45 protein-coding genes and 1 riboswitch are annotated in these 42,696 nt (G+C 65.0%); of the genes, 32 read left to right on the top strand and 13 right to left on the bottom strand.

Annotated elements, in window-relative coordinates; all coding sequences use genetic code 11:
• Positions 1 to 217 precede the first annotated feature (217 nt).
• Genes yidD through rpmH form a run of 3 tightly spaced genes read right to left on the bottom strand, consistent with a single transcriptional unit; the run spans position 218 to position 1,154 of the window.
• Positions 218 to 487, bottom strand: coding sequence for a membrane protein insertion efficiency factor YidD (gene yidD / locus ACTHJ1_RS06125; protein WP_440189237.1), 270 nt, complete (start codon positions 485 to 487; stop codon positions 218 to 220).
• Positions 488 to 528: 41 nt separating this feature from the next.
• A complete protein-coding gene (locus ACTHJ1_RS06120) occupies positions 529 to 960 on the bottom strand; it encodes a ribonuclease P protein component (protein ID WP_440189228.1) in 432 nt (143 codons plus the stop codon).
• Between the two features lie 59 nt (positions 961 to 1,019).
• A complete protein-coding gene (gene rpmH / locus ACTHJ1_RS06115) occupies positions 1,020 to 1,154 on the bottom strand; it encodes a 50S ribosomal protein L34 (RefSeq protein WP_003800771.1) in 135 nt (44 codons plus the stop codon).
• A 194-nt stretch (positions 1,155 to 1,348) separates the two neighbouring features.
• On the opposite strand from rpmH, the gene dnaA reads away from it, so the two are divergent.
• From dnaA to gyrB, 3 genes are all read left to right on the top strand, one after another.
• Positions 1,349 to 2,770 (top strand): chromosomal replication initiator protein DnaA, encoded by a 1,422-nt coding sequence (gene dnaA, locus ACTHJ1_RS06110; RefSeq protein WP_440189225.1) that lies wholly within the window; start codon positions 1,349 to 1,351, stop codon positions 2,768 to 2,770.
• A 2-nt stretch (positions 2,771 to 2,772) separates the two neighbouring features.
• Positions 2,773 to 3,882, top strand: coding sequence for a DNA polymerase III subunit beta (gene dnaN / locus ACTHJ1_RS06105; RefSeq protein WP_440189222.1), 1,110 nt, complete (start codon positions 2,773 to 2,775; stop codon positions 3,880 to 3,882).
• Positions 3,883 to 3,960: 78 nt separating this feature from the next.
• Complete coding sequence (gene gyrB, locus ACTHJ1_RS06100) at positions 3,961 to 6,402, top strand: DNA topoisomerase (ATP-hydrolyzing) subunit B (RefSeq protein ID WP_440189219.1); 2,442 nt, start codon at positions 3,961 to 3,963, stop codon at positions 6,400 to 6,402.
• 176 nt (positions 6,403 to 6,578) lie between these two features.
• Here the strand turns inward: gyrB and ACTHJ1_RS06095 are convergent, their stop codons facing one another.
• Together ACTHJ1_RS06095 and ACTHJ1_RS06090 are read right to left on the bottom strand one after the other, a co-directional pair.
• The gene (locus tag ACTHJ1_RS06095; protein WP_440189216.1) at positions 6,579 to 7,286 is read right to left on the bottom strand and encodes an NAD-dependent epimerase/dehydratase family protein; all 708 of its coding nucleotides are present in this window, start codon (positions 7,284 to 7,286) and stop codon (positions 6,579 to 6,581) included.
• Between the two features lie 13 nt (positions 7,287 to 7,299).
• Positions 7,300 to 8,370, bottom strand: a complete 1,071-nt coding sequence (locus ACTHJ1_RS06090; protein WP_440189213.1) for an MBL fold metallo-hydrolase — start codon at positions 8,368 to 8,370, stop codon at positions 7,300 to 7,302.
• A gap of 115 nt (positions 8,371 to 8,485) precedes the next feature.
• Here ACTHJ1_RS06090 and ACTHJ1_RS06085 point away from each other — a divergent pair, with 115 nt between their 5' ends.
• The 3 genes from ACTHJ1_RS06085 (at position 8,486) to ACTHJ1_RS06075 (ending at position 10,417) form a co-directional block, all read left to right on the top strand.
• Positions 8,486 to 9,097 carry a TetR/AcrR family transcriptional regulator gene (locus tag ACTHJ1_RS06085; protein WP_440189210.1) on the top strand — a complete coding sequence of 204 codons (612 nt, stop codon included), beginning with the start codon at positions 8,486 to 8,488 and terminating at the stop codon, positions 9,095 to 9,097.
• 128 nt (positions 9,098 to 9,225) lie between these two features.
• Entirely contained in the window at positions 9,226 to 9,540 is a 315-nt protein-coding gene (locus ACTHJ1_RS06080; protein WP_440189207.1) for a hypothetical protein, read from the top strand.
• Between the two features lie 22 nt (positions 9,541 to 9,562).
• Complete coding sequence (locus tag ACTHJ1_RS06075) at positions 9,563 to 10,417, top strand: VOC family protein (protein WP_440189204.1); 855 nt, start codon at positions 9,563 to 9,565, stop codon at positions 10,415 to 10,417.
• Positions 10,418 to 10,443: 26 nt separating this feature from the next.
• Here ACTHJ1_RS06075 and ACTHJ1_RS06070 read toward each other — a convergent pair whose 3' ends face one another.
• On the bottom strand, positions 10,444 to 11,694 hold the full coding sequence (locus tag ACTHJ1_RS06070; RefSeq protein WP_440189201.1) for an MFS transporter: 1,251 nt from the start codon (positions 11,692 to 11,694) through the stop codon (positions 10,444 to 10,446).
• A 191-nt stretch (positions 11,695 to 11,885) separates the two neighbouring features.
• On the opposite strand from ACTHJ1_RS06070, the gene ACTHJ1_RS06065 reads away from it, so the two are divergent.
• The 3 genes from ACTHJ1_RS06065 to ACTHJ1_RS06055 are packed head-to-tail and all read left to right on the top strand — an operon-like array spanning position 11,886 to position 13,756.
• Entirely contained in the window at positions 11,886 to 12,578 is a 693-nt protein-coding gene (locus tag ACTHJ1_RS06065; protein WP_440189198.1) for a 2OG-Fe(II) oxygenase, read from the top strand.
• A 9-nt stretch (positions 12,579 to 12,587) separates the two neighbouring features.
• Complete coding sequence (locus ACTHJ1_RS06060; RefSeq protein ID WP_440189195.1) at positions 12,588 to 13,277, top strand: 2OG-Fe(II) oxygenase; 690 nt, start codon at positions 12,588 to 12,590, stop codon at positions 13,275 to 13,277.
• An 11-nt stretch (positions 13,278 to 13,288) separates the two neighbouring features.
• Positions 13,289 to 13,756, top strand: a complete 468-nt coding sequence (locus ACTHJ1_RS06055; RefSeq protein WP_440189192.1) for a nuclear transport factor 2 family protein — start codon at positions 13,289 to 13,291, stop codon at positions 13,754 to 13,756.
• A 20-nt stretch (positions 13,757 to 13,776) separates the two neighbouring features.
• On the opposite strand, the gene ACTHJ1_RS06050 is transcribed toward ACTHJ1_RS06055, so the two are convergent.
• Positions 13,777 to 14,613: a metallophosphoesterase gene (locus ACTHJ1_RS06050; protein WP_440189189.1), complete on the bottom strand. Its 837-nt coding sequence runs from the start codon at positions 14,611 to 14,613 to the stop codon at positions 13,777 to 13,779.
• Positions 14,614 to 14,649: 36 nt separating this feature from the next.
• On the opposite strand from ACTHJ1_RS06050, the gene ACTHJ1_RS06045 reads away from it, so the two are divergent.
• Complete coding sequence (locus ACTHJ1_RS06045; protein ID WP_440189186.1) at positions 14,650 to 16,062, top strand: amidase; 1,413 nt, start codon at positions 14,650 to 14,652, stop codon at positions 16,060 to 16,062.
• A 38-nt stretch (positions 16,063 to 16,100) separates the two neighbouring features.
• Here the strand turns inward: ACTHJ1_RS06045 and ACTHJ1_RS06040 are convergent, their stop codons facing one another.
• Positions 16,101 to 16,385, bottom strand: coding sequence for an acylphosphatase (locus tag ACTHJ1_RS06040; protein WP_440189183.1), 285 nt, complete (start codon positions 16,383 to 16,385; stop codon positions 16,101 to 16,103).
• A 106-nt stretch (positions 16,386 to 16,491) separates the two neighbouring features.
• Between ACTHJ1_RS06040 and ACTHJ1_RS06035 the strand changes: the two genes are divergently transcribed.
• Both ACTHJ1_RS06035 and ACTHJ1_RS06030 read left to right on the top strand, forming a co-directional pair.
• The gene (locus tag ACTHJ1_RS06035) at positions 16,492 to 17,655 is read left to right on the top strand and encodes an alpha-hydroxy acid oxidase (protein ID WP_440189180.1); all 1,164 of its coding nucleotides are present in this window, start codon (positions 16,492 to 16,494) and stop codon (positions 17,653 to 17,655) included.
• Between the two features lie 25 nt (positions 17,656 to 17,680).
• Entirely contained in the window at positions 17,681 to 18,631 is a 951-nt protein-coding gene (locus tag ACTHJ1_RS06030; RefSeq protein WP_440189177.1) for a VTT domain-containing protein, read from the top strand.
• Positions 18,632 to 18,688: 57 nt separating this feature from the next.
• Here the strand turns inward: ACTHJ1_RS06030 and ACTHJ1_RS06025 are convergent, their stop codons facing one another.
• The gene (locus ACTHJ1_RS06025) at positions 18,689 to 19,483 is read right to left on the bottom strand and encodes a GntR family transcriptional regulator (protein WP_440189174.1); all 795 of its coding nucleotides are present in this window, start codon (positions 19,481 to 19,483) and stop codon (positions 18,689 to 18,691) included.
• A 145-nt stretch (positions 19,484 to 19,628) separates the two neighbouring features.
• Between ACTHJ1_RS06025 and ACTHJ1_RS06020 the strand changes: the two genes are divergently transcribed.
• The 10 genes from ACTHJ1_RS06020 to ACTHJ1_RS05975 all read left to right on the top strand — a co-directional run bounded on the left by ACTHJ1_RS06020 (position 19,629) and on the right by ACTHJ1_RS05975 (position 29,028).
• Positions 19,629 to 20,660 (top strand): ABC transporter substrate-binding protein, encoded by a 1,032-nt coding sequence (locus ACTHJ1_RS06020; protein WP_440189171.1) that lies wholly within the window; start codon positions 19,629 to 19,631, stop codon positions 20,658 to 20,660.
• 48 nt (positions 20,661 to 20,708) lie between these two features.
• The gene (locus ACTHJ1_RS06015; RefSeq protein ID WP_440189168.1) at positions 20,709 to 21,767 is read left to right on the top strand and encodes an ABC transporter ATP-binding protein; all 1,059 of its coding nucleotides are present in this window, start codon (positions 20,709 to 20,711) and stop codon (positions 21,765 to 21,767) included.
• 2 nt (positions 21,768 to 21,769) lie between these two features.
• Entirely contained in the window at positions 21,770 to 22,627 is an 858-nt protein-coding gene (locus ACTHJ1_RS06010) for an ABC transporter permease (RefSeq protein WP_440189165.1), read from the top strand.
• Positions 22,628 to 22,636: 9 nt separating this feature from the next.
• A complete protein-coding gene (locus ACTHJ1_RS06005; RefSeq protein ID WP_440189162.1) occupies positions 22,637 to 23,437 on the top strand; it encodes an ABC transporter permease in 801 nt (266 codons plus the stop codon).
• Positions 23,437 to 24,603 carry an NAD(P)/FAD-dependent oxidoreductase gene (locus tag ACTHJ1_RS06000; protein ID WP_440189160.1) on the top strand — a complete coding sequence of 389 codons (1,167 nt, stop codon included), beginning with the start codon at positions 23,437 to 23,439 and terminating at the stop codon, positions 24,601 to 24,603. The genes ACTHJ1_RS06005 and ACTHJ1_RS06000 overlap by 1 nt, the downstream gene beginning before the upstream one ends.
• Positions 24,584 to 24,889 carry a (2Fe-2S)-binding protein gene (locus ACTHJ1_RS05995; RefSeq protein WP_440189157.1) on the top strand — a complete coding sequence of 102 codons (306 nt, stop codon included), beginning with the start codon at positions 24,584 to 24,586 and terminating at the stop codon, positions 24,887 to 24,889. The genes ACTHJ1_RS06000 and ACTHJ1_RS05995 overlap by 20 nt, the downstream gene beginning before the upstream one ends.
• Positions 24,886 to 26,340: an NAD(P)/FAD-dependent oxidoreductase gene (locus tag ACTHJ1_RS05990; RefSeq protein WP_440189154.1), complete on the top strand. Its 1,455-nt coding sequence runs from the start codon at positions 24,886 to 24,888 to the stop codon at positions 26,338 to 26,340. The genes ACTHJ1_RS05995 and ACTHJ1_RS05990 overlap by 4 nt, the downstream gene beginning before the upstream one ends.
• Positions 26,341 to 26,356: 16 nt before the next feature.
• Positions 26,357 to 27,478, top strand: coding sequence for an NAD(P)/FAD-dependent oxidoreductase (locus ACTHJ1_RS05985; RefSeq protein ID WP_440189151.1), 1,122 nt, complete (start codon positions 26,357 to 26,359; stop codon positions 27,476 to 27,478).
• 84 nt (positions 27,479 to 27,562) lie between these two features.
• Positions 27,563 to 28,498, top strand: coding sequence for a 2-dehydropantoate 2-reductase (gene panE, locus ACTHJ1_RS05980; protein WP_440189148.1), 936 nt, complete (start codon positions 27,563 to 27,565; stop codon positions 28,496 to 28,498).
• Between the two features lie 41 nt (positions 28,499 to 28,539).
• A complete protein-coding gene (locus ACTHJ1_RS05975; protein WP_440189145.1) occupies positions 28,540 to 29,028 on the top strand; it encodes a nucleoside 2-deoxyribosyltransferase in 489 nt (162 codons plus the stop codon).
• 28 nt (positions 29,029 to 29,056) lie between these two features.
• On the opposite strand, the gene ribB is transcribed toward ACTHJ1_RS05975, so the two are convergent.
• From ribB to ACTHJ1_RS05960, 3 genes are all read right to left on the bottom strand, one after another.
• Complete coding sequence (ribB, locus tag ACTHJ1_RS05970; RefSeq protein ID WP_440189142.1) at positions 29,057 to 29,740, bottom strand: 3,4-dihydroxy-2-butanone-4-phosphate synthase; 684 nt, start codon at positions 29,738 to 29,740, stop codon at positions 29,057 to 29,059.
• A gap of 106 nt (positions 29,741 to 29,846) precedes the next feature.
• Positions 29,847 to 30,008, bottom strand: a riboswitch (FMN riboswitch).
• Positions 30,009 to 30,099: 91 nt separating this feature from the next.
• Positions 30,100 to 30,585: an SET domain-containing protein gene (locus ACTHJ1_RS05965; RefSeq protein ID WP_440189139.1), complete on the bottom strand. Its 486-nt coding sequence runs from the start codon at positions 30,583 to 30,585 to the stop codon at positions 30,100 to 30,102.
• Positions 30,586 to 30,677: 92 nt separating this feature from the next.
• Complete coding sequence (locus ACTHJ1_RS05960) at positions 30,678 to 31,154, bottom strand: Lrp/AsnC family transcriptional regulator (RefSeq protein WP_440189136.1); 477 nt, start codon at positions 31,152 to 31,154, stop codon at positions 30,678 to 30,680.
• Positions 31,155 to 31,247: 93 nt separating this feature from the next.
• Between ACTHJ1_RS05960 and ilvB the strand changes: the two genes are divergently transcribed.
• The 7 genes from ilvB to ACTHJ1_RS05925 all read left to right on the top strand — a co-directional run bounded on the left by ilvB (position 31,248) and on the right by ACTHJ1_RS05925 (position 38,872).
• Positions 31,248 to 33,071, top strand: coding sequence for a biosynthetic-type acetolactate synthase large subunit (gene ilvB, locus ACTHJ1_RS05955; protein ID WP_440189234.1), 1,824 nt, complete (start codon positions 31,248 to 31,250; stop codon positions 33,069 to 33,071).
• A gap of 112 nt (positions 33,072 to 33,183) precedes the next feature.
• The gene (locus tag ACTHJ1_RS05950; protein WP_440189133.1) at positions 33,184 to 34,227 is read left to right on the top strand and encodes a LacI family DNA-binding transcriptional regulator; all 1,044 of its coding nucleotides are present in this window, start codon (positions 33,184 to 33,186) and stop codon (positions 34,225 to 34,227) included.
• A gap of 5 nt (positions 34,228 to 34,232) precedes the next feature.
• On the top strand, positions 34,233 to 35,237 hold the full coding sequence (locus ACTHJ1_RS05945) for an ABC transporter substrate-binding protein (RefSeq protein ID WP_440189231.1): 1,005 nt from the start codon (positions 34,233 to 34,235) through the stop codon (positions 35,235 to 35,237).
• Position 35,238: 1 nt separating this feature from the next.
• The gene (locus tag ACTHJ1_RS05940) at positions 35,239 to 36,057 is read left to right on the top strand and encodes an ABC transporter permease (protein ID WP_440189130.1); all 819 of its coding nucleotides are present in this window, start codon (positions 35,239 to 35,241) and stop codon (positions 36,055 to 36,057) included.
• Between the two features lie 102 nt (positions 36,058 to 36,159).
• On the top strand, positions 36,160 to 36,975 hold the full coding sequence (locus tag ACTHJ1_RS05935; RefSeq protein ID WP_440189127.1) for an ABC transporter permease: 816 nt from the start codon (positions 36,160 to 36,162) through the stop codon (positions 36,973 to 36,975).
• Between the two features lie 31 nt (positions 36,976 to 37,006).
• Positions 37,007 to 37,987 carry an ABC transporter ATP-binding protein gene (locus tag ACTHJ1_RS05930; RefSeq protein ID WP_440189124.1) on the top strand — a complete coding sequence of 327 codons (981 nt, stop codon included), beginning with the start codon at positions 37,007 to 37,009 and terminating at the stop codon, positions 37,985 to 37,987.
• A 63-nt stretch (positions 37,988 to 38,050) separates the two neighbouring features.
• The gene (locus tag ACTHJ1_RS05925; protein ID WP_440189121.1) at positions 38,051 to 38,872 is read left to right on the top strand and encodes a phosphodiesterase; all 822 of its coding nucleotides are present in this window, start codon (positions 38,051 to 38,053) and stop codon (positions 38,870 to 38,872) included.
• A 50-nt stretch (positions 38,873 to 38,922) separates the two neighbouring features.
• On the opposite strand, the gene ACTHJ1_RS05920 is transcribed toward ACTHJ1_RS05925, so the two are convergent.
• On the bottom strand, positions 38,923 to 39,246 hold the full coding sequence (locus ACTHJ1_RS05920) for a DUF1840 domain-containing protein (RefSeq protein WP_440189118.1): 324 nt from the start codon (positions 39,244 to 39,246) through the stop codon (positions 38,923 to 38,925).
• Between the two features lie 123 nt (positions 39,247 to 39,369).
• Here ACTHJ1_RS05920 and argS point away from each other — a divergent pair, with 123 nt between their 5' ends.
• The 3 genes from argS to ACTHJ1_RS05905 all read left to right on the top strand — a co-directional run bounded on the left by argS (position 39,370) and on the right by ACTHJ1_RS05905 (position 42,550).
• A complete protein-coding gene (gene argS, locus ACTHJ1_RS05915; RefSeq protein ID WP_440189115.1) occupies positions 39,370 to 41,055 on the top strand; it encodes an arginine--tRNA ligase in 1,686 nt (561 codons plus the stop codon).
• A gap of 41 nt (positions 41,056 to 41,096) precedes the next feature.
• Positions 41,097 to 41,816, top strand: a complete 720-nt coding sequence (locus tag ACTHJ1_RS05910; RefSeq protein ID WP_440189112.1) for an SPOR domain-containing protein — start codon at positions 41,097 to 41,099, stop codon at positions 41,814 to 41,816.
• Positions 41,817 to 41,899: 83 nt separating this feature from the next.
• The gene (locus ACTHJ1_RS05905; protein WP_440189109.1) at positions 41,900 to 42,550 is read left to right on the top strand and encodes a thiol:disulfide interchange protein DsbA/DsbL; all 651 of its coding nucleotides are present in this window, start codon (positions 41,900 to 41,902) and stop codon (positions 42,548 to 42,550) included.
• The last annotated feature ends 146 nt before the right edge of the window (positions 42,551 to 42,696 follow it).

The raw sequence follows: 42,696 nt of genomic DNA, 5'->3' as shown, positions 1-42,696 counted from the left end.
CGCACTGCCCGCGGCGGCAGACTGCGCAGCCGTGGTGGCTGGCTCTTGCCCGAACATCGAGGGCCTGCCGTTATGGATTTCCCAGTTGTTCCAGAGGAAAAACAGAGAAAACGAAAAAATCATCCAGAGGACGGTTCGGCGAATATCCATGATTTCAGAAAGTGGCCACAGGTAGCAGCGGGCAATACGCCAGCAAAGCTTGCCAGTGTAGCGTTAATTAATGTCGGTCCGGTTTCGGATGGTTGCAATGACGGTGTTTATCGCGCGAGCGTAGCTCCGGTACCGGATCCAGGCCGCCGGGCGTCCAGGGGTGGCAGCGGCCGATGCGGCGCACGGCCAGCCACAGGCCGGCCCAGGGGCCGTGCCGCTCGATCGCCTCGATGGCGTAAGCCGAGCAGGTGGGGGTGTAGCGGCACTGCTGGCCGATCCAGGGACTGAGAAAAAAACGGTAGAACCGGATGGGCGCGATCAGAAGCAGCCGTGCCAGCGGGCCAGCTGCACTCGGGCGGGAGCCAGGAAGAGGGGCCGTCATCTTGCGATACGTTCGAAGTGAGCGTCTACTTCGGCGCGCGCAGCCTGTTTGAGCGCGGTGAGCGACATCGGCGCGATTCTGCTTTGCAGGCGCACAACGTAATCGCGCGCTGGCAGCGTCAGCCGCCGAACCCGAAAGGCCTCACGGATGACGCGCTTGAGCGCGTTGCGGGTGACCGCATGCGGCGCGTAGCGCTTGGCAATCACCAGGCCGAGCCGGGCGCAGTCGGGCTGACCGCCGGACTGGACGGTTTCGGTGCCGCCTGCCGACGCGCCGTCTGCCCGGCCGGCAGACTTTTCGACCGGGGGGAGCGACGCGACGCTCACAATGAAGAACGCCCCTCGGGCCAGGCGCCGACCTTTGAGGGCGGCGGCGAACTCGGAGGGGCGATGCAGGCGCGCCTGCGCAGGGAACGTGGCGCGCGACATGACTTACAGGCCTTGGGCCCAGAACCCGAAAGCAGCCCGGCGGGCTGGCTGACCGGGTCTTAGACGGCCAGACGCTTGCGGCCCTTGGCGCGGCGGGCGTTCAGAACGGCACGGCCGCCACGGGTTTTCATGCGCACGCGGAAACCGTGGGTACGCTTGCGACGGGTAACGGAAGGTTGGTAAGTACGTTTCATGTGCGTTCCACAAAGAACAAAGGTGAAGGGCCTCGCACGGCAGGAGAGGCCGAAGAATTCGGAAAAGCCCACTATTTCAACAAGAAAATCCAGTACTGTCAAACAGTTAGAGGGGGACGTAAGAGGCAGGGAAGCCCCGGCCTGTGGATAACCCCCCTGGGTAGGCTAGAATCGAGGTTTAGAACAAGAGCGACATGAACGAATTCTGGCAGACCTGCATCAGTCGTCTTGAGCAGGAACTCCCCCCCCAACAAATCAGTGCCTGGATACGGCCGCTGGTCCCGCTAGCCTTCGATGAGGCGCAGGGCCTGCTGCGCGTGGCCGCACCGAACCGCTTCAAACTCGACTGGGTCCGCAAGAATTTCTCGCATCAGATCGAGGTGCTGGCCTCCGAGTGGTTTGCGCGGCCGGTGCAGGTGTCTTTCGAACTGCCCTCTTCTGGTGCGTCGCAGCGAGCGGGTTCGCCTGGTCCGGCCGCGCCCATGCCGGCCACAGGCAACGGCGCGGCGGCGCCCAGGGCCAGGCCCGCGCAGGCCGTGACGGCCCCGTCCTCGCCGTCTGCCGCCAGCGACGCCGCCGGCGTGGTGTACGAGCGTTCGCGCCTGAATACCGACTTAACTTTCGACAATTTCGTTACAGGCAAGGCCAACCAGCTGGCTCGCGCCGCGGCGCTGCAGGTGGCCGAGAACCCCGGCACGTCTTACAACCCCCTCTTTCTTTATGGCGGTGTGGGCCTGGGCAAAACGCACCTCATCCACGCCATCGGCAACGCCATGGTGGCGGCCGGCACCGGCACGCACGTGCGCTATGTGCACGCCGACCAGTACGTGGCCGACGTGGTCAAGGCCTACCAGCGCAAGACCTTCGACGATTTCAAGCGCTACTACCACTCTCTGGACCTGCTGCTGATCGACGATATTCAGTTCTTCTCGGGCAAGCAGCGCACGCAGGAAGAGTTTTTCTACGCCTTCGAAGCGATGGTGGCGCAGAAAAAGCAGATCATCATCACCAGCGACACCTATCCCAAGGAAATGTCGGGCATCGACAGCCGCCTGACCTCGCGCTTCGATTCCGGCCTCACCGTGGCGATCGAGCCGCCCGAGCTGGAAATGCGCGTGGCCATCCTGCTGCGCAAGGCCGAATCCGAAGGCGCCACCCTGCCCGAAGAAGTGGCCTTCTTCATCGCCAAACATCTGCGCAGCAACGTGCGCGAACTCGAGGGCGCGCTGCGCAAGGTCCTGGCCTATGCACGTTTTCACGGCCGCAACGAACTCACGGTGGATCTGAGCAAGGACGCGCTCAAGGATCTGCTGTCCGTCTCCAGCGGCCAGGTTACCGTGGAAAACATCCAGAAGACGGTGGCCGATTTCTACAAAATCAAGGTCGCCGACATGTATTCGAAACGGCGTCCGGCCAATATTGCCCTGCCCCGCCAGGTGGCGATGTATCTGGCCAAGGAGCTGACCCAGAAGAGCCTGCCCGAGATCGGCGACCTGTTCGGCGGACGCGATCACACCACGGTGCTGCATGCTGTTCGCAAGATTTCCGATGCCCGCGCCAAGCAAGCGGAGCTGAACCATACCCTGCACGTGTTGGAACAAACTCTAAAAGGATGACCATGCAACTCGTACAAACCACGCGCGACGCATTGTTGAAACCGCTCTCGACCGTGGCGGGCATCGTTGAAAGACGGCATACCCTGCCGATCCTTGCCAACATCCTGATGCGCAAGGAAGGCAGCAAGGTTTCCTTCATTGCGACCGACCTGGAAGTGCAGATCACCACGCACGCCGACTTCGGCGTGGGTTCCGACAACGAATCGACCACCGTGGCCGCGCGCAAGCTGCTGGACATTCTCAAGGCCCTGCCCGACACCGGTGAGGTGAAGCTGTCGCTGGCTTCGGGCAAGATGACCGTGCAGTCGGCCAAAAGCCGCTTTGCCCTGCAGACCCTCGCCGCCAGCGAATACCCCACCGTGGCTCAGCCCGAGCAGTGGAGCGTGTCGCTGAGCCTGCCGCAGCGCACCCTGCGCCACCTGTTCAATATGGTGCACTTTGCCATGGCGCAGCAGGACATCCGCTACTACCTGAACGGCATGCTGCTGGTGTTCGAACCCGGCTTCGTGCGCTCGGTGGCCACCGACGGCCACCGCCTGGCGCACTGCGCCACCAAGGCCGACGGCATTTCCGAAAAGCACGAAGTCATCGTGCCGCGCAAGACCGTGCTGGAGATGCAGCGCCTGCTCGAAGATTCCGACGCGCCCGTGGCGGTGGACGTGGCTCCGGGCCAGATCCGTTTCCGCTTCGGCGACGTGGAACTGGTCTCCAAGCTGGTCGAGGGCAAGTTCCCCGATTTCACGCGTGTGATTCCCACCACCTACACGCGCCACTTCGACGTGAGCCGCGAAGCCCTGCAGGGCAGCCTGCAGCGCGCCGCCATCCTGACCACCGACAAATTCAAGGGCGTGCGCCTGCAGCTGGCGCAGAACCTGATGAAGATTTCCTCGACCAACGCCGAGCAGGAAGAGGCGCAGGAAGAGCTCGACATCGACTACGCGCACGAGGCGCTGGACGTGGGCTTCAACGTGAGCTACCTGCTCGACGTGCTGGGCAACCTCAAGACCGAGACCATCCGCTGGTCCGTGATGCCCGATGCCAACGCCTCGGCGCTGATCACCCTGCCCGACGACGAGAACTTCAAGTACGTCGTCATGCCCATGCGCATTTGAGGTTTGCGGCAAGCCTTTGCGCGGCGCGCCTGCCATGCGCGCCGCGCCGTCCTCTATTGAATGACTGAAAATTCGACCATGTCCGACCAACAGAACACCGCCAGCCAAAATTACGGCGCCGACTCGATCAAAATGCTCAAGGGCCTCGAGGCCGTGCGCAAGCGTCCCGGCATGTACATCGGCGATACCTCCGACGGCACCGGCCTGCACCATATGGTGTTCGAAGTGGTCGACAACGCCATCGACGAAGCGCTGGCAGGCCATTGCGACGACATCGTCGTCACCATCCACACTGACAACTCGATCTCGGTTACCGACAACGGCCGCGGCATTCCCACCGCCATTCACAAAGATGACGAATTCGGCCGCAGCGCCGCTGAAATCGTCATGACCGAGCTGCATGCCGGCGGCAAGTTCGACCAGAACTCGTACAAGGTGTCCGGCGGCTTGCACGGCGTGGGCGTGTCCTGCGTGAACGCGCTGTCCGAGTGGCTCAAGCTCACCATCTACCGCGACGGCCAGACGCACCAGATGGAGTTCCATCGCGGCGAGCGCGTGGCGCCCCTGGCCGTCACCGGCAGCACCAGCAAGCGCGGCACCGAAGTGCGCTATTTGGCCGATGCCGAGATCTTCAACAACATCGAATACCACTACGAAATCCTGTCCAAGCGCCTGCGCGAACTTTCGTTCCTGAACAACGGCGTCAAGATCCGCCTGGTCGACCAGCGCCAGGGCAAGGAAGAGAACTTCGCCTTCTCGGGCGGGGTCAGGGGTTTTGTCGAATACATCAATCGCAGCAAGACGGTGCTGCATTCGAACGTGTTCGCGGTCTATACCGAGTCCAGCGCCGGCGGCACGACGGTGGGCGTCGAGGTGGCGATGCAGTGGAACGACAGCTACAACGAAACCGTGCTGTGCTTTACCAACAACATCCCGCAGCGCGATGGCGGTACGCATCTTACCGGCTTGCGCGCGGCGATGACGCGCGTGATCAACAAGTACATCGCCGACAACGAGCTGGCCAAGAAGGCCAAGGTCGAGACCACCGGCGATGACATGCGCGAAGGCCTGGCCTGCGTGCTGTCGGTCAAGGTGCCCGAGCCCAAGTTCAGCAGCCAGACCAAGGACAAGCTCGTTTCCAGCGAGGTGCGTCCGGCGGTGGAAGATGCGGTGGCCCGTTCGCTGGAAAGCTGGTTGCTCGAGCATCCGAACGATGCCAAGGCCTTGTGCGGCAAGATCGTCGAAGCCGCGCGCGCTCGTGAAGCCGCGCGCAAGGCACGCGAAATGACGCGCAGAAAAAGTGTGCTGGAAGGCGCGGGCCTGCCTGGCAAGCTCGCCGATTGCCAGGAAAAAGACCCTGCCCTGTGCGAGCTGTACATCGTCGAGGGCGACTCGGCCGGTGGTTCGGCCAAGCAGGGCCGCGACCGCAAGTTCCAGGCCATCCTGCCGCTGCGCGGCAAGGTGTTGAACGTGGAGAAGGCGCGCTTCGACCGACTGATCGCCAGCGAACAGATCGCCACGCTGATCACGGCGTTGGGCACCAGCATCGGCCCCGACTTCAACATCGACAAGCTGCGCTACCACCGTCTGATCATCATGACCGACGCGGACGTGGACGGCGCGCACATCCGCACGCTGCTGCTTACGCTGCTGTACCGCCAGATGCCCGAGCTGGTGGCGCGCGGGCACGTCTATATTGCGCAGCCGCCGCTATACAAGGTCAAGGTCGGCCGCGACGAGCGTTATCTGAAAGACGACGTCGAGGAGGCGCAGTACATGATGCAGCTCGCGCTGAAGGACGCTCGTCTGATCCCGGCAGCGGGCGCCGCGCCGATCGAGGGCGATGCGCTGGCCGAATTGGCCAGGCAGTACGTGCTGGCCGACGCCGTCATTTCGCGCCTGTCGCGCATCTTCGACGTGCAGGCCCTGTCGGCCCTGGCCGAGGGCGTACAGATCGACCTGACCGACGCGGAGTCCACACGGGCTTCGGCCAAGCGTCTGTACGACGCGCTGCACGTCGAGGGCTCGACCAATGGCGTGGACGTCGAAGCCGGCGAGGTTGCGGAAAAGCATCGCCTGGTCATCAAGCGCATGCATCACGGCAACGTGCGCGCGAGCGTGATCGATACGGATTTCGTGCAGGGCGCCGACTATGCGGTTCTGGCCCGTTCGGCGAAAACCTTTCTGGGCCTGGTTCAGGCCGGCGCCGTTGTCAGCCGCGGCGAAGGCGACAAGCGCAAAGAGCAGGCGGTCAGCGATTTCCGCGAGGTCATGCAGTGGCTGCGCAGCGAAGCAGAGCGCGGAATCTCCAAGCAGCGCTACAAGGGCTTGGGCGAAATGAATCCCGAGCAGCTGTGGGAAACCACCATGGATCCGACCGTGCGCCGTTTGCTGCGCGTGCAGATCGAGGACGCCATCGCAGCGGACGAGGTGTTTACGACGCTAATGGGCGACGACGTGGAGCCGCGGCGCGCGTTCATCGAGGCGCATGCTTTGTTGGCGGGAAATATCGACGCTTGATTGAGGTTTTGTCGGGTGACACAGAAACCGAATATCTCGACAGGTTAGTGAAAACTCATCGACGCGATTAGTGAAAAACCTAGCAATTAAAAATTGAAAGCGCCCGGCTATACCGGGCGTTTTGTTTCGCAAGCAAAGACCGTGTATCCGACGACCATGCGCCGAGTAACGCATGGTCATCGAGCCAGGAAATCCGGCGTCGGCAGCTGTCGGTTCGAGCTTGCCGGCAGGTTCGCCAGCGCAACAATGTCGCGCACCTCGAGCACCGGCTGCGGCGCGCCGGCGATGGCGGCATTGATCATCGCCCGGCCGACTTCTCGCAGCGTGCAGCACCGGGACGGCGCCAGCGCGCGGGCGACCGGGTAGGCCCAGGCCAGTGCCCGATACCAGGATTTGAGGTGCTTCTGGCCGGGCGTCGCGCGCATCACGGCGGGGCGGAACATCGCGGCGCGCCTGAACAAGCGCAGCAATTCGTTCTCGGCGGCGCCCTTGACCCGCGCCCACATCGCGCGGCCGCGCTCGGTGGAGTCGGTGCCGGCGCCGCTCACATAACAGAACGCCGCATCGGAGTTCTGCCACTCCAGCGCACGGGCAAAGCTCAAGGTCAGGTCGTAGGTGACGCGTGTGTAGTCCGCTTCGCTCATGCCCACCGATGAAACGCCCAGGCAGAAGAAGCACGCATCGTAGCCGGCCAGCTGCGATTCGATTTTGGACAGGTCGTGAAAGTCCGCATGGACGATTTCGGTGAGCTTGGAATGCGCGCGGCCCAGCGGCCTGCGGTTGATCGCCAGCACGCGGGCCACGCGCGGGTCGGCCAGGCATTCGAGCAGCACGCCCTCGCCGACCATGCCGGTGGCGCCGGTGAGGATGACCGAGATCGGCATAGCCTGATTCCCCTCAGGCCGTCAGCGCCGCGGCCACGATGCGCTCTGTGGCATCGACAGCCTGCCACCAGCGCTCGCCCGAGTGGGGCTGCGCCAGCGACAGCATTTCGCCCATGGCCGGCGTGGCCAGGGGCACGCCATGCGCCTGCGCCAGGGCCAGGATGCGCTCGAATGGCTCGTGCCACGGATGCATGGCCAGGTCGAAGGTGCCGTTGTGCAGCGGCATCAGCCAGCGGCCGCGCAAGTCCAGGTGGCCCTGCAGCGTCTCTTCGGGCTGCATGTGGACCTCGGGCCATTGCGCATCGTAGGCGCCGGTTTCCATGAAGGTGACGTCGAACGGACCGAAGCGCTCGCCTATGGTTTTGAATCCGGCGTGATAGCCGGTGTCGCCGCTGAAGAACACGCGCAGGTCGCCGGACAGGATCACCCATGAGGCCCACAGTGTCGAGTCGCCGTCTTTGAAGCTGCGCCCCGAGAAATGCTGCGCGGGCGTGGCCACCAGATGCACCCCGTCCAGCGAGGTCTGCTGCCACCAGTCCAGCTGGCGCACCTTGTGCGGCGCGATGCCCCAGGCGATGAGCCGTTCACCGACGCCCAGCGGCGTGATGAACATCTGCGTCTTGGGGGCAAGATCGAGCACGGCGGCGCGGTCCAGGTGGTCGTAGTGATCGTGCGACAGGATCACGCCCTTGATGGGCGGCAGTTCGTCGATGGAGATCGGAGGCGCGTGAAAGCGCCTGGGGCCGGCCCATCGCACCGGCGAGGCGCGCTCTGAAAACACGGGGTCGGTGAGCCAGAATTCGCCGGCCAGCTTGAGCAGCAGCGTCGAGTGGCCGAGACGGAAGAGGCTGGCATCGGGCGCCGCCGCCAGCATGCCGGCAGTCAGCGCGCGCACCGGGATGGGAGAACCCGGAACGGTGGTGTCGGGCTTTTGCGTCAGCATGCGCCAGGCGATGGCCAAGGTCCGCCGCAAGCCCGGCGCCTGGCGCGGGACGGGGTTGCGGAACTTGCCGTTGCGATGCTGCGGCGAGGCGGCGACGTCGGCGGGAGGCGCCTGGATGATGCGCGGGCAAAGGCAGGTCATGGAGGCATCCGGATCGGGGAGCACTGGGCTCGGATCTTTAAGTAAACTGCACTGTGTAGTTTTTAGTTTACGGGCGTTTCAGGAAAAAGTACACCGTACGGTGTAAAATTTGTCCATGACCACGCCCTCCCGACTTACCGACCGCAAGCGCGACGCCATCATCCAGGCGGCGATCGCCGAGTTCCGCGCCCATGGCTTCGAGGCCACCAGCGTGGACAAGGTGGCGGCGCGCGCCGAGGTTTCCAAGCGAACGCTCTACAACCACTTTGCGAGCAAGGACGAGTTGTTCGCCGCCATCCTGCACATTCTGTGGGAGAGCAGCGCCGCCGAGATGCGTCGGGTCTACGATCCGCGGCGACCGGTGCGCGACCAATTGATCGAGCTGCTCCAGAGCAAGCTCGCAATGCTGGCCGACGACAATTTCCTGGCGCTGGCGCGCGTGGCGATCGCCGCCGGACTGCATGCGCCGGAGCGGGCTCGCGAAATGGTGGACCGTATCAGCCGCAAGGACAACGCCATGCTGGACTGGATCCGCGCCGCCCAGAAACATGGCGCGCTCAAGGCCGACGATGCCGCGCAGGCCTGCAAGCAGCTGGAATGCCTGATCAAGGGCGTCGCGTTCTGGCCGCAGGTGGCGATGGGTCAGCCGCGGCTGACCCCGGCCGCGCAAAAGAAGCTGGCGGTGGCGAGCGTCGATCTGTTCCTGAGCCACTACGGCGCCTTTTAGCGTTAACAGGCCCTGGCGGCCGCAGGCCAGGCAGACGGGTAATGTCCATACCAGTATTGCGGCTGGGCTGTTCGAGCCGATGCGCGATCCCTACACTGGCGGCCCCGATCCCTTACCTGGAGCCTGTCATGAAGCGCTTTCACATTGCCTTGGCCGTCGCCGATCTCCAAGCCTCCATCTCGGACTACAGCGCCCGCCTCGGGCAGGCGCCGTCCGCGGTCGTACCGGGCCGATACGCGATGTGGCGCACGGACCTGCTCAATTTCTCGATCAACGAAGCGCCGGGCAGCGCAGGCCAGTTGCGGCATGTCGGATTCGAGGACGACTCGGCGCAAGGCTATTCGAGTAGCATCGACGTGAACGGCCTGTTGTGGGAGCTGTTTCCCGCAACAGAGCAGGACGCGCGGATCGTCGAGGCGTACGGCGTGCCCGTGAATCGTTGAGATTGTCCGGACTGGAGACAGGATGAGCCAAACGCCGCGATGCATCGATCATGTGGTGGTGGCCGTACACGACCTCGATGCCGCCGGTGCGTTCTACCAGCGCATGGGCTTTCAGGTGGGCGCCCGCAACCGCCATCCCTGGGGTACCGAGAACCGGGTGATCCAGTTCGGCAACGCCTTCATCGAGTTGATCACGGTGGGTCCGGATGCAGATGCGATCGCGGATCACGCGCCGGGGCACTTCAGCTTCGGCGGGTTCGTGCGCGACTATCTGCGCGAGCGCGAAGGGTTGGCAATGCTGGTGCTCGACAGCGGCGATGCAGTCGCCGACGCCGCGCGGTTTTCGGATATGGGATTGGGTTCGTTCGAGCCCTTCTTCTTCGAGCGCAAGGGACGCCGGCCGGACGGCGGCGAAACCCAGGTTGCCTTCACGCTTGCCTTCGCGGTTGCCGCCGAGGCTCCCCTGGCCGGCTTTTTCGTTTGCCAGCAGCATTTTCCCGAGAATTTCTGGAATCCGGCATTCCAGCGGCATGACAACGGGGCGAGCGCAATCGCATCGGTCGGCATGACTGCGGCGTCTGTGCCGAGGTATCGATCTTTTTTCAGCAACTTCGGTGGCGCGGCGGCGCAGCAGGATGCGCAAGGCCGTTTATCCATAGGCCTGCGCGGCGGACGGCTGACGGTCGACCCGGATCCCTGCGACCGGGCCGGACTGAAGCTTTGTTCGATGACGATCCGCGTGCCCGATGCCAAGGCGCAGGCCGAACGCCTGGCGCAGGCGGGCATTGCCTTCGACGCAAGGGATGCGGGCCCTTGCATCGCGCCCGAGACGGCATTCGGTCTTGCGATCTGCTTCGAAGACGACGACGTGGCTTGAGCTTCTCGAGACGAGGAGCGCGGCATTCAGGCCGGAGATGTCGGCATCTCCCGCAGCGTCGCGGCGCATGAAAAGGTGATGACAAGGGCTTGAAGGACGAAGCCCGCGAGCGCGAACGTCAGGCAGGCCGACTGGCCCCAGCGTGCGCCGATCAGGCCGCCCAGTGCTGCGCCCAGGGGGCGGGCGCCGGCGTTGACGGTGAGAAAAACCGCAGATACGCGGCCGAGCAAAGCGTCTGGCGTAATGGTCTGGCGCAGCGTCGTGGTTGCGATGGTCCAGATGATGGGACCAACGCCCAGCAAGAAGAAACACAGGCCGGCCAGCCAGACGCCGGGGAGCAGCAAGGTCGCCGCCAGGCTCGCGGCGGCCAGCGCGCCGCAGAAGGGGCCGATCTGGATGGCCCGCCCCAAAGGCAGCCAGGCCAGTATGCGCGGCGCCAGCAGCGCGCCGACACACATGCCCACGCCGTACAAGGCCATGGTGCCGCCTACTTCGCTTGCGCTGAGCCCGAGCGTATGGACGGCATAAGGCACGTAGACGACCAGCAGCACGAACCAGGCGATATTGAAGATGACACCCGTGATCAGGATCGGCCGCAGCAGGGCGTCCCGCCACACGAAAGCTGCGCCTTCGGCGATATCGCGCAGCGGGTGCCTGCGCGGTGCATCCCGGCGCGGTGTGTACTGATCCGGAACGGCCGCTTCGGGGGCCGCCAGCCGAAACAGAAACCCGATGGCGGCAGCGGACAACACGGCGCCCAGAACGTAGGCAGTCGAGGCGCCGACCCACGAGACCAGCGCGCCCGCGATGGCAGGACCGGCAGCGAAGGCCATGCTGCGGGCCAATTCCAGTCTGGCATTGGCTTGACCGAGAACGGCTCGCGGCGCGAGCGACGATACCAGGGCCGGAACCGTCACGCTGAAACCGATGGTGCCGACGGCGCCGATGAAGCCGAGTGCGGCCAACGATGCAATAGTCAGACTCGACCATTGCAGCAAGGCGAACGTGGCCAGCAGCGCAAGAAAGCGTATCCCTTCGCTCCAGATCATCAGGCGGCGTCCGGGCAACCGGTCCGCCAGCACGCCCATCGGCATGGAGAGCAACAGGAACGGCAAGGTTTGCATGGCGGTCAGCATGCCGACCTGCGCCGTGTCGGCCGAGAGCAGCAGCACGGCGACGAGCGGCGCTGCCGCGAGACTCAATTGCTCGGCGAATTGGGCGGCCAGGTTCGACCAGGCCAGATTCAGTATGGGACGGGGAAGGGTTTGCGACGGCATGAGGTGTGGTCCTTTTTGACCACGGCAGTTTGCCGGCCGCCACGATCGCGGGCACTCCGAATCTTGCTTGCGCGCGCCCGGGATCTCGGCGCCAGTCGCAGGCCACGCCTTCATGCGCAAGAATCGGAGTGCCGCAATGGCTAACGGTTCCTAGACTGGCCTTCCTTCATCGCTCCGACAAGCCATGCCCCGTGAGATCCGATATCTACGACTGGACCGCCGTCGAACAGGCCCTCGATAGCCGTGGCAACGCCGTCCTGCCCGGCCTTCTGGTTGCCGGGCAGTGCGACGCGCTGGCCGCGCGTTATCAAGAAAATACGGGTTACCGTTCGCGGGTGGTCATGGCGCGCCATGGATTCGGGCGTGGCGAATACAAATACTTCGCCTATCCGTTGCCGCCCTTGCTCGATCACTTGCGCCACGCGCTGTACTCGCAGCTCGTGCCTATCGCCAATCGCTGGAACCGCCAGCTGGGTATTGCCGTCCAGTATCCCGACGATCTGGATGCATTTCTGCGGCGCTGCCACGAGGCGGGCCAGCTCAGGCCTACGCCTCTGATTCTTGAATACGGCGCGGGTGACTACAACTGCCTGCACCAGGACGTTTATGGCGAACACGTTTTTCCATTGCAGGTGGCCATTCTGTTGTCGCAGCCCGGCCGGGACTTTGTCGGCGGCGAATTCGTCATGACCCAGACGACGGCGAAGGAACAGCATGCCGAGGTGGTTCCGCTGCGCCAGGGCGACGCGGTGGTATTTGCGGTCAACCAGCGGCCTGTTGCGGGTCGGCGCGGCATGCGCAGGGCGACCTCGCGCCACGGCGTCGGCTGCATTCATGACGGCAGGCGCCATACCGTGGGGCTCATTTTCCATGACGCGGCATGAGGTTCGGCGATGAGGGAAGCGTTCTCCATCACGTCGCCCGCCGCGCATGTTGACGGACTGGATTGGACGGGCATTTCCTTGCAATTGGATGCGCAAGGCTACGCCATGCTGCCCGGCCTGCTGGAGGCTGATCTGGTGCGTGGCCTGGCGCATTGCGCTCGGCAGATGCATGCCGGCTTGCCGGAGGCGTTGCAGATTATGCGCGCCGCGCTATATCGCCGTCTGGCCGGAATCGCGAATCAATGGCGTGAAACTCTGGGGCTGGACGGACGCTATCCGGCCAGGCTGGATGACTTTGTCCGGCTCGCTTGCGACGCGGGCCCGGTTCACGCGCGGTTCTGCATGAATCACCTCGGCGCCGGGGATGCCATGCCCTTGCAGCGGCACGGCGAGGACCAGTGGGCATTTCCCATGCAGGTCATCGCGCTGCTGTCCGAGCCGGGCACGGATTTCACGGGGGGAGAGTGCGTGATGACCGAGCAGCGTCCGCGCATGCAGTCGCGTGCCATTGTGGTGCCGCTCGGTTTTGGCGATGCCGCCGTCATTGCCACCGCCGCGCGTCCGTTCAAGGGCACCAATGGCCCCTATCGGGTCAGCACCCGTCACGGCATCAGCCTCGTGCGGCGCGGACAACGCCTGGGCATGGCGTTGTCATTCCATGACGCAAGAGAGACACTGTCGGACGATATCCGCCTCTGACAGGAACCATCATGGAACCCCGCCCTCCTCTTCCCCCCTTCAGCCGCGAAAGCGCCATCCAGAAAATCCGCCTGGCCGAGGACGCATGGAACAGCCGCGACCCGGCTCGCGTGGTTCTGGCCTACAGCCCCGATACGCATTGGCGCAACCGCGCCGAGTTCATTGCCGGGCGCGAACAGGCGCAGGCCTTTCTCGAGCGCAAGTGGGCACGCGAACTGGATTACCGCCTGATCAAGGAACTGTGGGCGTTCGACGGCCATCGCATCGCCGTGCGCTTCGCCTACGAATGGCATGACGACGCCGGCCAGTGGTATCGCAGCTACGGCAACGAAAATTGGGCGTTCAACGAACAGGGCCTGATGACGCATCGCCATGCCAGCATCAACGACCTGCCCATCAAGGAGGCGGATCGAAAGTACTTCTGGCCTCTGGGCCGACGCCCGGATGCGCATCCGGGCTTGTCCGATCTGGGCCTCTAGCGTCCAGGCCGTCGATATCGCTAGGCTACCTCGATCACCCAGTCCGGCCGAAAGCCTTCCTGCTCGCCCTTGCCCGCATAACCCAGCGGATTGGCCACGACGCGGCAAGATACGTCGCGTCCGCCGCGCTGCCCCGCCACGCGGTAATCGTGCGGGCAATGCAGGTGCCCGTGTATCCACAAGTCGGCCTGCGGCAGCAGGTCGTCCAGCGCATTGCAGAACCCCGCCGTGCCGGGCGACAGGCCATAGCGCGGATCGGCGCTGAGCAAGGTCGGCGCAAAGTGCGTCACCACGACCGTCGTTCCTTCATAAGGTTGCGATAGCGCCTGGCGCAGCCAGGCGTGGCAGTCCAGGCCGAGCTGACGCATCTCTTCGGCCAGCACGGGCTGTCCATCGCGCAAGGTGGTGTTCTTGCTGAGATAGAAGTTGGCCGCCCGGTAGGCCTTATCAAGCTGCTGCCGCCGCAGCGTCTCGGTTTTCTGCCGCATGGCCAGTGCTTCGAAGTCGGACCAGAGCGTGGTGCCGATGAAGCGGATGCCGTCGACGACGAGGGTTTCTTTCTCAAGCCAGATAATGCCCAGGCGCTCGCAGGTCTGGCGCAGCCGAAGCAGAGTTTCATCGAATTCCAGACCGTCGAATTCATGGTTGCCGGGCACGTAGAGCACCTTGGGCCAGTTGGCTTCGCGCCCCAGCGGCGCGTAGCGTTCCAGCCCGAAATCCGCACCATCGAGCTTCGATCCCGCTTGATAGGAACCGATGTCGCCCGCCAGCACCAGCAGGTCCGTATTCGGCGCGGGCGTGAAGGTGAAATCGGGGTTGGATTCGAGATGCAGATCGGACAGGACTTGCAGGCGCATGGGGGTATATTGATTCGGCGACGAAGGAGAGGCAGCATGGATAGTAAGTCGATATGCGACATGACGGCGCTGCAAATGCGCGCCGAGATCGAAACCGGGCATTTGAGCGCGCGGCAGGTGATGGAGGCCCATCTGGCCAACATCGAGGCGCGCAATCCGGCGGTCAACGCCATCGTCACGCTGGATGCCGAAGGGGCGCTGCGCCAGGCTGCCGCAGCCGATGCCAGACAGGTTGCCGGTCGGCCGCTGGGCCTGCTGCACGGCCTGCCGGTGGCGCATAAAGACAGCTTCTTCACGGCAGGCATGCGCACCACGCACGGCTCGCCGGTGCATCGCGATTTCGTGCCCGAGCGCAGCAGCCTGGCGGTGACGCGCCAGCAAGAGGCCGGCGCGATCACGGTGGGCAAGACCAATCTGCCGGAGTTCGGCGCCGGCTCGCATACGTTCAATCCGGTATTCGGCGCCACGCGCAACCCGTACGACCTGAGCCGAACGTCCGGCGGCAGCAGCGGCGGCGCGGCGGCGGCGTTGGCGGCGCGCATGCTGCCTCTGGCCGACGGCACCGACATGGGCGGCTCGCTGCGCAATCCGGCCAATTTCTGCAATGTAGTGGGGCTGCGCCCGTCGCCGGGCCGCGTGCCGCAATGGCCCTCTCTTACGCCCTACAGCACGCTGACCGTGGCGGGCCCGATGGCGCGCACCGTGGCCGACGCCGCGCTGATGCTGGCCGTGCTGGCCGGCCCCGACGCGCGCGATCCGATCAGCATCGAACAGGATCCGTTTCGTTTTGCCAGTTCGCTGGAACGCGACTTTGCCGGCACGCGCATCGCCTGCGCGCCGTCCTGGGGCGGCCTGCCGGTGGAGCCGGCAGTGCTGCAGGCCATCCAGGCGCAGTTGCCGGTGTTCGAATCGCTAGGCTGCAAGATCGAAGAGGCCTGCCTCGATTTCGGCAACGCCGATGCCGCATTTCATGCGCTGCGCGCGCAGCTCTTCGCCATATCGTTGGGCGATACGGTTCGCGCCCATCGCGACAAGACCAAGCAGACGGTGATCTGGAATACCGAGCTGGGCTTGAGCCAGCCGGCCGAGGCGCTGATCCGCGCCGAGCGCGAGCGGGCCGCGCTGTTCGAACGCACGCATGCCTTCATGGAAAAGTACGAATTCATGATCGGCGTGGTGAGCCAGGTGACGCCTTTCGCGGTGGAAACCGAATACCCCACCGAGATTGCCGGCACGGCGATGCGCAATTACATAGACTGGATGCGTTCGAGCTACTACGTCACCATGACCGGCCATCCCGCGATTTCCGTGCCGTGCGGCTTTACCGAGCAGGGCTTGCCGGTGGGCCTGCAGATCGTGGGCCGTTATCGCGACGAATGGGGCGTGCTGCAGCTGGCGCATGCTTTCGAGCAGGCCACGCAGTTCTGGAGGCAGGCGCCCAAACTGTAGTGATGTGCGGCAGCGGCGCGCTGGCGCTGCGACGGCGGCTATACCTGCTCGAAACGGCCGTAGCGCTTGTCCAGGAATTGGCGCTCGCTTTCGAGTTCGCTCACCACGGCGGCCGGCGGGCCGCGGCGCATCCATTCGAGCATCCGGTCTACCTGGTCGGGCGTGCCCTGCACCAAGGCTTCGACCGTGCCATTGGGCAGGTTCTGCACCCAACCGGTAATGCCCAGCATGTGGGCGCGGCGCACGGCGGCGTGGCGATAGCCTACTCCCTGGACTTTGCCATGAACGGTGATGAGCAGAGATTCGATGTGCGGGTCTTGCATGAGGGTTCCTTGCGCGGGGCGCGCGGGGCTGGGGTTCTTCTATACTTTGAGCCGGTATTTTGCCTTTCCGGCGCCCCTCGAACGAAGAACAATGGCGAGAATAACGATGAGCCAAAACCTTTCCACCGTCACCACTATCGAAGACTTGCGCGTCGTCGCGCAAAAGCGCGTGCCGCGCATGTTCTACGACTATGCCGATTCCGGCGCCTGGACGGAAAGCACCTACCGCGCCAACGAAAGCGATTTCCAGAAAATCAAGTTTCGCCAGCGCGTGGCGGTCGATATGGAGGGGCGCTCGCTGCGAACCACGATGATAGGCCAGGACGTCATCATGCCCGTGGCGCTGGCGCCCACGGGCCTGACCGGCATGCAGCACGCCGACGGTGAAATGCTGGCTGCGCAGGCGGCCAGCCAATTCGGTGTGCCCTTCACGCTCTCGACCATGAGCATCTGCTCGATCGAAGACGTGGCCGCCGCCACCGGCAAGCCCTTCTGGTTCCAGCTCTACGTGATGCGCGACCGCGATTTCGTGATGAATCTGATCGACCGCGCCAAGGCGGCCAACTGCTCGGCGCTGGTGCTCACGCTGGATTTGCAGATCCTCGGGCAGCGCCACAAAGATATCAAGAACGGCCTGTCGGCGCCGCCCAAGCCCACGTTGCGCAATCTCATCAACCTGGCCACCAAGCCGCGCTGGTGCATGGGCATGCTTGCCACCCCTCGGCGCACCTTCGGCAACATCGTGGGCCACGCCAAGGGCGTGAGCGACCTGTCCTCGCTGTCGTCCTGGACGGCCGAGCAGTTCGATCCGTGCCTGTCGTGGGACGATGTGGCCTGGATCAAGCAGCGTTGGGGCGGCAAGCTCATCATCAAGGGCATCCTGGACGCGGAAGACGCGCGCCTGGCCGCCGATAGCGGCGCCGACGCGCTCATCGTCAGCAACCACGGCGGTCGCCAGCTCGACGGCGCGCGCTCGTCCATCGAGGTGCTGCCCTCGGTCGTGGACGCGGCCGGCTCGAAGATCGAAGTGTGGCTCGACAGCGGCATCCGCTCGGGCCAGGACGTGCTCAAGGCCGTCGCCCTGGGTGCGCGCGGCACCATGATCGGCCGCGCCTTTTTGTACGGCCTGGGGGCATACGGCCGCGCCGGCGTGACCCGCGCGCTCGAGATCCTCTACAAGGAAATGGATGTGACGATGGCGCTGTGCGGGCGCAAGAACATCGCCGACGTGGACAAGCGCATCCTGGTGCCGGGCACGTATCCCGCCTAGCTCGGCGCGGCTTTTCGGGGCCTTCATGCAAAACCTGCAGACGCTGCTGCACAGCTACGGCAATTGGGTGGTCTTTCTCAACGTGCTGGTTGAGCAGGCGGGCCTGCCGATTCCTTCCTATCCGACCCTGCTCGCGTCGGGCGCCGTGTCGAGCGGCCCGGCCGGCTGGATTTCCGCCTGGCTGCTGGCCGCCCTGGCTTGCTGGACGGCTGATTCGGCCTGGTATTGGGCCGGCGGAAAGTTCGGCGACACGCTGCTGCGCATGGTCTGCAAGGTGTCGCTGTCGCGCGACTCCTGCATACGCCAGACGCAAAGCCGGTTCTTGCGGGTCGGCGTGTTCGCGCTGCTGGTTTCCAAATTCCTGCCCGGCGCGGGGGCGCTCACCAATGTGATGAATGGATATGCCGGCACGCCCTACCGGCGTTTCGTGGTGTTCGAATTGCTCGGCGCATTGATCTGGGCAGGCTCCGGTCTGCTGCTGGGGGCTTTGTTCCGCGACGTGGTCGGTCGGGTGGTGGGGCTGCTTGGCCAGTATGGCAAGTGGGGCCTTCTGCTGCTGGCCGCGCTGCTCGCGGTTTATGTGGCTGTGCGCGCCGTGCGCCGCTGGCTGCTGGTGCGCAGTTTGCGCGTCGTGCCGCGCCTGTCCATCGGTGAATTGCTGCAGTGGCAGGCCGCCGGGTGCGCGCCGGTGGTGATCGACGTGCGGCCCGGCGATCTGGAATCGATGCCGCGCATTCCCGGCGCTATCGTCGCCGATATGCATGCGCCGGTTTCCGATCTGGGTCTGCAGGGTGACAGCCGCATCGTCGTGTATTGCGCGTGCCCCAACGAAGTCTCGGCCGCCAGGCTGGCCGCGCGGCTGCGGGCCGAAGGCTACGGCGACACCTGGGCGCTGCTGGGCGGCTACGACGCGTGGGCACGCCAAGCCCGTGCGGTCTCCGGCGTACCCGCCATCCAGGATGCCGGCGGGGCCTGAGCTTTTTCGACGTTCAAACCAGACATCGGGTTGGAGCCGTTAGCCGGCCTGGACGAATCACGCCGGCCAGTCTACTTGCAGCGACATCGAGTACTTCATTTTGTCGTGCGGGAAGGTGGTGACCGTGACCAGCATGGGAATAGTCTGCTCGCCGTAATAGCGCCGAGTGATGACCAGCCCGGCGGTCTTGGGGGCGACCCGCAGCTGCTCGGCCATGGCCTTGGGGATGGGGGTGGCCGCGAAATCCTGCCCGACTTCGCGGATGCGCTGGCTATAGTGCGATTCGATCAGCGCCGATAAGGGCATGCGCACCTTGCCGATGTCGTCTCGGATTGCGGCGTAGTCCGGGTGCACGAAGGCCTCGGAGTACGCCACGGGCGTGGACGTACCGCCGAGCAGCTTGACGGCGCGCACATGCAGCCATTCTTGCTTGGGCGGGCAGCCCAGCAATTCAGCCTGACGGACGTTGGCCTTGATGGTGCGCACGTCGCGCAGCCGCAGATCGGCGTTCTGGATATAGAGAAACAGATCGGCGAGCTGGGAAATGCGCTGTGTGTAGCGTGTGGGGGGCTTTACGGCCTCGATGCGCGTGCCCACGCCGGCGCGACGCGACACCATGCCGGCCTCGGTCAGCAAGCGTATGGCCTCGCGCACCGTATGGCGGCTGGCCTGGTAGCGTGCGCACAGATCGTGCTCGGTGGGCAGCAGGGACATCAGCGGATATTGGCCGCTGCGGATGCCGGCGATCAGATCCTGATAGATGGACTTGTAGCGCGGCTCGCGGTCCTGGCTGGCTGCGGGCGCTGCGGATGCCTGGATCATATCGGGCATGGGCGACGTGGTGGATTTCATCGCGGTGTAATTTTGGGGCAATCGCGTATTGACAAGTTCGGCATGCTGGCGGGATTATTTGTCCGGACATTCATGTCCGGACAAATTGTACGGCCAAACCTGCGGACCGAATACTGACCAGGTCCACAAAATCGAAGGGGAGTGCATGAACAGGATCTTCTCAATTCTTGCGGCCGGCGTCCTGGCCGCAGGCTTCGTTGCGAGCGCCAGCGCGCAACAGCACCTGGTGGTCGCCGGCTATGGCGGCTCTTTCGAGGACTTGATGCGCAAGGACGTCCTTCCGCCGTTTGCAAAGGCGCACAACGTCACCATCGATTATGTGGCCGGCAATTCCACGGACACGGTCGCGCGTCTGGTGGCGCAAAAAAGCAACCAGCAGATCGACGTGGCCATCGTCGACGACGGTCCCATGTACCAGGCCATCGCGCTGGGCCTGTGCGAACCCATCAAGAATCTGCCGAAGGCCGATCTGTATCCCAGCGCGCTTTTCCCGCAGGACAAGGCTGTGGGCCTGGGCCTGGTCGCCACCGGCATCATGTACAGCAAGAAGTACTTCGCCGACCATGGCTGGGCGCCGCCCACGTCCTGGAAAGACCTGACCGATCCCAAGTACAAGCAGCTGCTGGTCATTCCGCCGCTGAACAACACCTACGGCCTGCACGCGCTCATCGAATTCGCGCGGATGAACGGCGGCGGCGAGAAGAACATCGACCCGGGATTCAAGGCTTTCAAGAAAGAGGTCGATCCCAATGTGCTGGTCTATGAACCCTCGCCGGGAAAGATGACCGAGCTGTTCACGAGCGGGCAGGCCGTCATCGGGGTATGGGGCAGCAGCCGCGTCAAGGCGCTGGCCGACACAGGCTTCCCGGTGGGCTTCGTCTATCCCAAGGAGGGCGCTTATGCCTTGCTGGTGGTGGGTTGCGTCGTCGCCAAGCCGCATCCCAATCCTCTTGCGCAGCAGCTTATCGACTATCTGGCCTCGCCCGAAGGCCAGGCCAAAATGGCCGCAGCCCTGGGCGCCGCGCCCGTCAACAAGAAGACGACGATCAAGGACGATCCCAACGTGCCCTTGCCTATCGGTGCGCGCGCGGCCAAGTTGCTTACGGTCGATTGGGACACGGTCAACCAGCATCGCACCGAATGGAATACCCGCTGGACGCACGAGATCGAGCATTGAACGATTGCGTTTGCCGCATTGCCGTGTAGAGAGAATAGAAACCGCGTCATGAGCTATCTGGTTTTGAATGGACTGAGCAAGCGCTACGGCGACATGGTCGCGGTGGACAGCTTGAGCCTGTCGGTGGAACAGGGCGAGTTCATCTCGCTCCTGGGCCCCTCGGGGTGCGGCAAGACCACGACTCTGCAGATGATCGCCGGTTTCATCGAACCCACCTCGGGCAGCATCACGCTGGCCGGCCGCGATCTGAACCGCGTGCCAGCCAACAAGCGCGGTCTGGGGCTGGTGTTCCAGAACTACGCCTTGTTCCCACACATGACGGCGGCGCAGAACGTGGCCTTTGGCCTGGAGATGCAGAGCGTGGGCAAGCAGGAGCGCAACAGGCGGGTCGGCGAGGCGCTCGAGATGGTGGGGCTGGCGCATCTGGCCGACCGCCATCCTGCGCGCATGTCGGGCGGCCAGCAGCAGCGCGTGGCCCTGGCCAGGGCGCTGGTGATCAAGCCCTCGATGCTGCTGCTGGACGAACCTCTGTCCAATCTCGACGCCAAGCTGCGCGAAGAGATGCAGCTCGAACTGCGCGCCATCCAGCGCACCGTGGGCACCACGACCGTCCTGGTCACGCACGACCAGTCCGAGGCCCTGGCCCTGTCCGATCGCATCGTGGTCATGAATCACGGCCGCGTCGAGCAAGTGGCCGATCCGTATTCGGCCTATGAAGATCCGGTCAGCCGCTTCGTGGGCGGCTTTCTGGGCAAGGCCAACGTCTTCGCCGTCGAGGCCGCGCAGCACGAAGGCCAGGCCTGCGCGCGCATCGGCGAGGCTCATGTCGCGCTCGACGGCCGGCCCATGCCGATCGGCCAGGTGATCGTGCGGCCCGAGAAGATCACGTTCGGCGAAGCGTCGGCATCCGCCCTGCCGGGGAAGATGCGCGCCCGCGTGTTCCAGGGCAATCACTGGCTGTGCCAGGTCGAGACCTCGGTGGGTGAAGTGCTGGTGCTACGCCAGAACGATGGCGTGCCGGTGCCGCCCGAAGGCAGTGCGGTGCATTTGCGCTGGCAGGCGCCGGACATGCGGCCGGTCGAGTCGGCGCGCGAGGATCGGACCTGACGATGCAGGCGCGCGCCAATCCCTGGCTGCTGAGTACGCCGGCCCTGGTCGTGTACTCCGTTTTTCTCATCGTGCCGCTGCTCATGGTGTTCGTGATCAGCTTCTACGATTTCAAATTCATGGGCGGCATGCAGCCCGCCTTCATCTGGAAAAACTACATCCAGGTTTTTTCGGATCACTACTATCACCAGATTTTTCTGCGTACCTATGTGGTGGCGATCCTGGTGACGCTGGCCTGCGCCGTGCTGGGCACGTTCGAGGCCTATGTGCTGTCGCGCATGCGCAATCCCTGGAAGGGCTTGTTCCTGATGATCGTGCTGGGCCCGCTGCTGACATCGGTGGTGGTGCGCACCCTGGGTTGGGCGCTGCTCTTCGGTTCCACGGGCTTGATCAGCAAGACGCTCATGGCGCTCGGCCTGGCGTCGCGGCCCGTCAGCCTGATGTACACCGATCTGGGTATGGGCATCGCGCTGACGCACGTGCTGGTGCCCTTCATGGTGATCTCGGTGTGGGCATCCCTGCAGCGCATCAACCCCGCCACCGAAGCGGCGGCGTTGTCGCTGGGGGCCGGGCAGCTCACGGTGATCTGGCGCGTGATCGTGCCGCAGATCATGCCGGGCATTCTATCGGGCTCCATCATGGTGTTCGCCATGGCGGCCAGCGCCTTCGCCACGCCGGCCATCATCGCGGGCCGGCGCCTGCAGACGGTGGCCACGGCGGCGTACGACGAGTTTCTCAACACCCTGAATTGGCCGCTGGGCGCCGCGCTGGCCGTGCTGCTGCTGATTTCCATGGTGATCGTGCTGCTGGCGGCCAACCGCATGGTCGAGCGCCGCTACGGAGCGATTTTCAACGGATAGAGAGGCATCATGGCCACCCGCAACGGACCGCTCAGCCTGCTGTTTCACGCGCTCTTCATTCTTTTCATCCTGGCGCCGATCATCATGGTGTGCGCGGTGTCCTTCACGCCGCTGGGCTATATCTCGCTGCCGACCACGGGGCTGTCGCTGCGGCATTTCCGCGAAATCGCCCAGAACCCCGAGTTCATCGAGGCCATCTGGTTCAGCCTGGGGCTGGGCACCTTGTCGGCCACGCTGGCCACCGCCTTGTCGCTGCCCGGCGCGATGGCGATCGCGCGCAACCGCTTTCGCGGACGCGAAGCGCTGCTGGCCTTTCTGATGTCGCCGCTGCTGGTGCCGTCGGTGGTGCTGGGCCTGGCCTTTCTCAGATTCTTCACCAGCGTCGGGCTGGCGGGCACTTTCATCGGATTGGTGATCGCGCACGTGATCATCATCATGCCCTATGCCTTGCGCCTGGTTCTGGCTTCGGCCACCGGCATCGACCCGATGCTCGAGCGCGCCGCGTTGTCGCTGGGCGCATCGGCCTGGACCGCGTTCCGGCGCGTGGTGCTGCCGCTGGTCATGCCCGGGGTTATCAGCGGCTGGGTGATCGCCTTCATCACCAGCTTCGACGAGCTGACCATGTCGATCTTCATCGCATCGCCCTCGACCACGACGCTGCCGGTGCGCATCTTCCTGCACATCCAGGATACGATCGATCCGATGGTGACGGCGGTATCGGCGCTTCTGATTTTCGCGACGGCCATTGCGGTCTTCATTCTCGATCGCATCGTCGGGCTGGAAACGCTATTTGTCGGAAAAGGACGCTAATGAATCAAGCAACAGGCCTCGCGCCCGCGGCAAGCGCCGCACCGCGCGACGGCATTTACGATGCCCTGGTCGTCGGCGGCGGCCTGGTGGGTTCGTCCATCGCCTACGGCCTGCGCCGCCAGCTCGGGCGCGTGGCCGTGCTCGACGAGGGCGACGTGGCCTATCGCGCTTCGCGCGGCAATTTCGGCCTGGTCTGGGTGCAGAGCAAGGGCATGGGCATGGCCCGTTATTCGGTCTGGACACAGTCGTCGGCGGCGGTCTGGCCGCAGCTGGCCCGCGAACTGCTGGATAAAACCGGCGTGGACGTGCGCCTGGAGCAGAACGGCGGTCTGCATCTCTGCCTGAGCGACGAAGAGGTCGAGGGGCGCATCGCGTACATGAACGAGCTGATGGCGCAGCCGGGCATGAAACCCTACGACTGGAAGATGCTCGACCGCCAGGAGCTGCTCGATATGATGCCGGGCGCGGGGCCCGATGTGCGCGGGGCATGCTGGACGTCGCTCGACGGCATCGCCAATCCGCTCAAGCTGCTGCGCGCCCTGCATACCGCTTTCGCGCAGGACGAGGTCGATTATCTGCCGCGCTGCCCGGCGCAGGGCATTCGGTTCGATGACGGCATTTTTTCGGTGAGCACGCCCGGCGGCGTGCTGCGTTCGCGCAAACTCGTCGTGGCCTGCGGCCTGGGCAATAAAGAGATGGCCAGGCAGGTCGGCCTGGATGTGCCCGTGCGGCCGCAACGCGGTCAGATCATCGTGCTCGAGCGCACCCGCCGCATTCTCGAGACGCCCATCACCACGTTGCGGCAGATGGACGAGGGCAGCTGGCTGATCGGCGATTCCCAGGAAGAGGCCGGTTTTGCCGATGACGAGGTGAAGCTGCCCATTCTGGGCACATTGGCCGATCGCGCCGTGCGCATGCTGCCCGCGCTGCGCGATGTGCGCGCGGTACGGACCTGGTCGGCGCTGCGGGTGATGTCGCCCGACGGCTTTCCCATTTACGAACAATCCGCCACCTGCCCCGGCGCTTTCGTGGTCACCTGCCACAGCGGCGTGACGCTGGCCGGAGCCCATGCGCTCAAGATGGCGCCCATGATTGTCAGCGGCATGCTCGATGAAGACATGTCGCCGTTTTCCACTCGGAGGTTTCATGTTCAAAAGGCTAGCTGAGGCCGAGCGCCAGGCCGCCGGTGCGCCGGTGCGCATCACGGTAGACGGCCAGGCCGTGGCCTGCCGCGCCGGCGACAGCGTGGCGGCGGCCTTGTTTGCCAGCGGCCGCGACGCGTGCCGCGACACCGTGGTCAACGACGTGCCGCGTGGCCCCTATTGCATGATGGGCGTGTGCTACGACTGCCTGGTGACGATAGATGGCCGGCCCAATCGGCAGGCCTGCATGACCCAGGTGGCCGAGGGCATGAATATCGAGCGCCAGCGCGGCGCGCGCGAGGTGCAATGATGCAGGTCACGCAATGCGAACTGCTGATCGTGGGCGCGGGGCCGGCGGGTCTTTCGGCCGCTGCCGTTGCCGCCGCGCTGGGTGTGGACACCCTGCTGCTGGACGAGCAGCAGGCACCCGGCGGACAGATCTATCGCGCCATCACCACGACGCCGGTCACCGACAGGCGCATCCTGGGTGACGATTACTGGCACGGCGCGAGCCTGCTCGAGCCGTTCAAGGCCAGCGGCGCGCGCCACGAGCCCGGCGCCACGGTATGGTCGATCTCGCGCAGGACCGCGCCCGATCCCGAAGAAGGTTTCGAGGTGGGCTATTCGGTGGGCGGCGAGGCACGCCTGCTGCATGCCAGGCACATCCTGCTGGCCACCGGTGCGCAGGAACGGCCCTTTCCCATTCCGGGCTGGACGCTGCCCGGTGTGGTCACGGCCGGGGCGGCGCAGATACTGCTTAAGTCCGCTGGGCTGGTGCCCGGCGACCGCACGGTCCTGGCCGGCTGCGGCCCGCTGCTCTACCTGATCGCCTGGCAATACCTGAATGCGGGCGTCAAGATCGACCGCATCCTCGAGACCACGCCGGCGGGTCGGCTGCAGAAGGCCTTGCCACATGCCTTCGATTTTCTGCGCTCGCCTTATTTCGGCAAGGGCATGAAGCTGGTGCGCGAGGTCAAGGCGGCTATTTCCATCGTCAAGGGCGTCCAGGGCCTGAAGGCTCTGGGCAAGGACAAGCTCGAATCGGTGCAATATACCGTCGACGGGCGCACTGAGACGACAGCGGCCGATCAACTCATGCTGCATCAAGGCGTGGTGCCCAATGTGAATCTGTCGCGCGCGGCCGGTATCGAGCACGATTGGAATCCCGCGATGGATTGCTGGCAGCCCAAGGTCGACGCCTGGGGCGCGACCTCGGTGCCGGGCATCGGCATTGCGGGCGACGGCGCGGGCATCGCGGGCGCTCGGGCGGCGGAGTACCGCGGCTTGCTGGCGGCCTTGAACGCGGCCTGCGTGCTGGGCCATATCGATACGGCGCAGCGCGACCAGGATGCCAGGCCTTACTGGAAGGCCCTGGAGCGTGCAGTGCGCGGACGCGCCTTCTTCGATGCGCTTTACAAGGCGCCCGACGAATATCGCCGCCCGACGGGCGACACCATCGTGTGCCGTTGCGAGGAGGTTACGGCCGACCAGGTGCGCCAGACGGTGGCGCTGGGCTGTTCCGGGCCCAACCAGATGAAGGCTTTTCTGCGTTGCGGGATGGGGCCGTGCCAAGGCCGCTTCTGCGGCCTGACGGTGAGCGAACTCATCGCCCAAGAGCGCGGCGTTCCCGTATCGGAAGTCGGCTATTACCGGCTGCGCTTTCCGACCAAGCCGCTGACGCTGGGCGAGCTGGCGTCGCTGCCGCAGACCGAAGATTCCAGGCAGGCGGTCATACGGATGAAGAAGCGGGGCGGCGCCTAGCGCCACAGGGGTATCAATGAGCGACACGCGCAGCGCGGCGGTCATCGTCATCGGCGGCGGACTGCACGGCAGCTCGACCGCGTTGCACCTGGCGCGCGCCGGCGTGTCGGCGCTGGTGATCGAGAAGAACTACGTCGGTCGCCATGCCTCGGGCGTGAATGCCGGCGGCGTGCGCACGCTGGCGCGCCATGTGGCCGAGATACCGCTGGCGCTGGCCTCGCGCGAACTTTGGTATCGCATCGACGAGCTGGTCGACGACGATTGTGGCTTCGAGCAGCACGGCCAGATACGCGTAGCCGAGAACGAGGCCGACGTGGCTGTGTTGCAAGAGCGTCTGCGGCTGATGCAGTCGCTGGGCTACACGCACGAGACCTGGATGGACGCCGATGAACTGCGCAGTCTGGTTCCTCGAATTGCGCCCACGGTGCGCGGCGGTCTGGCCGCGCGCGAAGACGCGGCGGCCGATCCTTACCGCACGACCCTGGCCTTTCGCCGCAAGGCCGCCAGCCTGGGTGCGCGTTTTCTCGAAGGTGTGCGGGTGCATGAGCTCAGGCGCGAAGCGGGGCAATGGGCGGTCTCGACCAGCGACGGCGTCTACACCGCGCCCGTCGTGGTCAATTGCGCCGGCGCCTGGGCCGACCGCATTGCGGCGCAGTGGGACGAACCTGTGCCCTTGCAGCCCATCAGTCCCATGATGCTGGTCACGCTGCGCATGGAGCACTTTCTCGATCCGGTGGTGATCGGCACGGGACGACCCTTGTCTTTCAAGCAGCGCGCCAACGGCACGGTGCTGATCGGCGGCGGGCGGCGCGCCTGGCTGGACCGCGACGCCGAGTCGACGGAACTGGATTTTCGCGAATTGGGCGCGGGAGCGCGCACGGTATGCGACCTGTTTCCGCATATGAAAGAGGCCGTCGTCAATCGCGGCTGGGCCGGCATCGAAGCCGCCATGCCCGACGAGATCCCGGTCATCGGCGCCAGCCTGAAACGGGAAGGCGCCTTCCATGCCTTCGGCTTCTCGGCCCACGGTTTCGAGCTCGGGCCCATCGTCGGCCAGGTCATGAGCGAGCTCGTCACGCAGGGTTCGACATCGTTCCCCATCGCGCCCTTCACCATCGGGCGCTTCGGCCCAACCTGAGGCCGCCGGCGTCGGCGGTCGGCCGTGCCCGGCAAGACGCATAATAGATGCTTCATACATACGCGAACGCGCGTGGAGCAAGTCATGCGGATATTGGTATTGGGCGCCGGGGGCACCGGCGGATTCTTCGGCGGCCGCGCAGCGCAGGCCGGCGTGGACGTGACCTTTCTGGTGCGTCCGGCGCGCGCAGCGCTGCTGCGTGAAAACGGCTTGCGCATCAAGACCGATCAAGGCACCGATGTGATCGTGCCCAAGCTGGCAACTGCGGATGCGCTGGGCGGCCCCTACGACGTGGTGATCGTGAGCTGCAAGGCCTATGACTTGGACGGCGCCATCGAGTCGATCAGGCCCGTCATGCAGCAGAATCCCGAGGCGGTTGTTTTGCCCATTCTCAACGGCATGCGGCACTACGACGCGCTCGACGCGGCATTCGGCCAGGAGCGCGTGCTGGGCGGCCTGTGCCACGTCATGGCTACCATCGGTGCGGAAGGCGAGATTGTGGTCATGGGGGCGCTGGGCGCCATCATCTTTGGCGAACGCGCGGGCGGTATCAGCGAGCGCGGCGAGGCCATCCGCAAGGCGCTCGAGCCCGCAGCATTCAGCCCCAAGCTCAGCGACGACATCAACCAGGAAATCTGGGAGAAGTACACCTTCCTGTCGACCCTGGCCGCATCCACCTGCCTGATGCGCGGCAGCGTGGGCGAGATCGCACGCACCGCCGGCGGCGAACACTTCATGCGCAGCCTGCTCGATGAAATCAACAGCGTGGCGCGTGGCCATGGCCACGCCATGCGGCCCAAGGCCGAAGCCTTTTCGATCAGCATGCTGACCGATTCCTCTTCAGGTGCGACCGCGTCCATGTTCCGCGACCTGCGCCAGGGCGGGCAGATCGAGGGCGAGCATCTCATCGGCGACATGGTGCAGCGTGCGGACAAGCTGGGATTGCAAGTGCCTTATTTGCGCGCAGCCTACGTCCACATCCAGGTCTACCTGGCGCAGCGTGCCGCGCGTCAGGCGTGAATACCGCAAGGTTTCTGCGCGGTTCGATGGAGGCATGACGCATGCGCAGCATCTATCTGGCGGGGTTCGACGTGTTTCGCGCCGACGCGATGGCGCAGGGCGAGCGGCTCAAGGCGCTTTGCCTGGCGCACGGGTTCGAGGGCCTCTACCCCCTGGACAACGCGCTGCCCCCGGACCTGACCGGCCGTGCGGCGGCGCAATGGATCTACGAGCAGAACATCGGCCTGATAGGCCGAGCCGATTTCATCATGGCCAATCTCAATGTGTTCCGTGGACTCGAGCCCGACTCGGGTACAGCCTTTGAAGTGGGTTACGGCGCGGCGCTGGGCAAACCGGTGTGGGCCTACACCGACGATGCCCGTCCGTTGGTGGCGCAAGCCGGCGTGACGCGCGCCGCGTCGCGCGTCGTCGATGCCCCGGGCTATACCGTCGAAGATTTAGGCCTGAACGTGAATCTGATGCTGGCCTGCGCGGCGCGTGTAGTGGTAGGCGACGCGCAAACCTGTCTGCGGGAAATCGCCGCGGCCTGAACGGTCGCGGCGTCTTCGCGCGCCGCGTTCAGGCTGCTCGAGCCAAGCCGTCGGCCTGCACGGCTTGCTCATCGCGCAGGTGCTGCACGTGCCGAGCCAGTTCGGCGATATGCAATGCGACCAGTCCGTTCGCCGTGGCGTAGCGAGCCAGTTCGTCGCCGCGCATCATGGTGCCGTCGGGGTTCATCAGCTCGCACAGTACGCCGGCCGGATTCAAGCCCGCCAGTCTGGCCAGGTCGACCGACCCTTCGGTGTGCCCGCGGCGGGTCAGCACCCCTCCCGGCTGTGCGCGCAGCGGGAACACATGGCCGGGGCTGACCAGATCGCTGGGTGCGGCATCGGGCGCGATGGCAGCCTGAATCGTCTTGACGCGATCGGCCGCCGAGACGCCCGTGGTCACGCCGTGACGCGCCTCGATCGATATCGTGAACGCCGTGCCATGGCGGCTGCCGTTGTCGGCCACCATGGGCGCCAGGCCCAGACGGTCCAGCGTTTCGCCGGGCAGGCATAGGCAGACGATGCAGCTGCCGTCGCGGATCAACCGGGCCATGGCGGGCACCGTGAGCGTATCGGCGGCGACGATCAGATCGGCTTCGTTCTCGCGGTCGGCGTCATCCATCAAGATGACGGGACGGCCTCGGCGCAGGTCATGCAGCGCGTGTTCGAGCCGCGTGGCAAAGGGAAGGTCGAAAAGGGAGTGGGTATGGGACATGGAAACGCTCTCGCTGATGGAAGTGGCGAAAAACGTTCCAGGGCTGCCGACAGCCGAACGCAATGACGCCGGCGCAAGCCGAAGGCCCGCGCCGGGTATCGTGTCGGCACATCTTCTCTCATCCGGACTGTGACCGTCGGCTCTGGCATCGCACCAGATCTGCTGACCCTGCGTTGATGCGGACTCGCATCGAAGCAGGCGCTCGCGGGCTCGCCGCATTGCGCGGCCTACCGCCGGTGGGGAATTTCGCCCCGCCCTGAAGACGTACTCTTGAGCCGTGCGTTATCACACGGCTTCGGTCATTGTACGCGCGGCGTTTTGCCGCTGGGCCGCCCCGAGGCAAAACGCCTCCGGGAGGCTCATTCCTTTTTTTTCTTTTTCTTGGGCAGCGCGAGCATGGTGCCGCGGCAGGACGGCGCGCCGCACAGGCAGCGATAGCCTTCCTTGAGCTTTTTGGTGATGCGGCCATCCATGACCAGGCCGTAGTCGTAGGACAGCTCTTCGCCGCGCTTGATGTCGCGCGCGGCGACGATATAGACGCGCTTGCCGCCCTTGCCTTCTTGCGATTCGCAATTGGGCTCGCAGCCGTGGTTGATCCAGCGCGCATCGTTGCCCTGGTCGCCGCCGTCGATGATCTTGCCGGACGACAGCGAGAAGAAGAACGTGTGGAAAGGATCGTCGGGGTTGGTGGGGTGGCGCCGGTCGGCCTCTTTGTCGGAGATGCGGGTGCCGCCGTACTCGATGATGCGCGTGCCCGCCGGGATCTTGCGCGCGGCAAATACGCCGTTGCCGTGCAGCTTGGAGCGGCGCACGACGTGCCAGGGCTTTTCGGTGTCGATAGTCATGTGTGGGGCTGAAGGCGCGAACCCGCCGCGGGCTCGTGAGGCCAAATTATAGGATAGGGGTGTTGCCTGGCGATGACGTGCGCCGCCGGCTTTTACGCAGCCGGCGTGACCGCCGATAGCGGCAGGCGCGATTGCTTCAGGCTGCGCAGCACGAAGCCCGATTTGCTGTGGCGGATGCCGGGGATGCGGTAGAGTCTTTCGCGCAGCAGCCGTTCGTAGTCGCGCGTGTCGCGCACGGCGATGCGGATGATGTAGTCGTAGTCGCCCGACACCAAGAAGGCCTCGAGCACTTCGGGAATCTCGGCCAGCGCGCGGCCGAACTCGTACAGCGTGGCGTCGCTGTGGCTCTCGAGCGTGACGTGCACGATGACCGTGTCCATGAAGCCCAGCGCTTCGGGCGAAATGTCGGCCGTGTAGCCGCGGATCACGCCCTCGCGTTCCATGCGCTTGATGCGGTTCCAGCAGGGCGTGGCAGACAGCCCTACGGCCGTGCCGATGTCGTTGAGGCTGGCGCGGGCATCGTCCTGCAAAACCTTGAGGATGGCCAGGTCGAATTTGTCTAGGTGCATTTTCTTTTAAATCAAATAATTAAAGATAAATTTACTTGATGTCTGGCAATATCAGAGAAAATAAGACAAAAATTCTTCCATTTGACCGATAAGATGGTTGCCATGAACGACCGTCTCCCCGCCCCCCTTCTGGCCGCCCTGGATCAGGCCGCCTGCGACGATTCCCCGACTGCCGAGCTGTCCGACAACGGCGCGCGGCGCCTGCTCGACACGCTGATCGCCTGCGGCGTCGATACCGTGTTCGGCTATCCCGGCGGTGCTGTGCTGCCGCTGTACGACGCCTTGCATGCCGAGCCGCGCATCCGTCATGTGCTGGTGCGCCACGAGCAGGCCGCCGTGCACGCGGCCGAAGGCTACGCGCGCACCACCGGCAAACCGGGCGTGGTGTTCGTCACCTCGGGTCCCGGCATGGCCAACACCACGTCCGGCCTGCTCGATGCCTGGTGCGACTCGATCCCCGTGCTATGCGTGAGCGGCCAGGTGTCGACCGCCGCGATCGGCACCGATGCCTTCCAGGAGTGCGATGCGCTGGGCATTTCGCGCTCGGTGACCAAATGGAATGTGCAGATTCGCGATGTGCGCGACGTGGCCGACGTCGCGGCGCGCGCCTATACCTTGACGCAACAGGGCCGGCCCGGCCCGGTGCTGGTGGATTTTCCCAAGGATGTGCAGCTGGCTGTCGAGGCCTCGCAGGGTTTGGAGGACGCACCGCGCACGGCTACGCTGAGCGCGCAGCGCCAGGCAGGCAAGCGCGAGCACCGCATCCCGCAGGGCACAGTGCAGCGCGCCGTGGAGCTGATCGCGCAGGCGCGCCGGCCCGTGTTCTACGGCGGCGGCGGGTTGATCAATGCGGGTCCCGAGGCTTGCGCGGCGTTCACTGAACTGGTGCGGACCACGGGAGCGCCCTGCACGCTGACCTTGATGGGCCTGGGCGCCTTTCCGGCCAGCGATCCCCAATTCGTGGGCATGCTGGGCATGCATGGCACGCTCGAGGCCAATCTGGCCATGCACCAGGCCGATCTGGTGGTATGCGTGGGCGCGCGCTTCGACGACCGCATCACCGGCAAACTGGCCGAGTTCTGCCCGCACGCGCGCAAGATCCATCTGGACATCGATCCGGCATCGATCAACAAGGTGGTGCGGGTGGATGTGGCCCTGGTGGGCGATGCCCTGCCCCTGGTGCAAGCGCTGCACCAGGGCCTGAGCCGGCATGACCTGCCGGTCGCGCGTCTGAACGACTGGTGGTCGCGCATCGAAGGCTGGCGCGCGCGGCGCTGCCTGGACTACGCGGAAAGCGCCGAGGCCATCCTGCCGCAGCATCTGATGAGCCGGCTCAATGCCGCGCTGGCCGGGCGCGATGCCATCGTGTCCACCGACGTAGGCCAGCACCAGATGTGGGCCGCGCAATATCTGCGCTTCGACCGCCCCAATCGCTGGCTCACGTCGGGTGGCGCGGGCACCATGGGCTACGGCCTGCCCGCCGCCATCGGGGCGCAGATCGCGCACCCCGAATCGACGGTGGTGTGCGTGAGCGGCGATGCGTCGGTGCTCATGAACATCCAGGAGCTGGCTACCGCGACGCAGCATCGCGCGCCGGTCAAAGTCGTGCTGTGCAACAACGGCTATATGGGCATGGTGCGCCAATGGCAGGAGCTGATCCACGGCGGTCGCTACAGCCACAGCTACAACGAGGCCCTGCCCGATTTCGTGGCGCTGGCCCGCGCGTTCGGCTGGCAGGCCGAGCGGGTGAGCGATCCGGCGCAGCTGGACGCGGCGCTGGCGCGCTGCCTGGCGTATCCCGGCCCGTATTTCCTGGATGCGGTCGTCATGGCGCAGGAGAATTGCTTTCCCATGATTCCGGCCGGAGGCGGGCACAACCGCGTCATGCTGGCCGAAGGACGCTGGCACGAAGAATAGGTAACAGGTAAGACGGGACGCACGTGACATTGACTTGTCACATGTGCGGCGTAGACTGAGTTTCTGAAAATGAAAACGTTTTCAGTCAGGCATTCAACTCAGGTCTCGATCCGTGCCCCGTAAAGCCGCCAACCGCTCGTCCATCGTCGAGGTCGCCCGCAAGGCGGGTGTTTCTCCCGCGACGGTGTCGCGCGCATTCAACCAGCCCGAGCTGCTCAAGCCGGCTACGCTGGCACATATCAAGGCGGTGGTGCGCAACGACGGCTTTCGGCCCAATCGCGTGGGCCGCAGCCTGCGCGCCGGCAGTACGCGCACCATCGGTCTGCTGTTGCCGACGCTGAGCAACCCCGTCTTCGCCGAATGCTTCGAAGGGGCCGAGCGGCATGCGCGCGAGGCGGGCTACAGCGTGATGATGGCGACCACGGGCTACGTGCCCGAGGTCGAGGCCAAGGCGGTGCAAGCTTTTCTCGATCATCAGATCGACGGGCTCATCCTCACCGTCGGCACGCCGGTGCGCAACGCGGCGCTGGCGATGCTGCAGGCGGTCGATATGCCGCACATGCTGGTCTACAACGAGTCCGGCAAACATCCTTTCGTGTCGGTTGACAATCGCGGCGCGGCGCGCGACATGATGCAGGACCTAGCGGCGCTGGGCCATCGGCGCATCGCCGTGGTCACCGGCCCGCTGTCCGAATCCGATCGCGCGCGCCGGCGTCTGGCCGGCGCGCGTGAACAAGCGGCGCAACAGGGCCTGGGCGAGGTCGCGCACTGGGTCATGCCGGCGCATACCGCCGCCAGCCGCGACATTCTGCAGGACGCGTTGCGCAGCCCGAATGCGCCCACGGCGCTGTTCTGCTCCAACGACCTGTTGGCTGCCTCGACGATCACGCATCTGGTGGCGATGGGGTATGCCGTACCGCGCGATATTTCCGTGTGCGGCTTCGACGGCACGGCCATGGGAACGCTGATGGTGCCGCCGCTGACGTCGGTGGAACAACCCAGCAGGCAGATCGGCGCCACGGCCTGCGCGCAATTGCTGACCCGCCTGCAAGGGGGCCAAACCCGTTCGGTGCGCTTGTCGCACCGGATTCTCCAGGGCGGCACGGTCGCCGCGCCGCCCACTTCCACTCGTACCGCGAGGAGTAAGACCCCATGAAACGCATGATCAACATTGCGCTGCGCGGCGCGCTGATCGCCTTGGCGATCGGCTCCGCTTCGGCCCAGGCCGCCGAGACGGCCATCTGCTACAACTGCCCGCCGGAATGGGCCGATTGGGCCGGCCAGATCAAGGCCATCAAACAGGCCACCGGCGTCGTCGTTCCGCCGGACAACAAGAATTCGGGCCAGGCCCTGGCCGCGATCGCCGCCGAGAAAGGCAACCCCGTTGCCGACGTGACTTACCTGGGCGTGACCTTCGGCATCCAGGCCGCCAAGCAAGGTCTGGTGCAGTCGTACAAACCCGCGCATTGGGACGACATTCCCGCCGGCCTGAAAGACCCCGACGGCAAGTGGTTCGCTATTCATTCGGGCACCATGGGCTTCATGGTCAACGTGGCTGCGCTACGCGGCAAGCCTGTGCCCAAGTCGTGGGCCGACCTGCTCAAGCCCGAATACAAAGGCCTGATCGGCTATCTGGATCCGGCGTCGGCCTTTGTGGGCTATGTGGGCGCCGTGGCAGTCAACCGCGCGCTGGGCGGCACGCTGGACAACTTCACGCCCGCCATCGAGTGGTTCAAGAAGCTGCAGGCCAACCAGCCCATCGTGCCCAAGCAGACGGCGTATGCGCGGGTGCTATCGGGCGAGATCCCCATTTTGCTCGACTACGACTTCGACGCCTATCGCGCCAAGTACACCGACGGGGCCAACGTCGCTTTCGTGATTCCCGCCGAAGGCACGATAACCGTGCCATACGTGATGTCCATGGTCGCCAACGCCCCGCACCCGGCCGCCGCTCACAAGGTGCTGGACTTCGTGCTGTCGGACAAAGGCCAGGCGCTGTGGGCCAACGCCTATCTGCGTCCGGTGCGCGCCAGCGCGATCTCGCCCGAGGCGCAGAAGAAGTTCCTGCCCGCGAGCGAGTATGCGCGCGCCGGTACGGTGGACTATCAGAAGATGGCCGACGTCGAGCGCGCCTTCTCCGATCGCTACGCCAAGGAAGTGCACTGACATGCAGCGCCGCGGATGGCTCGTCTTTGCCGCGCCGGCCGCGGCGCTGTTTCTGGCTTTCTGGCTGTTGCCCATGGTCGAGCTGGCGCTGCTAGGCGCCAGTCCGATCCATGGCCGATCGGCCTATATAGCCGTGGTGACCGCGCCGCGTTATTGGCGCAGTCTTTTCAACACTGTGACCCTGTCGTTGGCGGCGATGGCGGGCACTTTGCTTATTTCGCTGCCGGTCGGGCGTTTCCTGGCCTGGCACCGCGAGTTCCCCGGCCGCCGCGTGCTGGTGGGACTTCTGATGTTCCCGCTCTCCTTTCCCGGGGTGGTGGTGGGTTTTCTGATCATTCTGCTGGCCGGCCGCCAAGGCGTGATCAATCAGCTCTCGCAATGGCTCACGGGCGACACGCTGGTGTTCGCCTACAACATGGGCGGGCTGTTCCTGGGTTATCTCTATTTTTCGCTGCCTCGCACGATAGGCGTGATCGAGGCAGCGGCCATGCAGCTGGACGCCAGCCTGCTCGAAGCCGCCCGCACGCTGGGCGCTTCGCCCTGGCGGCGTTTTGCCGATATCGAACTACCCGCGCTGCGGTCTGCGCTGATCGGGGCGGGCGCCATGAGCTTCGCCACCAATATGGGCGCGTTCGGCACGGTGTTCACGCTGGGCACCAACATCGACGTGCTGCCGATGACCATTTACAACGAGTTCACCAATTACGCCGACATTCCGGTCGCGGCGGCCCTTTCCATCGTGCTGGGCCTGGCGACCTGGGTAGTGCTGTTCGTCGCACACAGCCTGGCCGGCTCGAACGATAGAGGGGCGGGCGCATGATGATGTGCATTCCCCGTCTCACGCTGCATGGTCTTCGATGCCCCGACGCAAGGCATGCATCGCCCGGCTTGATTCTGCTCGGCGCCGGGTTCGGGAGGCACTATGAGTAATCTGCATTCGAAGACCGATACCCGCCTGGGCCTGGCCATTACGTTGGCCGTGGCGGCTTTTCTCATCGGCCCCGTGGTGCTGTCGATATTGGCCGGCCTCACGAAGAACTACTTCGTGGGTATCTCCAGCGGCCTTACCTTGCGCTGGGTGGGTCAGGTATTGGACTTGTACGACGGCACCATCTGGCGCTCGCTGATCGTTGCCGCGCTGACGCTGGCCGTCTGTCTGCTGGCCGGCGTGCCGGCCGCCTGGGTGCTGACGCTGCATCGCGGCCGTCTGGCACGCGCGTTCGAGGAGCTCCTGACGCTGCCGGTGGCCGTGCCGGGTCTGGCCACGGCGCTGGCGCTGATCATCTCCTGGGGCATGGTGCACGGTTTGCGCACCAGCACCTTGTTCATCGTGATCGGCCATGTGCTGTTCACGCTGCCCTTCATGGTGCGCTCGGCGCGCGCCAGCATGACGGGGGCGGGCCTGGCGGTGCTGGACGAAGCGGCTGCCACGCTGGGCGCCTCGCGCCTGCAGCGTTTTCTGACCATCGTGGTGCCCAACGCCCGACCCGGGATCCTCACCGGCGGCCTGACGGTGCTGACGCTGTCCATCGGCGAATTCAACCTGACCTGGCTGCTGCATACGCCGCTTACCCAGACCCTGCCCGTGGGCCTGGCCGACAGCTACGCCTCGATGCGGCTGGAAGTGGCTTCGGCCTATACCCTGGTGTTCCTGCTGATGCTGATGCCGCTGCTGGTGGGCCTGCAGTGGCTGGCCGGGCTGGACGCGCGCCGCGCCGCTGCGGGCAGGCGCGCCTGAAAAAGAAACGCGATCGACGATGTCATCTCATATGAACAAGACCTCCATCACCCTGCGCGAATGCGCCAAGACTTGGCCGGACGGCACGCGCGCCCTGCAGCCTCTGGACTTGCGCGTCGAAGGCGGCGAGATCCTCGCGCTGCTGGGCCCTTCGGGTTGCGGCAAAACGACCTTGCTGCGCCTTATCTGCGGACTTGAACAGAGCGACGCGGGCGGCAAGATCTTCTACGGCCAGGAGGACGTCACGCAACTGCCGCCCGAGCAGCGCGGCGCCGGCGTGGTGTTTCAGAGCTATGCATTGTTTCCCAATATGAGCGTGGCCGACAACGTCGCCTATGGCCTGCGCGTGCGCGGCCAGGACGCCGCGAGCCGCAAGCGGCGCGCGATGGAGATGCTGGCGCTGGTGCGCATGCAGGATTTCGCCGAGCGCAACGTCACGCAGCTGTCGGGCGGCCAGCGTCAGCGCGTGGCCCTGGCCCGCGCCCTGGCCATCGAGCCGCGCGTGCTGCTGCTCGACGAGCCGCTGACGGCGCTCGACGCCAAGCTGCGCGAGCACCTGCGCGTGGAGCTGGCGCAGATGCTGCGCGAGTTGAGCATCACTACCGTCATCGTCACGCACGATCAGGACGAAGCCATGATGCTGGGCGACCGTATCGCCGTGATGTCGGCCGGCCGCATCGAACAGATCGGAACGGCCGAGACGTTGTACCGCCAGCCGGCCACCGACTTCGTGGGCGAGTTCCTGGGCACCTTGTGCCATGTGCGCGCCGTCGTGGAGAACGGCCTGCTGGCGCCGGGAGCGAGCGAGCTGGCGTTCCGGCCGCACCATGCCGTGCTGCTGACCCCGCAGCCGCGCGCGCTGCAGGCACGCGTGCTGGCGCGCTTTTTCCTGGGCGATACGGTGCGCTACGAGCTCGCACTGCCCGACGATCAGCGCTTCTCGGCCGTAGCGCCCGCCGACAGCATCCATCAGGCCGGCGATAAAGTGAGCGTCAAGCTCGTTCAAGCGTAGGGCCTGTCGACGCTAAAACCCGGCGCTTTCGATTTCTTGTCACCTCATTTCAGGACGCATGCCATGCTCATCGCCCAGATTTCCGATATGCATATCCGCATGCCCGGGCAAAAGGCCTACCGCGTGGTCGAGACCGACCGCTATCTGCCGCCCGCCGTGCAAACTCTCAACGCTTTGGATCCGCTGCCCGACGGGGTCATTGTCAGCGGCGATCTGACCGATTTCGGCCGGCCCGCCGAATACGCGCATCTGCGCAGCATGCTCGACGGCCTGCGCATGCCCTACTACCTGCTGGCCGGCAATCACGACGAGCGCTTGCAATTGGCGCAATCGTTCGATCACCTGCCTTATCTGCAAGGAACCGGCGAGTTTCTGCAATACACGATCGAAGACTTGGCGGTGCGCCTGATCATGCTCGACACCGTGGTGCCCAAGGCCAGCCACGGCGAACTGTGCGAGCGCCGCCTGGCCTGGCTGGCCGACCGCCTGGCCGAGCAGCCGACCCGGCCGACGCTTCTGGCCATGCATCACCCGCCTTTTGCCACGGGCATCGGGCACATGGACGAGATTGGTCTATTGCGCGGCGCGCAGGCTCTCGAGGCACTGGTGGCGCGTTATCCGAATATCGAGCGCATTGTGTGCGGTCATCTGCATCGCACGATCTTTCGCCGCTTCGGCGGCACGGTGGTTTCCACTTGCCCGAGCCCCGCGCACCAGGTGGTGCTGGACCTGCGGCCCCAGGGGCCTTCTGCCTTTGCCATGGAACCGCCGGGCCTGCACCTGCATCACTGGTGCGACGGCGCGCTCAATACGCATCATGCCTACGTCGGCGATTATCCGGGTCCCTATCCCTTTCACGAAGACGGCGCCTTGATCGACGACTAGGCGAGCGGTGCGCCTTGCGACAAGCCGCGATGGCGCGCCAGGCCACACGCTCAGCCGTGCGCGCGTTCCCAGAGAATGTCGGTATTGGCGGCCAGCGCCTTGTGCATCATCTCGAGCAGCGGAAAGGCCCGCTGGCGCAGCGTGACCTTGGCGTGGCGGTGATCGATTTCGTCGTCGTCGGGCATGGGCGCGGGCGATGCGTGCACGGCGGCCTCCAGGCCGGCGATGGCAGCGGGCAGCTGTTCATGCGTGAAGACGCCCAGAGCCGGGAAATCACCGCCGATCGCTTTGCCGGCGGCGCGCAGCAGCGGCGCGGCATCGTCTACGCGCATCATGACATCGGCAGCGGCTTTGGAATGAAAAGTAATGAACATAGAAAATTCCTTTGCAGAAGGATTTATCCATAACGCTACTCTAAGCCAGCTCTGGGCGCCAGTCTGAGGCTCCGCAACGATTCACGGTTATGATTCAGCGTATTTCCCAATGCGATTTACCTCATGCTCCTCGAGCAACAGCAACGACTCATTTCTCTGATCCAGGCCGCCGTTGCGCGCCTTGTTCCTGACGCGCAGCCGAACGTTCAGCTCGAGCGTCCCAAAGTCGCCGCGCACGGCGACATTGCCACCAACGTCGCCATGCAACTGGCCAAGCCGGCCAGGCGCAATCCGCGCGAGCTGGCGCAGGCGCTGGTCGATGCCCTCATGGCCGAACCGGCGGCGCGCGATCTGATCGAGTCCGCCGAAATCGCCGGCCCCGGCTTCATCAATCTGCGGCTGACGGCCTCGGCCCGCCAGGCCGTGATCGCCGCCGTGTCCTCGCAGGGCGAGGCCTACGGCCGCGCTTCATCCACGGGCAAGAAGGTGCTGGTCGAGTTCGTTTCGGCCAACCCCACCGGCCCCCTGCACGTAGGCCATGCCCGCCAGGCTGCGTTGGGCGACGCCATCTGCCGTCTGTATCAAGCCAACGGCTGGGACGTGACCCGCGAGTTCTACTACAACGACGCCGGCAACCAGATCCACAATCTGGCCGTGAGTGTGCAGGCGCGTGCGCGCGGCATCGGCGTGGATGCGCCAGAATGGCCGGCCGACGGCTACAAAGGCGACTACATCGTCGACATCGCCAACGACTATGTCGCCCGCAGGTCGGTGCAGGCGGCCGATGGCCAGCCCGTTACCGCCAGCGGCAACATCGACGACCTCGAAGATATTCGCCGCTTTGCCGTGGCCTATCTTCGCCGCGAGCAGGACCTGGACCTGCAGGCGTTCGGCCTAGTCTTCGACAACTTTTATCTCGAAAGCTCGCTTTACACGTCGGGCCGCGTCGAAGAGACGGTCAAGACGCTCGTCGCCAAGGGCCACACCTACGAGCAGGACGGCGCGCTGTGGCTGCGCACGACCGGACTGGGCACCGGCGACGACAAAGACCGCGTGATGCGCAAGAGCGAGGGCGGCTACACCTATTTCGTGCCGGACGTGGCCTATCACAAGGCCAAGTGGGAGCGGGGTTTTCACCACGCGGTCGACATCCAGGGCAGCGATCACCACGGCACCGTGGCGCGCGTGCGCGCCGGCCTGCAGGGCCTGGAAGAGGGCATTCCCAAAGACTACCCCGCGTATGTGCTGCACAAGATGGTCAAGGTGATGCGCAACGGCGAGGAGGTCAAGATCTCCAAGCGCGCCGGCAGCTATGTCACCATGCGCGACCTGATCGACGACGTGGGACGCGATGCCGTGCGCTACTTCCTCATCCAGCGCCGCGCCGACACCGAGTTCGTGTTCGACATCGACCTGGCTTTGTCCAAGAGCAACGAGAACCCGGTCTATTACATTCAGTACGCTCATGCGCGCATTTGCACGATGATCGTCAATTCGGGCGCACAGGCGGCCGATATTGCCGCGGCCGACGCCGCGCTGCTTACCGCGCCCAGCGAGTTCGCGCTGATGCAGCGTCTGGCCGAATTTCCGGCCATGGTGGCGCAGGCCGCCCAGGAACTGGCGCCGCATCACGTGGCCTTCTGGTTGAACGATTGCGCGTCGGACCTGCATTCCTGGTATTCGGCCTGCCGCGTGCTGGTCGACGATACGGCCCTGAAGCTTGCCCGCCTGCGCCTGGCCGACGCCACGCGTCAGGTGCTGGCCAACGGCTTGGCGCTCCTGGGCGTCTCGGCGCCGCAGAGCATGTAATTCGAAGGCAGCGCCCCGTCAACGGACCTTGATCAGACTATATGGCCTCGCAACGCAAAGCTTCACGCTCTTCGGCAGGCAGCACGCTGTACGGCGTGCTGGCAGGTCTGCTGCTCGGACTGGCCATCGCGGCCGTCGTCGCCTTCTACGTGACGCGCGCGCCCATGCCTTTCGTCGACAAGGCTTCGCGGCAGCATGAGCCGGGCAAATTGCCCGACCTGAGCCAGGTCAATCCCAATCAAGGCCTGGCCGGGGGCACGGTCACAGTGCCGCCCGTCCCCGGCCCCAGCGACGCAGAAGACGCCGCCAGCAAGAAGGCGGACGACCTGGGAGCGCTGATCGCTTCTCTGCCTGCCGGCGACAAGCAGCCTGCTGCCGCGGCAACGCCGGCGCCGATGGCTGCCGCGTCGCCCTCGACTCCCTCGACTCCCGCCCCCGCCCCCGCGGCCAAGCCGGCCGTGTCGGCGCCTGCGCCAATCGTGTCGCTGCCGCCTGCGGCGGCGCCCAAACCCGCGCCCGCGACGGCTTCCGGCGAGGCTTATTTTCTGCAGGCCGGTGCCTACAAACAGTCCGCAGACGCCGAATCGGCGCGTGCGCGCATCCTGCTTCTGGGTCTGAAGGCCGTGGTGCAGCGCGCCGAGGTCAACGGCGTGCAGTGGTACCGGGTGCGGGTGGGCCCCTATGCCAAGCTCGATGACATGAACCGCGCCCGCGTCAAGCTGGCCGACAACAAGATCAAATCGACGATCGTGCGCCAGTAGTCCAGGCCGATTGAACTTACGGGCTCATGCCCTGGTCCTAATTTCGGGCTCGCCAACCTCACTTTTTAGGAAGACCCCACATCATGTCCCCTACGCAGGCCAGTTCATTTACCCGGCGCTCTTTCTTTGCCGCCACGGCCGCCCTCGCAGGCCTGGGTTTCGTTTCGGCCGGCCGGGCCCAGGACGCGCAGCTGCCTTACCGCCTGGTTTCCCCTCCCCAGCCTTCCGACACCCCGGGCAAGATCGAGGTGCTCGAGTTCTTCGCCTACAACTGCCCGCACTGCTTCCACATGGAACCCATGGTTCTGGACTGGATCAAGACCGCGCCCCAGGACGTGGTGTTCAAGCAGATTCCGGTGGCCTGGAACGCCAGCATGAAACCCATGCAGCAGCTCTATTACACGCTCAAGGCGATGAACCGCCTGGATCTGAGCCCCAAGGCGTTCGACGCCATCCACGTTCAGCATGTGCCTTTGTTCACCAAGGACGCGATGGTCGACTGGGCCGCCAAGCAGGGGCTGGACAAGGACAAGTTCGTGGCCGTGTTCGATTCTTTCGCGGTGCAAAACGACGTGAAGCGGGCCGACGAGCTCACCCAGATCTACAACGTCGACGGCACGCCGTCCTATTCCGTGGGCGGCAAATATCTGACTTCGCCGGTGCTGGCGGGCAACAGCTATGAAGGCGCGCTGAAAGAAGTCGACAAGCTGATTCCGATGGCGCGCGGCAAGTAATTAATTAATTGAGTCGCGCAAATAAAAGGCCGCATGGAGCGCTCCATGCGGCCTTTTTGTTGGTCTTGTCTTTCTTTCCCCGTCCCGTCAGGCGCGGCCGACCCCCCCCGCCTCCACTGGCCCGGGTTTGGCGCCCCCCACCCCAC

The sequence above is a fragment of the Bordetella sp. genome (assembly GCF_051960075.1).
Lineage (GTDB): Bacteria > Pseudomonadota > Gammaproteobacteria > Burkholderiales > Burkholderiaceae_B > Bordetella.
This window is presented reverse-complemented; position numbering and strand designations above follow the sequence as displayed.

Excerpts from the sequence above, each read along its gene's own strand:
- ACTHJ1_RS06120 (WP_440189228.1), bottom strand. The coding sequence starts at position 960 with ATGTCGCGCGCCACGTTCCCTGCGCAGGCGCGCCTGCATCGCCCCTCC.
- rpmH (WP_003800771.1), bottom strand. The coding sequence starts at position 1,154 with ATGAAACGTACTTACCAACCTTCCGTTACCCGTCGCAAGCGTACCCAC.
- dnaA (WP_440189225.1), top strand. The coding sequence starts at position 1,349 with ATGAACGAATTCTGGCAGACCTGCATCAGTCGTCTTGAGCAGGAACTC.
- dnaN (WP_440189222.1), top strand. The coding sequence starts at position 2,773 with ATGCAACTCGTACAAACCACGCGCGACGCATTGTTGAAACCGCTCTCG.
- gyrB (WP_440189219.1), top strand. The coding sequence starts at position 3,961 with ATGTCCGACCAACAGAACACCGCCAGCCAAAATTACGGCGCCGACTCG.
- ACTHJ1_RS06095 (WP_440189216.1), bottom strand. The coding sequence starts at position 7,286 with ATGCCGATCTCGGTCATCCTCACCGGCGCCACCGGCATGGTCGGCGAG.
- ACTHJ1_RS06090 (WP_440189213.1), bottom strand. The coding sequence starts at position 8,370 with ATGACCTGCCTTTGCCCGCGCATCATCCAGGCGCCTCCCGCCGACGTC.
- ACTHJ1_RS06085 (WP_440189210.1), top strand. The coding sequence starts at position 8,486 with ATGACCACGCCCTCCCGACTTACCGACCGCAAGCGCGACGCCATCATC.
- ACTHJ1_RS06080 (WP_440189207.1), top strand. The coding sequence starts at position 9,226 with ATGAAGCGCTTTCACATTGCCTTGGCCGTCGCCGATCTCCAAGCCTCC.
- ACTHJ1_RS06075 (WP_440189204.1), top strand. The coding sequence starts at position 9,563 with ATGAGCCAAACGCCGCGATGCATCGATCATGTGGTGGTGGCCGTACAC.
- ACTHJ1_RS06070 (WP_440189201.1), bottom strand. The coding sequence starts at position 11,694 with ATGCCGTCGCAAACCCTTCCCCGTCCCATACTGAATCTGGCCTGGTCG.
- ACTHJ1_RS06060 (WP_440189195.1), top strand. The coding sequence starts at position 12,588 with ATGAGGGAAGCGTTCTCCATCACGTCGCCCGCCGCGCATGTTGACGGA.
- ACTHJ1_RS06055 (WP_440189192.1), top strand. The coding sequence starts at position 13,289 with ATGGAACCCCGCCCTCCTCTTCCCCCCTTCAGCCGCGAAAGCGCCATC.
- ACTHJ1_RS06050 (WP_440189189.1), bottom strand. The coding sequence starts at position 14,613 with ATGCGCCTGCAAGTCCTGTCCGATCTGCATCTCGAATCCAACCCCGAT.
- ACTHJ1_RS06045 (WP_440189186.1), top strand. The coding sequence starts at position 14,650 with ATGGATAGTAAGTCGATATGCGACATGACGGCGCTGCAAATGCGCGCC.
- ACTHJ1_RS06040 (WP_440189183.1), bottom strand. The coding sequence starts at position 16,385 with ATGCAAGACCCGCACATCGAATCTCTGCTCATCACCGTTCATGGCAAA.
- ACTHJ1_RS06035 (WP_440189180.1), top strand. The coding sequence starts at position 16,492 with ATGAGCCAAAACCTTTCCACCGTCACCACTATCGAAGACTTGCGCGTC.
- ACTHJ1_RS06030 (WP_440189177.1), top strand. The coding sequence starts at position 17,681 with ATGCAAAACCTGCAGACGCTGCTGCACAGCTACGGCAATTGGGTGGTC.
- ACTHJ1_RS06025 (WP_440189174.1), bottom strand. The coding sequence starts at position 19,483 with ATGAAATCCACCACGTCGCCCATGCCCGATATGATCCAGGCATCCGCA.
- ACTHJ1_RS06020 (WP_440189171.1), top strand. The coding sequence starts at position 19,629 with ATGAACAGGATCTTCTCAATTCTTGCGGCCGGCGTCCTGGCCGCAGGC.
- ACTHJ1_RS06015 (WP_440189168.1), top strand. The coding sequence starts at position 20,709 with ATGAGCTATCTGGTTTTGAATGGACTGAGCAAGCGCTACGGCGACATG.
- ACTHJ1_RS06010 (WP_440189165.1), top strand. The coding sequence starts at position 21,770 with ATGCAGGCGCGCGCCAATCCCTGGCTGCTGAGTACGCCGGCCCTGGTC.
- ACTHJ1_RS06005 (WP_440189162.1), top strand. The coding sequence starts at position 22,637 with ATGGCCACCCGCAACGGACCGCTCAGCCTGCTGTTTCACGCGCTCTTC.
- ACTHJ1_RS06000 (WP_440189160.1), top strand. The coding sequence starts at position 23,437 with ATGAATCAAGCAACAGGCCTCGCGCCCGCGGCAAGCGCCGCACCGCGC.
- ACTHJ1_RS05995 (WP_440189157.1), top strand. The coding sequence starts at position 24,584 with ATGTTCAAAAGGCTAGCTGAGGCCGAGCGCCAGGCCGCCGGTGCGCCG.
- ACTHJ1_RS05990 (WP_440189154.1), top strand. The coding sequence starts at position 24,886 with ATGATGCAGGTCACGCAATGCGAACTGCTGATCGTGGGCGCGGGGCCG.
- ACTHJ1_RS05985 (WP_440189151.1), top strand. The coding sequence starts at position 26,357 with ATGAGCGACACGCGCAGCGCGGCGGTCATCGTCATCGGCGGCGGACTG.
- panE (WP_440189148.1), top strand. The coding sequence starts at position 27,563 with ATGCGGATATTGGTATTGGGCGCCGGGGGCACCGGCGGATTCTTCGGC.
- ACTHJ1_RS05975 (WP_440189145.1), top strand. The coding sequence starts at position 28,540 with ATGCGCAGCATCTATCTGGCGGGGTTCGACGTGTTTCGCGCCGACGCG.
- ribB (WP_440189142.1), bottom strand. The coding sequence starts at position 29,740 with ATGTCCCATACCCACTCCCTTTTCGACCTTCCCTTTGCCACGCGGCTC.
- ACTHJ1_RS05965 (WP_440189139.1), bottom strand. The coding sequence starts at position 30,585 with ATGACTATCGACACCGAAAAGCCCTGGCACGTCGTGCGCCGCTCCAAG.
- ACTHJ1_RS05960 (WP_440189136.1), bottom strand. The coding sequence starts at position 31,154 with ATGCACCTAGACAAATTCGACCTGGCCATCCTCAAGGTTTTGCAGGAC.
- ilvB (WP_440189234.1), top strand. The coding sequence starts at position 31,248 with ATGGTTGCCATGAACGACCGTCTCCCCGCCCCCCTTCTGGCCGCCCTG.
- ACTHJ1_RS05945 (WP_440189231.1), top strand. The coding sequence starts at position 34,233 with ATGATCAACATTGCGCTGCGCGGCGCGCTGATCGCCTTGGCGATCGGC.
- ACTHJ1_RS05940 (WP_440189130.1), top strand. The coding sequence starts at position 35,239 with ATGCAGCGCCGCGGATGGCTCGTCTTTGCCGCGCCGGCCGCGGCGCTG.
- ACTHJ1_RS05935 (WP_440189127.1), top strand. The coding sequence starts at position 36,160 with ATGAGTAATCTGCATTCGAAGACCGATACCCGCCTGGGCCTGGCCATT.
- ACTHJ1_RS05930 (WP_440189124.1), top strand. The coding sequence starts at position 37,007 with ATGAACAAGACCTCCATCACCCTGCGCGAATGCGCCAAGACTTGGCCG.
- ACTHJ1_RS05925 (WP_440189121.1), top strand. The coding sequence starts at position 38,051 with ATGCTCATCGCCCAGATTTCCGATATGCATATCCGCATGCCCGGGCAA.
- ACTHJ1_RS05920 (WP_440189118.1), bottom strand. The coding sequence starts at position 39,246 with ATGTTCATTACTTTTCATTCCAAAGCCGCTGCCGATGTCATGATGCGC.
- argS (WP_440189115.1), top strand. The coding sequence starts at position 39,370 with ATGCTCCTCGAGCAACAGCAACGACTCATTTCTCTGATCCAGGCCGCC.
- ACTHJ1_RS05910 (WP_440189112.1), top strand. The coding sequence starts at position 41,097 with ATGGCCTCGCAACGCAAAGCTTCACGCTCTTCGGCAGGCAGCACGCTG.
- ACTHJ1_RS05905 (WP_440189109.1), top strand. The coding sequence starts at position 41,900 with ATGTCCCCTACGCAGGCCAGTTCATTTACCCGGCGCTCTTTCTTTGCC.